Annotated in this window: 48 protein-coding genes (1 of these 48 running past the window's edge); 33 read left to right on the forward strand and 15 right to left on the reverse strand. The window is 53.4% G+C overall.

What is annotated here, in order from left to right:
* Window positions 1-253 (forward strand): hypothetical protein (locus WC903_02870; protein ID MFA5892888.1); only part of this gene is annotated, 253 nt, incomplete at its 5' end.
* A gap of 18 nt (window positions 254-271) precedes the next feature.
* On the forward strand, window positions 272-2,095 hold the full coding sequence (locus WC903_02875) for a hypothetical protein (GenBank protein MFA5892889.1): 1,824 nt from the start codon (window positions 272-274) through the stop codon (window positions 2,093-2,095).
* Here the strand turns inward: WC903_02875 and WC903_02880 are convergent.
* The 6 genes from WC903_02880 to WC903_02905 are packed head-to-tail and all read right to left on the reverse strand — an operon-like array spanning window position 2,085 to window position 9,436.
* Entirely contained in the window at window positions 2,085-3,362 is a 1,278-nt protein-coding gene (locus WC903_02880) for an adenylosuccinate synthase (GenBank protein ID MFA5892890.1), read from the reverse strand. The genes WC903_02875 and WC903_02880 overlap by 11 nt on opposite strands.
* Before the next feature lie 12 nt (window positions 3,363-3,374).
* Window positions 3,375-4,688, reverse strand: coding sequence for an S-layer homology domain-containing protein (locus tag WC903_02885; protein MFA5892891.1), 1,314 nt, complete (start codon window positions 4,686-4,688; stop codon window positions 3,375-3,377).
* Window positions 4,689-4,743: 55 nt separating this feature from the next.
* Entirely contained in the window at window positions 4,744-5,586 is an 843-nt protein-coding gene (locus WC903_02890) for a hypothetical protein (protein MFA5892892.1), read from the reverse strand.
* 18 nt (window positions 5,587-5,604) lie between these two features.
* On the reverse strand, window positions 5,605-6,708 hold the full coding sequence (locus WC903_02895; protein ID MFA5892893.1) for a tail fiber domain-containing protein: 1,104 nt from the start codon (window positions 6,706-6,708) through the stop codon (window positions 5,605-5,607).
* A gap of 23 nt (window positions 6,709-6,731) precedes the next feature.
* Window positions 6,732-8,516 (reverse strand): aspartate--tRNA ligase, encoded by a 1,785-nt coding sequence (gene aspS / locus WC903_02900; protein MFA5892894.1) that lies wholly within the window; start codon window positions 8,514-8,516, stop codon window positions 6,732-6,734.
* A 50-nt stretch (window positions 8,517-8,566) separates the two neighbouring features.
* Window positions 8,567-9,436: a class I SAM-dependent methyltransferase gene (locus tag WC903_02905; GenBank protein MFA5892895.1), complete on the reverse strand. Its 870-nt coding sequence runs from the start codon at window positions 9,434-9,436 to the stop codon at window positions 8,567-8,569.
* 107 nt (window positions 9,437-9,543) lie between these two features.
* Between WC903_02905 and WC903_02910 the strand changes: the two genes are divergently transcribed.
* On the forward strand, window positions 9,544-10,032 hold the full coding sequence (locus WC903_02910) for an LEA type 2 family protein (GenBank protein ID MFA5892896.1): 489 nt from the start codon (window positions 9,544-9,546) through the stop codon (window positions 10,030-10,032).
* Window positions 10,032-11,081 (forward strand): threonine synthase, encoded by a 1,050-nt coding sequence (gene thrC / locus WC903_02915; GenBank protein ID MFA5892897.1) that lies wholly within the window; start codon window positions 10,032-10,034, stop codon window positions 11,079-11,081. Before WC903_02910 ends, thrC begins: the two co-directional genes overlap by 1 nt.
* 115 nt (window positions 11,082-11,196) lie before the next feature.
* Here the strand turns inward: thrC and WC903_02920 are convergent, their stop codons facing one another.
* Complete coding sequence (locus tag WC903_02920; protein ID MFA5892898.1) at window positions 11,197-11,550, reverse strand: four helix bundle protein; 354 nt, start codon at window positions 11,548-11,550, stop codon at window positions 11,197-11,199.
* Window positions 11,551-11,856: 306 nt separating this feature from the next.
* On the opposite strand from WC903_02920, the gene WC903_02925 reads away from it, so the two are divergent.
* The 22 genes from WC903_02925 to WC903_03030 all read left to right on the forward strand — a co-directional run bounded on the left by WC903_02925 (window position 11,857) and on the right by WC903_03030 (window position 38,399).
* Window positions 11,857-13,077, forward strand: a complete 1,221-nt coding sequence (locus WC903_02925; protein ID MFA5892899.1) for a DUF362 domain-containing protein — start codon at window positions 11,857-11,859, stop codon at window positions 13,075-13,077.
* A gap of 13 nt (window positions 13,078-13,090) precedes the next feature.
* Window positions 13,091-14,071 (forward strand): alpha/beta fold hydrolase, encoded by a 981-nt coding sequence (locus tag WC903_02930; protein MFA5892900.1) that lies wholly within the window; start codon window positions 13,091-13,093, stop codon window positions 14,069-14,071.
* A 12-nt stretch (window positions 14,072-14,083) separates the two neighbouring features.
* The gene (locus tag WC903_02935; protein MFA5892901.1) at window positions 14,084-14,740 is read left to right on the forward strand and encodes a CDGSH iron-sulfur domain-containing protein; all 657 of its coding nucleotides are present in this window, start codon (window positions 14,084-14,086) and stop codon (window positions 14,738-14,740) included.
* Between the two features lie 198 nt (window positions 14,741-14,938).
* Entirely contained in the window at window positions 14,939-15,940 is a 1,002-nt protein-coding gene (locus tag WC903_02940) for a hypothetical protein (protein MFA5892902.1), read from the forward strand.
* Window positions 15,924-19,568, forward strand: a complete 3,645-nt coding sequence (locus WC903_02945; GenBank protein ID MFA5892903.1) for an AAA family ATPase — start codon at window positions 15,924-15,926, stop codon at window positions 19,566-19,568. The genes WC903_02940 and WC903_02945 overlap by 17 nt, the downstream gene beginning before the upstream one ends.
* A 59-nt stretch (window positions 19,569-19,627) precedes the next feature.
* Window positions 19,628-20,485 carry a hypothetical protein gene (locus WC903_02950; GenBank protein ID MFA5892904.1) on the forward strand — a complete coding sequence of 286 codons (858 nt, stop codon included), beginning with the start codon at window positions 19,628-19,630 and terminating at the stop codon, window positions 20,483-20,485.
* A gap of 20 nt (window positions 20,486-20,505) precedes the next feature.
* Complete coding sequence (locus tag WC903_02955) at window positions 20,506-21,042, forward strand: hypothetical protein (protein MFA5892905.1); 537 nt, start codon at window positions 20,506-20,508, stop codon at window positions 21,040-21,042.
* Between the two features lie 25 nt (window positions 21,043-21,067).
* Complete coding sequence (locus WC903_02960) at window positions 21,068-22,096, forward strand: hypothetical protein (GenBank protein MFA5892906.1); 1,029 nt, start codon at window positions 21,068-21,070, stop codon at window positions 22,094-22,096.
* Between the two features lie 74 nt (window positions 22,097-22,170).
* Window positions 22,171-23,073, forward strand: a complete 903-nt coding sequence (locus tag WC903_02965) for a hypothetical protein (protein MFA5892907.1) — start codon at window positions 22,171-22,173, stop codon at window positions 23,071-23,073.
* 82 nt (window positions 23,074-23,155) lie between these two features.
* Window positions 23,156-24,229: a hypothetical protein gene (locus WC903_02970; GenBank protein ID MFA5892908.1), complete on the forward strand. Its 1,074-nt coding sequence runs from the start codon at window positions 23,156-23,158 to the stop codon at window positions 24,227-24,229.
* The gene (locus WC903_02975; protein MFA5892909.1) at window positions 24,229-25,644 is read left to right on the forward strand and encodes a hypothetical protein; all 1,416 of its coding nucleotides are present in this window, start codon (window positions 24,229-24,231) and stop codon (window positions 25,642-25,644) included. The genes WC903_02970 and WC903_02975 overlap by 1 nt, the downstream gene beginning before the upstream one ends.
* Window positions 25,645-25,984: 340 nt before the next feature.
* Complete coding sequence (locus tag WC903_02980) at window positions 25,985-27,475, forward strand: SUMF1/EgtB/PvdO family nonheme iron enzyme (GenBank protein ID MFA5892910.1); 1,491 nt, start codon at window positions 25,985-25,987, stop codon at window positions 27,473-27,475.
* Window positions 27,476-27,535: 60 nt separating this feature from the next.
* Entirely contained in the window at window positions 27,536-28,633 is a 1,098-nt protein-coding gene (locus WC903_02985) for a hypothetical protein (GenBank protein ID MFA5892911.1), read from the forward strand.
* Window positions 28,620-30,341: an ABC transporter ATP-binding protein gene (locus tag WC903_02990; protein MFA5892912.1), complete on the forward strand. Its 1,722-nt coding sequence runs from the start codon at window positions 28,620-28,622 to the stop codon at window positions 30,339-30,341. Before WC903_02985 ends, WC903_02990 begins: the two co-directional genes overlap by 14 nt.
* A complete protein-coding gene (locus tag WC903_02995) occupies window positions 30,338-31,204 on the forward strand; it encodes a lysophospholipid acyltransferase family protein (protein ID MFA5892913.1) in 867 nt (288 codons plus the stop codon). The genes WC903_02990 and WC903_02995 overlap by 4 nt, the downstream gene beginning before the upstream one ends.
* A gap of 95 nt (window positions 31,205-31,299) precedes the next feature.
* Window positions 31,300-32,871 carry a glycosyltransferase family 39 protein gene (locus WC903_03000; GenBank protein ID MFA5892914.1) on the forward strand — a complete coding sequence of 524 codons (1,572 nt, stop codon included), beginning with the start codon at window positions 31,300-31,302 and terminating at the stop codon, window positions 32,869-32,871.
* A gap of 183 nt (window positions 32,872-33,054) precedes the next feature.
* Window positions 33,055-33,774: a polyprenol monophosphomannose synthase gene (locus WC903_03005; protein MFA5892915.1), complete on the forward strand. Its 720-nt coding sequence runs from the start codon at window positions 33,055-33,057 to the stop codon at window positions 33,772-33,774.
* Complete coding sequence (locus WC903_03010) at window positions 33,771-34,631, forward strand: glycosyltransferase family 2 protein (protein MFA5892916.1); 861 nt, start codon at window positions 33,771-33,773, stop codon at window positions 34,629-34,631. Before WC903_03005 ends, WC903_03010 begins: the two co-directional genes overlap by 4 nt.
* Complete coding sequence (locus WC903_03015; GenBank protein MFA5892917.1) at window positions 34,606-35,724, forward strand: polysaccharide pyruvyl transferase family protein; 1,119 nt, start codon at window positions 34,606-34,608, stop codon at window positions 35,722-35,724. Before WC903_03010 ends, WC903_03015 begins: the two co-directional genes overlap by 26 nt.
* Window positions 35,717-36,505: a glycosyltransferase gene (locus WC903_03020; GenBank protein ID MFA5892918.1), complete on the forward strand. Its 789-nt coding sequence runs from the start codon at window positions 35,717-35,719 to the stop codon at window positions 36,503-36,505. Before WC903_03015 ends, WC903_03020 begins: the two co-directional genes overlap by 8 nt.
* A gap of 14 nt (window positions 36,506-36,519) precedes the next feature.
* Window positions 36,520-36,975, forward strand: a complete 456-nt coding sequence (locus WC903_03025; protein MFA5892919.1) for a DUF4254 domain-containing protein — start codon at window positions 36,520-36,522, stop codon at window positions 36,973-36,975.
* Window positions 36,963-38,399: a glycosyltransferase family 9 protein gene (locus WC903_03030; protein MFA5892920.1), complete on the forward strand. Its 1,437-nt coding sequence runs from the start codon at window positions 36,963-36,965 to the stop codon at window positions 38,397-38,399. The genes WC903_03025 and WC903_03030 overlap by 13 nt, the downstream gene beginning before the upstream one ends.
* Window positions 38,400-38,427: 28 nt before the next feature.
* Here the strand turns inward: WC903_03030 and WC903_03035 are convergent, their stop codons facing one another.
* Window positions 38,428-39,417, reverse strand: coding sequence for a glycosyltransferase family 9 protein (locus WC903_03035; protein ID MFA5892921.1), 990 nt, complete (start codon window positions 39,415-39,417; stop codon window positions 38,428-38,430).
* A 1-nt stretch (window position 39,418) separates the two neighbouring features.
* The gene (locus WC903_03040) at window positions 39,419-40,228 is read right to left on the reverse strand and encodes a glycosyltransferase (protein MFA5892922.1); all 810 of its coding nucleotides are present in this window, start codon (window positions 40,226-40,228) and stop codon (window positions 39,419-39,421) included.
* Window positions 40,229-40,253: 25 nt separating this feature from the next.
* On the opposite strand from WC903_03040, the gene WC903_03045 reads away from it, so the two are divergent.
* The 3 genes from WC903_03045 to WC903_03055 are packed head-to-tail and all read left to right on the forward strand — an operon-like array spanning window position 40,254 to window position 44,679.
* A complete protein-coding gene (locus WC903_03045; protein MFA5892923.1) occupies window positions 40,254-41,627 on the forward strand; it encodes a glycosyltransferase family 39 protein in 1,374 nt (457 codons plus the stop codon).
* Between the two features lie 56 nt (window positions 41,628-41,683).
* A complete protein-coding gene (locus WC903_03050) occupies window positions 41,684-43,285 on the forward strand; it encodes a glycosyltransferase family 39 protein (protein MFA5892924.1) in 1,602 nt (533 codons plus the stop codon).
* Window positions 43,285-44,679, forward strand: a complete 1,395-nt coding sequence (locus WC903_03055) for a glycosyltransferase family 39 protein (protein ID MFA5892925.1) — start codon at window positions 43,285-43,287, stop codon at window positions 44,677-44,679. Before WC903_03050 ends, WC903_03055 begins: the two co-directional genes overlap by 1 nt.
* Here the strand turns inward: WC903_03055 and amrS are convergent.
* Window positions 44,676-45,689, reverse strand: a complete 1,014-nt coding sequence (gene amrS, locus WC903_03060) for an AmmeMemoRadiSam system radical SAM enzyme (protein MFA5892926.1) — start codon at window positions 45,687-45,689, stop codon at window positions 44,676-44,678. The genes WC903_03055 and amrS overlap by 4 nt on opposite strands.
* Window positions 45,655-46,926 carry a histidine--tRNA ligase gene (hisS, locus tag WC903_03065; protein MFA5892927.1) on the reverse strand — a complete coding sequence of 424 codons (1,272 nt, stop codon included), beginning with the start codon at window positions 46,924-46,926 and terminating at the stop codon, window positions 45,655-45,657. The genes amrS and hisS overlap by 35 nt, the downstream gene beginning before the upstream one ends.
* Window positions 46,927-46,948: 22 nt before the next feature.
* Here hisS and WC903_03070 point away from each other — a divergent pair, with 22 nt between their 5' ends.
* Window positions 46,949-48,325 (forward strand): alpha/beta fold hydrolase, encoded by a 1,377-nt coding sequence (locus tag WC903_03070; GenBank protein MFA5892928.1) that lies wholly within the window; start codon window positions 46,949-46,951, stop codon window positions 48,323-48,325.
* A gap of 9 nt (window positions 48,326-48,334) precedes the next feature.
* Here WC903_03070 and WC903_03075 read toward each other — a convergent pair whose 3' ends face one another.
* Complete coding sequence (locus WC903_03075; protein ID MFA5892929.1) at window positions 48,335-49,213, reverse strand: radical SAM protein; 879 nt, start codon at window positions 49,211-49,213, stop codon at window positions 48,335-48,337.
* 582 nt (window positions 49,214-49,795) lie between these two features.
* On the opposite strand from WC903_03075, the gene WC903_03080 reads away from it, so the two are divergent.
* Together WC903_03080 and WC903_03085 are read left to right on the forward strand one after the other, a co-directional pair.
* A complete protein-coding gene (locus WC903_03080) occupies window positions 49,796-50,758 on the forward strand; it encodes a family 16 glycosylhydrolase (GenBank protein ID MFA5892930.1) in 963 nt (320 codons plus the stop codon).
* 31 nt (window positions 50,759-50,789) lie between these two features.
* A complete protein-coding gene (locus WC903_03085) occupies window positions 50,790-52,073 on the forward strand; it encodes a hypothetical protein (protein ID MFA5892931.1) in 1,284 nt (427 codons plus the stop codon).
* 160 nt (window positions 52,074-52,233) lie between these two features.
* Here the strand turns inward: WC903_03085 and WC903_03090 are convergent, their stop codons facing one another.
* Both WC903_03090 and WC903_03095 read right to left on the reverse strand, forming a co-directional pair.
* Window positions 52,234-54,768, reverse strand: a complete 2,535-nt coding sequence (locus tag WC903_03090) for a PEP/pyruvate-binding domain-containing protein (protein MFA5892932.1) — start codon at window positions 54,766-54,768, stop codon at window positions 52,234-52,236.
* Window positions 54,765-55,742 carry an NrpR regulatory domain-containing protein gene (locus WC903_03095; GenBank protein ID MFA5892933.1) on the reverse strand — a complete coding sequence of 326 codons (978 nt, stop codon included), beginning with the start codon at window positions 55,740-55,742 and terminating at the stop codon, window positions 54,765-54,767. The genes WC903_03090 and WC903_03095 overlap by 4 nt, the downstream gene beginning before the upstream one ends.
* Window positions 55,743-56,024: 282 nt before the next feature.
* Here WC903_03095 and gdhA point away from each other — a divergent pair, with 282 nt between their 5' ends.
* Entirely contained in the window at window positions 56,025-57,359 is a 1,335-nt protein-coding gene (gene gdhA / locus WC903_03100) for an NADP-specific glutamate dehydrogenase (protein ID MFA5892934.1), read from the forward strand.
* Window positions 57,360-57,457: 98 nt separating this feature from the next.
* Here the strand turns inward: gdhA and glnA are convergent, their stop codons facing one another.
* On the reverse strand, window positions 57,458-57,671 hold the 3' end of the coding sequence (gene glnA, locus WC903_03105; GenBank protein MFA5892935.1) for a type I glutamate--ammonia ligase. The gene runs 1,130 nt beyond the window's last position; the window shows 214 of its 1,344 coding nt (coding positions 1,131-1,344); the start codon falls outside the window, past its right edge — the gene reads right to left on this strand; it ends in the stop codon at window positions 57,458-57,460.

The raw sequence follows: 57,671 nt of genomic DNA on the forward strand, positions 1-57,671 counted from the left end.
TTACTGGTGCAAGATCGATCCGAAGCATATTACTGCCCAGGAGCTACAGCTGCTGGACCTGACGCCAGAGGAATTACCCTGTGATGATTTCCATCCGGATGAAATTTTACAACACTTTGTCGGAAGAATAGCTGCAGGGTTTAATCAGCGCTCCGGTCCTGCACACGATCTACCTATATATCCCAGATCCCCCCGCTTTTTAATGAAATTTAAGCTGTTTTTTGACGATAAATATACGTCAAGAGTTCGATAATTAACATAGGAGAACCAAATGGCTGGACCGGAAGCGAGTTCTAACATCAATACTAGCAGAGCGAATCCCGCTCCCCGGACCGCCGCAAACATTCCCAATGAAAATGAGCTCTGGGCCAAGCTGCAGGCCGCCGATCCGGATGACCGGTTCGAAGCCGTCCAGCAGTTAAAGCGATTATGTCAAGCCCGGCCCATACTCAAATATCCCGAAAAGATCGAGCTGGTCCTGCGGGCCTATAAAAATGAATTTGACCGTTACAACCAGGAGAAAAACCAAAACAAAAAAGAAGTCCTCGCTCATGTTATCGGCAGTTTTATCGATCTGTTTGTTAAATTTAAAATAAAAGAAGCCGGCCCTCTTTTAAATAAAGGTTTGAGCGATCCGAACATCGGCTGGCTATTCGCCCTGGCCGTGGCCGAGATCGGCAACGCTTCGGCAATCCCCGCGCTCCAGGCGCAGTTTTCGCAAACTCCCTCGCGAATAAGCGCCGTGGCCCTGCTTAAATTGGGTGAACCGGGCGTCTACCGCGATAATTATCTCCAGGAAGATCTAAAAATATTTGATGAGCCGGATGACCGCCTCATCTATCCTAATGTCACCGAACGACAGATGGCGCTGGGCATTGCGGAGAGAGGTTGTTCGCCGTTCGGGGGAATGATGGCGCCGATCAATCCGAATAATCCTCCGTTCGGGCCGGGCTTGCCCAACTGGGCGGTCGTGTCTAAATGCAGTTATACCCAGATAAGCGTGCCGACCACGGCCGCCGGAATGAAACCGGAAATAAAAGAGAATATCGGTCTTTTGATCGGCGCTCTGGCCGAAAAACATGACGGCCAAAAACTCATCCCGCTCCTCCTGACCTTGCTCTATCATCCCAAGCATCCTATCGATAAACCAACGATCGCCGCGGCCTTCAAGCGGGTGGTTGCCCAGTCCGATATACCGCTGCTCCTCGAACAGTTAAAGAGATTTCCTTACCCTGACACCCTTTCGCTCATCTCGCCTTTTTTTAAAGAGCAGATCGCTGCCGGTTTTCTTGCGCCAGAAACCCACCAGGCGGTCGTCGAGGCGTTCAAAGGATTATTGAACCAGCGGGAATTGAGATCGGTCGCGCTTGACTTTCTGGCCGAAACAAAAGAGCGGAGCATTATTGAATATCTGGAGCGCACGATCAAAACGACCGGTTACTGCGCCGCCGAGGTCGAGGCGCTCGCCGGTTTAAGAAATCACCCCGCTGAATTTGAGAATGTTTTTTACAAAGTACTGGCTGACGAAAAATATAAGACCACTACGGAGGACGCCCGATTTTACGCCGCCCTGGCGCTGTCCCAGTCGCTGGCCGGCCGGAAAGACGCGGCCGCCGCTCGCATGGCCATGCGCCTGTCCGGTTTCCTGACCAATAAGCTGGCCGACCCCGCCTCATCGGCCAAAGAAACGCTGCTGCTGCTGGAAAGTTTCAAAGATCTTCAGGAACCGGCTTATATCCCCGATGTATTGGCCAAGTTGAAGCAGAGCCGGGCGGCCCTCGGCGCCATTCCAGCCCACTGCCCGCCGGAATTAATGCCGGCAAAAAAAGAAAATCAGGTGGTCAGATTTTTTGCCACTTTAACGATCGCCGGCCTGGCGACCAAAGACAACACGGAAGCGTTAAAGACGATTGACGAGGAAATGAGCTACTGGAAAAGTTATCTCGCCGAAGTTGAACGGGAACACACGGCCATGACCACGGCGCCCGAACAATATCAGTTCGCGCTTCAAGTTAAATCTTTCGTTCAGTTGGTGGAAAAAATAAAAGACGATGAAGCAGTAAACAAAAACGCGGACCAGCCGGCTAAACCTTGATGATCTGGCCCCGCTCCGCACCCACTGAGATCAAAGAGACCTTCGCTTCGGACAGCTCGGCCAGTTTATCAAGATACTTTTTCGCGTTGGCGGGCAACTGCCGGTAATCGGTCAATTTCGTCAGGTCCTCTTTCCAGCCCGGCAGTTCCTCATAGACCGGCTGGCAGGTCCCCAACCGGACGATATCGGTCGGAAAATCTTTGACGACTTTACCCTTGCGCTCGTAGGCGACGCAGACCTTGATCGTCTCAAAAGAATCTAGCACATCGAGCTTGGTAATGGCCAGCTGGGTCAAGCCGTTGACCTTGGAAGCGTGACGCATAACCACTCCGTCAAACCAGCCGCAGCGCCGCGGCCGGCCGGTGGTCGTCCCGTATTCCCCGCCCCGCTCGCGCAGCTGGTCGCCGATGCCGCCGACAATCTCGGTCGGGAACGGTCCGCCCCCAACGCGCGTGACGTAGGCCTTGACCACGCCGATCACCTCATCGATCTCCTGCGGGCCGAAACCGGCCCCGATGCAAGCGCCGCCGGCGATCGGATTGGACGAGGTGACGTAAGGATAAGTGCCGTGATCGACATCAAGCATCGTCCCCTGGGCCCCTTCCATCAAGATGCGTTTGTTGCCGGAGATCGCGGAATTTACGAGGCTGGACGACTCCTCGACCACGTAAGCTTTCAGCAGTTCAAAAAAGCCCAGATATTCTTTTTTAATCGCCTCAAGATCGTAATTGACGTTGAACTTATAAAAATTGTTCAGCAGGAACGACTTTTCTTTTAAGTTCCAGTCAAGTTTTTGCGTAAAGATATCAGGGTGAAAAAAATCGCCCACGCGGATGCCCCGGCGATTGAACTTATCGACATAACAGGGACCGATGCCGCGGTTGGTGGTGCCGATGCGGCCGGCCTCGTGCTGCTGCTCCTGCGCGGCGTCGAGATCGCGGTGATAAGGAAAGATCACGTGCGCCTGGGAAGAGACCTTGAGGTTGTTGACCGGGAAACCCGCTTCACGCAGCGACTTGATCTCGCCCAACAGTCCGGCCAGGTCGAGCACCACACCGTTGCCGATCACACAAACGACGCTGGGATAAAAGATGCCCGAGGGGATCAAATGCAGTTTGAAGGTCTTGTCTTTAATAACAACGGTGTGGCCGGCATTGTTGCCGCCTTGGTAGCGGACCACCATGTCCATATCCTTGGCCAGAAGATCGGTGATCTTACCCTTACCTTCGTCGCCCCATTGCGTGCCGACTATTACTGTAACGGTCATATAATAATTATATCATGGTTCGAGCGGCGGCAGGCGTTTGATCGCCGCTTCGCCGAATGAGGTTTTCGAAAAGAAAATGGCGGCTTCGGCCCGGGTCAGCGGGTCGTTCGGCCGGTCGAGCTGGCCGGTCAAGTCGAGCCTCCTGAAAGCTTCTCGCCTCGACACCAGTTTATCCGGTTCGGGCACGAGCGTTGGCGGCAGTTGCCTGGCCGACGAAACCATGGTCTCGAACTCGCGGCGCGTCACTTTTTTGTTGGGCTGGAAAGTCCTGTTCGGATAGCCGCGCAAAAGCCCCGCCGTCGCCAGCTGTTCGATCTCTGCTCTGGCCCAGTGGTTTTTGGGCACATCCTTGAACTTGACCAATTTCACCTTGGCGAGGCCGGCCCTTTCGGACAAAGACGCGGCTTCCGGCGTGACAATCGCCACGGCCGCCGCTTCCGGCGACGCCGGCTTTTTCTCCTTCACGCCGACGTAACCGAGCGAAAAATATTGGGTAACGGCCTGGGTCGGGTCCGAGCGGCGGTACTGGGCGTAATCAAAGGTCACGCCGGCATATTTAAGACCGACGCCAAAAGTCAGGTCGTTATAGGTCTGGCTGATGCCGTTGGGCGTCTGGTTAATGCCGAACCGTACGGCCAGTATCTCGACCGGCTCCCACTCCAGCCCCAGGTGAAGCAGGTATTGCTGAAAATCCGAGTTTTTGCTCAAGTCAAAATTCATCAGAAGAGAATGTTTTTGATACTGCCTGAGCCCGTTTTCCCCCAAAACTTTGAGCGAGGCGCCGACCGCGATCCGCAGGGGGAGATTATCGGTCGCGCCGTTCTTGTAACTGATCTGGCCGGTAAAATTCTTAACATCGAGGCCCAAGCCCAACCCCGGCCGGGGCTGATATTTTAAGCCGGCGCCCAGCGCTAGCCCCCCGCCGTACAGGGACTCATAGCCGGCAACGTCTTTTGAGTAGCCGGTCACGACATAGCGCAGATCACCGCTGACCGAAATATTCGGGCGCAGGCACTTTAAATAAGTGAAAATAAAATCCTGATCGGCGGCCGTCACCGTTTCGGTGGAGACCAAAACGTTGGCCTGGGAGCGATTGCGATAACCAATGCCGACGGTCCCGCCCAGCACACCAGGCCAAACCCCGCCGACCGCGGCAAAACTAATGTCGCCGGGAGCCGTGTAGTAATAACTGGTCAAATTCATTTTATTGAGCGCGGCTAGACCGGCGGGATTGGTAAAAATGCCCGAACCGTCATCCGCTAAGCCCATGTAAGCATTGCCCAGCGCAATGGGCCGCACGCCGGTCTCATTCTCCAAAAGAGGCACGGCCCGGCCCGAAGCGGGGAATAAAAGAAAAAAGAAAAAAACCAGCGCTATAAATTTACAGTTTTGGGATTGCAACGTTAAATGTCACTTTTTTGCCGACCGCAGGATAAACGATCGTCACGGTGTAATTGCCCCCGGCCAGCGGCTTATTGTTGGTCGTCGTCCGGTCTTTGAGCAATTCGCTCAGGGCGTTCATCCCTTCCGTGACGTCAATTTGTTTTTCAACGACTTCCACCCCATCGGCCCGGTGCACAACCAGGATCGCTATGCCGGCAACCGGCGAATTGAAGTTGGCGTTGAGCGTAGCGCCCTCGGGGCCGGGAACAACGCTAACGCTCGGCTGCTCGACCGGCACGGTCGTGGTCGTGGTCGAGGTGGTGGTAGTGGTCGTGGTAGCGGTGTCAAATTGCACGTTGGTATTGTTGCCGCTGTCGGTTGAATTGAGTATCTGAAGGACGGTCGCGTTGATATTATTCAAGTCCTTGGCGTCGACATAGGTAACGTTGCGCCCGACCCGGGGATCGATCTGCCATTGCGTGCCGGCGGTCGTGCTTCTCAAAGTGATCAAATTGCCGGCCGCGCCGTTGAACGTCAGGTTATTGCCGACCGTCTGGGTCTTGCCCGCCTCAAAGTTGATCTGGCCGCCGGCAGCCGCGCTTTCCAGATTATAAAAAGTATTGTCGCCGAAGATCGTCTGGACCGAGCCGGCCGGGACGTTCAATTTGATCGTGCCGGTGCCGGCCGTGAACGTCCCCGAGTTAGACCAATCGCCGGGGACAGCCAGCGTGGAGCCGCCGAGTTTAAGAACGTGTCCGGCCGGGATCTTAAGGGCGGCGGCCAGGACGATCCCCGAACTAATGACGACTACAAATAACGCGAAAAATATTTTGTTGATCATTTTACTAAAATTACTCGATTACTTGGCCTTAAGTTTTGCGATCTCCCCTTTCAACTCATTAATTTGTTTCTGCTGTTCCTGCACCGCCTTGGCCAGCAGGGCGGTGAGCTGACCGTAGGACAGGGTCAGCTTCCCTTCATCCCCGTGAACCACTTCCGGAATGACTTTTCTGACGTCCTGCGCGATAAAGCCGATGTCCTCTTTGCCGTCCTGTTTCCAGTTATAGCTGACGGGCCGCAACTTCATCAGATCGGCCAGGCCGTATTTAATGTCTTTGATATTCTTTTTTCGCGCGCGATCGGAAGCATCGGTCCAAACACCGGCGCTGGACAAATTTGCGCCGGAAACACTTTCTAAGATCGTAAAACGCGAGCGCGTTCCGACATCGTTGGCAATATTGTCCAGTTGAAGCAGTGTTGTTGAGCCATCGTTATTGCTGATCTGCAGTTTGGCATCCAAACTATAACCGGTTGTCTCCCAGGTATTGACACCAACCTTGGTTTGGCCGACGTATAACATCGGCGTAGCGGAGTTATTACCGATCATCACGGAATTGGGCGTGTTATTGGTCAGTTTATTTGAAGACGAGACTCCAAAGCCAAGTACCATTGAATTGGCGGCGGTCGCACTCAAACTTTGGCCCAAAGCATAAGAAGCATTGCCGCTGGAGGTGTTGCTTTTGCCGATGGCGATCGCATCAATTGCGCTGGCGGTATTCTGCCGGCCGATCGTAACAGAATTATCGGCGCTGGAAATACTGGCATTGCCCAGAGCGACCGCGCTTGCTCCCGAGGCGGCTGCGCTCAAACCCTGCGCAAAAGAAACAAGTCCGGGCGTCGCGGTATCCACCGCGTTTGGATATAAAGTCGCTCTCAAGCTGGCTGTGACCGGGTCCCATCTAAACTGGGGATAGTAACTGGTCCCTCCGGCCACTACAGCCGGTCCGTTCCCTTTAACTTCTCCGCTTGAATTTATCCGCAGGACCTCGACTGATGAAGAGTCTTTGATGGACAAGGCGGTCGCGCCCACCGTATCGCCTAAAATAACTTCCGTGTCGGCCGCGAAAACCGCCCCCGAGATCAATACCCCAACCACCAAACCACTTAACAATCTACTGGCCATATTTTTTCCTCCCTGTTCCTAAATTATTGAGCTAATTTTATATGAATCTCTTTTAATTGTAAAGGATTAACTTCGTCGGGAGCGCCGGTCAGGGGGCACGAAGCCGATTGGGTCTTCGGGAAGGCGATCACGTCGCGGATCGAATCAACTCCCGCGAGTAGCATGACCAGCCGGTCTAACCCCAAAGCTATCCCGCCGTGCGGCGGGGCCCCGTATTCCAGCGCTTCCAGGAAAAAGCCAAAGCGGCGTTGAGTTTCCTCGTCGCTGATCCGGAGAAGTTTGAAGACCTGGGCCTGGATATCCGGCCGATGGATCCTGATCGAGCCGCCGCCGATCTCGGTCCCGTTGAGGATCAGGTCGTAAGCCTGCGCCTTGACCGTCCCCGGCTCTTTCAGGAAACGCGCTTCCAGGTCGTCCCAGTTACCGTGCGGCGCGGTGAAAGGGTGATGGTTGGAAACCCAGCGGTTTTCCGTTGCGCTGTATTCAAAAAGCGGAAAATCGGTCACCCAGAGGAAATGGTAGCTATTGGCATCGATCAGGTCCAGTTTCTTCCCCAGGATCAGGCGCAATTCGCCGAGGACTTGGTGGACCACTTTCGGTTTATCAGCCATAAAGATCAAGACATCGCCCGTCTCCCCTTTGAGCCGGTCGACGATCGCGTTGATCTCTTCCGGCTTGAAGAACTTGACGATCGGCGACTTTAGGCCGGCCGCGGTCAGCGCGACCCAGGCCATCCCCTTGGCCCCCAAAGCTTTGGCCGACGCTTCCAGGGCATCAAGTTCCGAGCGGGACAGCTTCTCCCCGCCTTTGATGTTGATCCCCTTGACCAGCGGCGCTTCGCGAAAAACCTTGAACTCGACGTTCTTAACGAGATCGGAAACATCAACCAGTTCCAGGCCGAAGCGCGTATCCGGTTTATCAGTGCCGTAGCGCCCCAGCGCCTCTTCCCAGGTTAGCCGGGCGAACGGCAAGTTGATCTTGGGGATATTCTTCCCCCGATAGAGATCAATGTCTTTTTCTAAAGCGTCCAGCGAACTTTTCAGCAACCCTTCGATCATGGCGATAATGTCATTCTCTTCCACGAACGACATTTCGATATCAAGCTGGGTGAACTCCGGTTGGCGGTCGGCCCGCAGGTCCTCGTCGCGGAAACAGCGGGCGACCTGGAAATACTTTTCCATCCCGGCCACCATTAGAATTTGCTTGAAAAGTTGGGGGGACTGGGGCAAGGCGTAAAATTTGCCGGGCGAGACCCGGCTGGGGACCAAGTAATCACGCGCCCCTTCCGGCGTCGATTTGCCGAGGAACGGGGTTTCAATCTCGAGAAAGCCTTCCCGGTCCAGGTGGTCGGACATCGCCTTAATGATCTTATGCCGGAAAACGAGGTTTTCCCGCATCCGTTCTTTGCGCAGGTCGATGTAGCGGTATTTCAGGCGGACAGTCTCGTCCGGTTCGGTCCGCGCGTCGGCGATCTCAAAAGGCGGGGTTTTGGCCGTGTTCAGAATGTCCAAAGCCGCCGCCGCGATCTCGATCTCGCCGCTCGGCAACTCTTTATTGGCCGTTTCGGGTGACCGTTTAACTACCTGGCCCTTGACCGCGATGACATACTCGCTGCGCAACTGTGAAGCTTTGGCGTGCAGGGCGGCATCAGAGCTGGAAAAGACGACCTGGACCAGGCCGGAGCGGTCGCGCAGGTCGATAAAGATCAGGCCGCCATGGTCCCGCCGGCGATGGACCCAGCCGACGGCCTCGACGGTACTATTTTCGTGTTTAGCGCGGATCTCGCCGCACTGATGGGTGCGTTTCATTCAAGACAATTATAGCAGATTAAAAAGAAGCCGTAAATTGATTCTATTTTTCAAGGCTGGCGGACCTTTTCCGCGTTACCAATATTTTTAGTAAAACCCGCTCCGAACTGCTCCCGCGCCTCAACTATCCAGGGGTACTCTTTTTCTTCCCCCGCGTTATCATTATTAAGGCCGATCGGGCCCTCCCCATTCTTTAAAAATACGGTGAACCTGTTCCCGTCAAAGGAGAAGCCTCTTCTCAAAATGGCCAAATTGAGATTTCCTGAACTGGGACCTTCCCAAAACGCCCGTTGGTTATAGCCTTTCAAAGAATGGTATTTATTCGCTCTACTGCCGTAACAATTTGGATCAAAAATGGTCATGATAGCCCCCGCCGCCACATCCCTGGCAAAGCGAAACAGATCAATTCCCAGGGGAGGCCAGGACTGAATGACTAAAGACGCGTATCCCTGGTATTTCTTGACCGCCCAAGCCGCGTCGGCGCAGGCCAGCTCGAGATTGGGCTGCGAAAACCGGGACCCAGTCAGGAGGACCGGGTTAGGATCAATTCCCGCCACCCGGACCCGGCCGGTGCTGGCCAGCAAAAACGGCAAAAACCCGTTCCCGGTGCCGATGTCCAAAACTAACGGTAAGCCATCTCCGTTATGGGCCTTTTCCGCAACAGCGGCAATTCGGTTTATTGAAGTTCGGGTCGGCATCCAGAAACAGGCCAAGGTTCTCTCTTCTTTATCCCCCATACCGGCCATTTTCATAACGTCGGAAGCAACGAAATGTTTTAGCTTTAATTCTTCGAATGAAGGCGTCGCGAGATGGTCACACATAGTAACCTCGGTCGGCCGCCTTTTGGGCGGCTGCCAGTTTGGCACACTAGGATTACCGAACCGATATTTTGTTCTTTCAACCGAGGTCATATTGCTCATTGACTATTGATTATCGGCTTATTTTGAGGCAAATTTCAGGTTATGTAAGCGGGCACCGAATATATACTCCATTGATTTGGCCCTGTCGTTTTGCTATAGTTTTCCCCATGAACAACAAATTGTGGCTCCTTCCTGCTCTCTCCCTGCTGGTCTTCACTCTGGCCGGTTGTATCCAACCCTCCCCACCGGAGGTCACCTTGCAAAATTACGCCTTGAGCCAAGTGACCCTCCAAGGAGTCGAGGTAAATTTCAATCTGCTGGTCAAGAACCCCAATCCGATCTCGATGGACGTGACCAATTACGCCTATAAGATCTACCTCAATGACATTGAATTCCTGAACGAGAACCGGACCGGCTTTAGCCTGCCGGCCTCCGACCAGAAGCTGGTCGCCATTCCGGTCTATGTCAGCTACGACAAGCTCTTTGGCACGGCTACGGCGATCCTCAATACGATCACTTCCGGGGCGAAAACGATCAGCTACCGGATAGACGGAACGGTCAACGCCGGCCTGCTAGGAGCAACGGTCGCCACCCCGATCAAGGCCTCCGGCACGATCCCCCTGCCCAAAGAATTGCCCAAGGAGATCAAGTTCTAATGCACTGGAAGGGAATCATCGAAGAATACCGCGAATATTTGCCGGTCACGGAGGCGACCCCGATCGTCACTTTTGGCGAGGGGAACACCCCGCTGATCTATGCCGAAAAGATCTCGGCCCTGACCCGGCTCCAGGTCTATCTCAAATATGAAGGGATGAACCCGACCGGCTCGTTCAAGGACCGCGGCATGACGCTCGCCATCAGCAAGGCAAAAGAGGCGAACTGCAAGGCGGTCATCTGCGCGTCGACCGGCAACACCTCCGCTTCCGCCGCCGCCTACGCCGCCCGGGCCGGGATGGACTGCATCGTCATCATCCCTAAAGGGAAAATAGCCCTCGGCAAGCTTTCGCAGGCGATCATGCATGGGGCAAAAGTTTTCGAGGTTGACGGCAATTTTGACCAGGCGCTCAAACTGGTCCGCGAGCTCGGCGAGACTTACCCGGTCGAGATCGTCAATTCGATCAATCCGTTCCGGATCGAGGGGCAAAAGACCGGCGCCTTCGAGGTTTGCGATCAGCTGGATGCCGTCCCCGACTTCCACGCCATCCCGGTCGGCAACGCCGGCAATATCACCGCTTACTGGAAGGGCTATAAGGAATACTTCACCGCCAAGAAGATCTCGTCCATCCCCAAGATGATCGGTTTCCAGGCCGAAGGGGCGGCCCCGATCGTCCTCGGCCATCCGGTCGAACACCCGGAGACGATCGCCACCGCCATCCGGATCGGCAATCCCGCCAGTTGGAAAAGTGCTGAAGCGGCCGCGGTCGAATCGGGCGGCTCGATCTCGATCGTGACCGACAGCGAGATCGTCGCCGCTTATCAGCTGATCGCCCGGCAGGAGGGGGTATTCTGCGAGCCGGCCTCGGCGGCCGGGGTCGCCGGCGTGATCAAGCTGGCCAAATCCGGCAAAATACCCGACGGCTCAACTGTCGTTTGCGTCCTGACCGGCCACGGGCTCAAAGACCCGGACAACGCGATCATGTTCGGGGAGAAGCCGGAGTTTGTGGAGTGCAAGGCTGAGGCGATTGCTAAACGTTTAGGCTACTAATTACCCCTAAGAACTCGATTTTTTGGAGAATGGAGCACAGAACACGGAACATAGAACACAGGGACCCTGTGCTCCGTGTTCCATTTTCCAAGCTCCGTGCTCCTATTTCCGCGCTCTAAATTCCCTCTTCTTTGACCGACTTGATCAACCCACTTAGTACCCTGCCAACCCCATTCATCTTTTCATACAATTCTTCATATTGCTGCTTGGTAATGTATTGTATCTCCAAGCAAAGTTTAATTAGCGGCAAACACTCGTAAAGCGACCCTTTTGCAATATTATAAAATTGCCTCTTTTCTCTAGCGTGGAACCGCCCCTGCCCCTCCGCGATATTAAGGGGGATTGAAAGCACCGCTCGGAACAGTTGGTCGCGAATTATCCTATCAACAATATACCTTCTTAATTTATAAACTCCGGTCGTAAGCTCCAAACCTCTTTTGTAAGCCTCAAGATTCTCAAAAATGAACATTTTGTCGTTGTCACCTCCCTACTCCCACCCCAACAGCAATCCCATTGCCAAGCAAACTACTCGTGGATTTACTCAAAAGTGGCGAGATTTCGTCAGCCGGGGCGGCTCGTAACGCGTAAAGCGTAACGAGTAATGCGTACAATGTTTTATATTTGACGCTCTGTCGCGCGGATCAACCAGCAATGGGGGATTGGTCCCCCCAAATGACTAGCTTTTTTGGAACACAGGGTATTTTCCCCGTGTTCCGTGCTCTGTGCTCAATTCTCCGTGCTCCACGTTTCCGTTTCCCTGTGTTATTATTACCCCATGCCAAAAGTTTCCCTCACCCGTTGCGCGACGTATAACCAACCGGAAGTTGATGCGGCCCTGCAGCAATTGCTGGAGCCGCTCGGCGGGATGGCTAAGTTTGTGCGGCCCGGCCAGAAAGTTTTGATCAAGCCGAACGCCTTGCTGGGAGAAACCCCCGAGCACGCGGTGACTACCCACCCCGCAGTGATTGGAGCGGTGGTCAAAGCGGTGGTAAAGGCGGGCGGGATCGCTCTGGTCGGCGACAGCCCGGGGAACGCCCACTCCAATGTCCACTTAACGATGGAAAAGACCGGCTTCAAGGTAGCGGCCGAAAGTAATGGCGGACAACTGGTCTATTTCCAGCATGAGGGAGTGGTTGAACTTCCCAGTCCGAGCCATAGTCTTAAAATGCCCAGCATCCGGATCGCCAAAGCGGTCCTCGACGCTGACGTAATAATCAACTTACCCAAGCTTAAGACCCACGGCTTGACCCTCTATACCGGCGCGATCAAGAACATGTTCGGCTCTGTCCCGGGTTTTCACAAGACGAGCTACCATACCGCCTGCCCCCGCGCCCGCGATTTTGCCGCGGCTATTGTCGACATTTATCAGATCACCAAGCCGGCTCTGAACATAATGGACGCAATCGTCGGCATGGAGGGGCCCGGCCCGAACAGCGGCGACCCGAGAAAAATGGGACTGCTTATCGCCTCGACCGACGGAGTAGCTATGGACGCGATCGGCTCTTATTTGATCGGCTACGAGCCGTCACGGATACTGACCACACTGGACGCTCATCAGCGCGGGCTCGGCGAGATCGACCTGAAAAAGATCGAGATCATCGGGCCTGAACTCGCCGCCCTAAGACAGGCCGACTGGCGAAAATCATTCAGCAATCTCGGTCTGATCGGCGAACTGCCGGACTGGCTGATCAAATTGCTCTCCCCGCTCCTCGAGCAGATCAAGATCTATCCGGTCATCGACCAGAGCAAATGCACGAAATGCCTGGTCTGCGTCAACAACTGCCCGGCCAAGACGATCAAGAAAACTCACCCCCTGCCCAAGCAAACTGGTCCCTCCCCCTCTCTTAATAAGAGAGGGGGAGTCGGAGGGGGTGAGTTAGTCGTTTGGATCGATCAAAAGAACTGCATCAGTTGTTTCTGCTGTCACGAGCTCTGCCAATATAAGGCGATCGAGCTCCAGCGCTCCTGGCTGGTCCGATTGCTTAAACTAGGTTAAGGAGGACAAGAAAATGAACTTCTCTCGGAAAAACGTGATCGGCACGATGTTGCTGCTCAACTTATTGGCCGCGGTCAGCCTGGCGTCAGCCAACCCCGTCTCTCTCCCCGCCCTGAAAGAAAAGCAATTCGACGGGCGAGAGCTGAAGCTGGTCAAAGTATTGGCAAAGAACGCGATTTACACCCGCTACTATATTACATATAAGAGCGGCCAGCTGACCATCTCCGGGATCATGAACGTGCCGCAGGGCCGCGGCCCTTTTCCGGTCATCATCACCAATCACGGCTATATTAACCCCGCCGTTTACACCAACGGGCGCGGCTTGAAGCGGGAACAGGATTATTTAGCCCGGCACGGTTATGCCGTCCTCCACCCTGATTACCGGAACCATAACGGCTCGGACAAGACCACCGGCGACAGCCTGGAACAGCATCTCGGCTACGTCGAAGATGTGATCAATGCCGTTTACGCGATCAAGAACTCCCGGCTAAGTTCCCTTGATAAGGAACGGATCGGCCTGCTTGGCCACTCGCTAGGCGGCGGGATCGCCTTAAGCGTGATGGTAACAAAACCTGACCTGGTCAAAGCCTATGTTCTCTTCGCGCCGATGAGCAGCGATTATCGCGATAATTATTACCGCTGGATCGCAAAGCACCGCGAACCAAAATACGGGTCGCCGGAAGCGACGCGGCAGATCATCGCTAAGTACGGCTCACCAGAATCTAACCCCCAATTCTGGGATGAGATTTCCGCCAAAACTTATATTGACGAGGTCAAAACGCCAGTTCTCGTCCACCACGGCACCGCCGACAAGTCGGTCCCGCTCGCCTGGTCGGAGAAACTGGCGCGGCTCTTCGCGGAGCATAAAAAGCAATTAAAACTGGAAGAATACCCGGGCGAACCGCACGAATTTATCAAGGCCTGGCCTCTGGTTATGAAGCGGACGGTCGATTTTTTCGACCTTTACTTAAAACAAGTCCAGACGACAACTTAAAAGGAGGAAGCAATGGCTAAAAAGATCAAAGTAACCAAGAACGGCCCCTATCTAGTCTCCGGCAATATCCCGCTTGATAAAGCGTTGATCATTGGCGATGCCGAAGGGGCCCCAGCCAAATGGGAGTTTGGCAAAAAGTATCCCGCTCAAGAGAATTATTCCCTTTGCCGTTGCGGGCGATCAAAGAACGAGCCGTTTTGTGACGGGGCCCATATTCAGGCAAATTTTGACGGGACGGAAACGGCCAACCGCAAGCCTTGCCTGGAACAGTCGGAGACAACTTACGGCCCGGACCTCGACCTGACCGACGCTGAACCGCTTTGCGCCATCGCCCGTTTCTGCCACCGCGCCGGCGACACCTGGACCCTGACCGAACATTCAGACGACCCAAAGTCAAAAGAGCTCGCCATCCAGGAAGCCTGTGATTGCCCTTCCGGCCGGCTGATCGCCTGGGAAAAACGTTCCGGAAAACCGCTTGAACCAACTTTTGAGCCATCGATCAGTGTCGTGGAAGATACCGTGCAGAAGGTCAGCGGGCCGCTCTGGGTCAAGGGCGGCCTCCCGGTCGAAGCAGTCGACGGTTTCCAGTACGAGGTCAGGAACCGGGTCACTCTCTGCCGCTGTGGGAAGTCTGACAATAAGCCGTTCTGCGACGGGAACCATTCATAATTCAAGCTTCGCCTGTCCGCTGTTTGCCCCAAACCCCAGGCCATTGTCTTATCCTCCCATCTAAGCCAGCGGATACTTTTCATCTACAGCCTTACGGCTATAGTCTCGCTTGGCTAATAAATATCGACTGAAATTATCCGGATAATTAACGATATATACTTAGCGTAAATTCCTTTAAATATAAGGGGTGGAGAGCCAATGATCAAGGGAACCAATTACATAAACTACGTTTACTTTCGGGCCAAGACAGAAGCCAAGCTCTTCGCCCTTAAACATGAGCGAGTGCTCGAAACCCTGGCCTCGAATGTTTCCATGCTGCCCGTGGTCGCCGCCGCGACTCTCGCTCTGCTTAAACTTTCCAAAATCCCTTTCGTCATCGGTATCTGCTGGGAAAAAAACCTGCGAATAGACGTTGCTAATGCAGTCCGCCAGAAGATATTAAAAGATTTAACCGGGGAAGAAGGTTTCTCGGAATTATTGGAACTGGCTGAACCCTCAATAAAAAAAGCGGTTGAAGAAATATTTTCGGAACTAGTCGCACTTGAGAGGCAAGGCAATTATATTTATCGCGCCGAATTTCAGAGCCGAATAAATGAATTTGTGGATAAAGTGTTGGTTAAGGCTTGGAATGATATCGAGCCTAAGATCCAAGATGCCAACAAAAAAGCGCGGTTGATGGCCTGGATGGACCGGTTAAAAAGTGAGCTCTCGGGGGTTGACGCTATCCAGCAACGCGCCGCCGATCTCCTGCGGGAAACGACGAGAGAAATCTTATACGACTTCAACGGCAAAGCCGAAGAGACGCTCGGCCAATCGATCCCCGGAGAAATTGAAGGCACGGGCGAGGATCATGCCATGCACATTTTAGCGGAAACGATCGTCGAAAAGATCATGGACCGTGATCTTGATTTTGAAGTCGCCATCCGGCAGGTCGTGGCCGAAGTCATGAAAGAGGGCGTGATCGACGCGTCCGGCCAAGAAAACCTGGTCAGAGAGTTATTAATCGCGTCCAGGTCGAACAACGGTACCACCCTCACCCAACTCTTCGAGGATTTTCGCCGGGACTTTTTAGATCCCGGCCCGGGCAAGCTTCGATTGCCCAAAAAAGCCGGTGCCCAGGCCGAACCAAACCGCTCCGCCATAGAAAGAAGGACCGTTTCGACTCAAACAGGAAAGAAAACCGATGGAAACACTCAATAGACTGCCCATCAGACAAAGCGTGCGCTTGATCAGAGATTTGACCATCGCCGCCCGAAGCGCCCTAATTAATCACCCGGGATTGCTACCAAGGGAGCGAACGGCAAAAGAAGCCGTCCCGACCCACAATCTCCTAAGCCTGACACCAACCGGGACCCTGATCCGCGACAGCTTGAAATTAGCGGCCAGGACCCCGACTAACGGAGTGCAAAACAGCGCTGTTAGCGGCGCTAACGGCGTCAACGGCGCGGGCGGCGATGAGCCGCCGCAAACCCCGATCGAGAAGTTGGAAGCGCTGGGCCTGCGCAATATCACCCGGGAAGCCCGCGACGGCGATCTCGATCCGGTCTTTGAACGGAGCGATGAGATGGCGGAACTCTCCCAACGGTTGAAAGGCGGCAGCAACGCTATCTTGATCGGCAACACCGGCGTGGGAAAAACGGCGATCATCGAAGGGTTGGCCCAGGAATGGAGGGACGAAGAAAAAACTTTCTTTTTCAGCCTGGGGATGAAAGACCTCGACCGCTCCGTCCTCGAACCGCAGTTGAAACAAATAGTCGAAACGGTCCAAGACGCCTTCAAACAGGGCTACACCGTTTATCTCCTGATGGACGAACTGCATCTGATGGAACAGGCCGGCGTCCTCGAACTGTTGAAAGAACCCCTCGCCCGCCCCGGTTTCCAGGTCGTGGGCGCCACCACCACCAGCGAGTTTTACCGCTATTTCAACAACGACGCCACCAAAAGACGGTTCGGCGATCCGATCAACATCGAATCGCTGACCGGCGACAAATTGCGGCGGCTGGTCAGGAATATCATCCCGGTCATTCTGGACAGGTTAAAAGGAACGGAAAAGATCGAAGTCCCGCCCGGTTCACGCCAGGCGGCGATCGATCTCTCCCCTCTCATTGTCGGCCGGTTTCCGCCGGACGCGACTATCGCTTTGATTAAAGAAGCGATCGGCAGTAAACGTTCCCAGCTCGGCGACTTAAGAAGAGTTGTGGCGGAAACCCCGAAAAAATTGGCGGATGATATCAACGATCTGATCGAATTTGCCGGCGACCCCGCGACACGCCCCCAGCTCGAGGGGATTTGGAAATCGGTCATCGGCATCGTCGCCGCCTACCTGGAAAGCGAACTGTTGGTAGAAAAAGTCGTGCGCAAACTGGCCGACACCGGCTGTCTGACGATCGTCGAAGGCGATATTCGCGCCCAGGCCTCGAAAATGGCCGGTCTCGACCTGCGCAAGCTCGATGAGCTGGACATTCAACAGCTTGGCCAGATCGAAGCGCGGATCAGGACCCGTTTTATCGGGCAGGACCAGGCGGTTAAAAAAGTCGCCGGGGCCATTAAACGTTACAAGACCGGCCGCCGTAAAAAACAATCGCCGATCGCCACCTTTATGTTTACCGGGCCAACGGGGACCGGTAAAACCGAACTGGCCCACACGCTGGCCTGGCTGTTATTCGGCAACCCGCAAAAGGTCATGACTATCGATATGACCCAGTGCGAGGGGAAAGCCGGAAAAACCCTGCTTTTTGGCCCCGATCCCGGCTTTGTCGGGTTCGACAAGACAAAAGGGATGCTGCCGGAACTGTTTAAAAGAAAAGAGAACCGCCATGGCGTCCTCCTCCTTGACGAAGCAGACAAGGCCGACCCCGACGTCTACGAATCATTATTGGTCATGCTTGATCAGGGTTACGTCCAGAACAAAGAGACCGGCGAAAAATATTCCCTCGAAGACGTGGTTGTCATCATGACCTCGAACCAAGGGGAAGTTCAAATGCTCAAGCCAGAGCAGATCAGGGAACTGGCCAGCGGTAAACCGCCGGCGGAAACTAAGAAGATCACCGACGGATTGATCGAAGCGAACCGCCGGATCGCCGCTGACTCATTTAAAAACCAGAAAGATGAATACGGCCGCGACAAATATCCCTCCGCCTTTCTCCGGCGGCTCGACATTGTTCCCTTCGATTATCTGACCGAAACCGACCTCTCGGCCATCGCCGATATTCAATTGAAGAATTTTATCGCCCAAGTGGAAACTGACCAGAAACTTGAGGTCATTCTGGGCGGCAATGACGCGGAATACCGGGCGATCAAACAATATATTATGGATAGAGGGACCGACCTGGCCGGCGGCGCGCGGCCGCTAAAACAGGCGGTCGAAGAACACCTCGACAATGCTTTTTCCGCCTGGCTGGTCAACAATATGCCGGGCGGCGAGTATATTATCAAGGTCTCGGTCAAAGATGGGGAACTGGTTTTTGAAGAAACCGCCGACAAATCGGAACGGGGCCGCCAGATGGATATCGCGCAGATCGCCGGCCGGAAAGGGATAATACTGCGCAAGATCAGCCAACTGGTCGCTGAAGGAAAAGAAGTTACCGCCGCGATTATCGGCGAGCTCCTCTCCCCTCCCAAAGGAAAAGAAAAAGTTGAGCTCTGGCTGGAAGAAAACGCCTGGCCGGATGACGCAACTGCCCGGACCGAAACGCTGGCCAAGATCAAACAAAGCCTGACCGTCGAGGATCGGCAGGCGCTCGAAGGTGAACTGCCCGAACTCCTGAAGAGCGCCAACCGGGGGATTCTGGCAATAGCGTTATCGCTGACAGCGGAATTAAAACCATTAGGGGTAATAATCAGAACTGAAGCTCTGCGCAATCACGAAGACCCTTTCATCGCCTCGCTGGCGGAACAGGCCTGGACAATAGTTGAGGGAGCGGATAAATTCAACCTCCCGGCTTGGGAGCTCACTCTTGCCCCCGGCGAGAAAAATAAGGTCGACCGGAAAGTCAACGCCGCGCTGGCCGGTCTCAAACAGTTAATGGAAGATAGAAAACTCGCCCTTGAGGAACAGGGAGCCGTCGTTCGTGCCCTCTCCACTCTGATCTATGCCGCTAAAGACCGGCAGGAAAAACTCACCGGAGAAGAACGGAACAAACCGATCATGTTGCGCTGGAGGATCAGCCCGGACGGCGATATGCAAATCTCGGCGGCCAACGCGGACACTGTCAACCGCGAGGAAGATTCCAGATTGGCGCAGTTCAGAAAGAAATATATCGAAGGGGCCAACCGGTCCCTCGTAGTCAGGACAAGCGAAACCGGCACAACTTTTGTTTTCAGCATCATCGCGAACAAAGAGATCGTAGTCGAAATTTCCCCGCCGTCTAAGCCGCTGGCCGAAGCGCTCGCACCTGTCTTGGAGGGCATTGATCAGAATAAAGCCAGATTATTGATCCAAGACCTATCCGCCTTCATTTTAGAATCGTCACAACCGCTGGGGACAATGGTGACGTTTGACAAATTAATCGCCGAGCTCTTGGCTCCCGCTAACCCGCAAATAACTTCGTTCAGACTTTTACTGAACGATTTTAATTTGGACCCCGAATATAAAACCGAGATCATTAATCTCCTGCTCGGGATGGCCGAAGCCCCTAAGTTTCCCAAGATCAATCTAACGCTGACCAGATCGGCAGACGGGACCAATCTGATTTTCACCCTGCCGGCAAGGGCAAATACACCTGAGATCTGGCGCCGTTATGAACACATGGCCAAAGATGCAGGTGTCAACTTCGCCATCAATTCAGAGGGGAAAAACATCACTATTAGTTTAAGGATACCTGATTAATGATCGCGCCAGTCACCAATAAATCAATAATCAGATTGCCACAGAAAGCCCTGCCGGCTTTGCGGGAAGTAGTCGGGATCGCCTCTTTTGATGCTGGTAAAGATCGGCTCGGCCCCTGCCTCACTACTCTTTTCAAAAAACAAGGGGTCGAGCTTAAAGATATCCGTCTCGATAGAGCCGCCATGATAAGACTAATGGGAATGCTACCCCCGCTCGAAACAAGAGCGGACAATGAAGCCATCGAACAAATTTTCTCCGGCCTTGAGTTGTCGGCTTTCCTGACCCAGGATCAGACGCTATATATTTTAGGCAACAAAGGGAATATTAAACTGATGGCCGCTGGGAGTGCCGAGACTGTTTCAATCACCACGCAACCACCTCAAATAGAACTCCCCGAGATGGTCGCTGTTTCGGATAAGCTTAGAATTATGGAGGGAGAAGTTACAGTTGGTTTATTCAAGCAGGTTATGCAAGGATACGAATTTAAAGAGTTTTACAACAAAGCTTATGCCGATAGTTTTAAGGATGCTCTTGCTTCGATAGAGGGGAATGTTTTAAGTGTTGCAAGTTTATTTGATGCTAGAGAATTTGCGAAACGGTTAAGCGAGCAAACCGGTAGAAAATTCAGAGTCATGACTACGCCGGAATGGAATCGCGCCTGCGGAAGATGCCATAGAATATTTGAAAATCGCTTATATTCAAATTGGACCGATACAGAAGTTAGCAGAGGGGTCTACCTTATCGCAGAGAAATACGATGGGGGCCGGTTAGACCGGGACCCGAGAGTAGCCAGTCCCGAAGCTCGTTTCATTAACTGTTCGATTATTCTGGTCGAGGATATCTCAATGGACATGGAAAAGGGCGCAGAGCGCTTAAAAGAGGCGGCCAGATTTACTCGTCCTTCCAATAAAAGGTAGATAATAAAATAGCATTGAATATGGTAACAGCGATAACCAATAAATCAATAATCAGATTACCTCAAAAGCCCCTGCCGGCTTTGCGGGAAGTGAGCGAGATCACTTCTTCCCCTGTCGGTAAAGACCGGCTCGGCCCCTGCCTCACCGCTCTTTTCAAAAAACAAGGGATCGAGCCGAAAGATATCCGTCTCGATAGAGCCGCCATGATAAGACTAATGGGAATGTTACCCCCGCTCGAAACAAGAGCGGACAATGAAACCATCGAACAAATTTTCTCCAGTCTCGAGCTGTCGGTTTTCCTGACCCAGGATCAGACGCTTTATATTTTAGGCGACAAAGGGAACCTGGAATTATTAAAAGAGGATAAAAAAGAAAGCCAAAAACCAAGCCCAGGACCAATTTCTACGGCGAACGTTTCCACCGAACCGCAAGAAAGTCGTTCCGATGAATACAGCGAATTTGATCCTCCGCCCTGGTCATCTATCTGGGAAGATCCGGCGGACGTTGCCACTTACAGACGCGAACAATTTGAAAAAAAGAATAAAGGTGGTTGGTGATAAGTTTTAATCGAGAGGGACAAACATGATAGAAAGAGTTTTGGGTGGTTTGCGAACTGCAACCATACCCAAGGCAACAAAGCCTAAAAGTCTGATCAAAGTAAGAGACGGCATCCTGACACCTTTATTGGGAAGCACACAATATTCCGATGAAGCGCGAACTATCAGTTCAGAACTGAATTCGCGGCTGGTAAAAATGACGGCAGCCGGCCCGGGGGAAATGGACCCCGAAGAAACATTAAATAGAGCCAACCAGGTTTTCCAAAGATTGCTGCAAAAGGGATTGGGCCCATTGGGTGATTTATTGACACTCCTTGGCCATGATTGTCGGCGCCTATTTCAAACCTTTGATGCGGAGTATCAAGTTGTAACCCTACCAGACCTTGTCTTTGTTCACTTAGTCAGCGCCATCGGACAACCGGATGCCTTTGGCTTTAATATGGGAGGGGTGCCAGTCGTTGCCGATTCATTACTGACCAGGGCGCGGGAAAACGACAAAGAAGCACAATTAGTTATCCAGCATGAAAGGCGTCATTTCGATTTCCGGTCCATTCATCAGGAATTGATGCTCGGCGAGATCAGACTCGTTGGTGAGCTGTACGCCGATTATGCCGCTTATCTTGATGTCTATGGCCTCGATAGCTTCAAGGCAAATACTTTTGGGCAGGGGACAGGATACGATAATACCATTTTAAGGCGTTTATTACATGGATGTGATTATACGCAAGATTTTTCTGGGCCGGTCGATGCCAGCCAAAAAGCCGCTCTTTCTGTCCGCGCGGCAACCGCTAATACCCTTCTGGTCAAGTTAATTGCCGGGGATCCTGTTCTATGTTTGGATTATTTAAAGACACTGTCTTCATTTGATCAAGTAATTTGTATGGTGCAGCAAGAAGACGCGATCATCAACATAGTTAAATATTTTATCTCATTTTTTGCCTCTTCAGGATTAAGTTGTTCACCATCTCAAATCAGCCTGGAAAAACACCCTCAACTTCAAGCACAATTTACTATATTTGCCCAGGCATTCTTTAAAGAATGCCAAGGAACATAGCACACATGGTAACTGCCGTAAGCGATCGACCAATAATTCGATTGCCTCAAAGAGCCTTGCCGACTTTGCGGAATGTGGTCGAGATCGCCTCGTTCACCATCGGTAAAGACCGGCTCGGCCCCTGCCTCACCGCTCTTTTCAAAAAACAAGGGATCGAACTTAAAGATATCCTTCTCGATAAAGCCGCCATGATAAGACTAATGGGAATGCAACCCCCGCTCGAAACAAGAGCGGCCAATGAAACCATCGAACAAATTTTCTCCAGTCTCGAGCTGTCGGTTTTTCTGGCCCAAGATCAGACGCTTTATATTTTAGGCGACAAAGGGAATATTAATCTGCTGGCCGCGGGGATTGCCACCCCCACTCCAACTACCACCGCAAGCCGGCCTAAAATAGAACCCCCAAAAAAGATTAAAGAAGAAAACAAAGCCGGAGCCTCTGAACCTGGGCCCGGGCCAAAAACAGACAATTTAATTTCCCCTTACTCTCCCGCGGGTATCCAGGCCTTCGTTAAAGAAGCGCTTAAAAACAGAAGAATGTCTACGGGGGCAATATTTAAACGAGTTTGTGAAATGGGGAGAGGCATTCTTATCGGCGACTTACTTGCGACAGGGCGTTTTTACTCAAAAATCATCGGTGAGGTGGCAGATAGTCGTACCAAACCAATAGTAACAATGATTTCTTTGTTTGAAAAGACAATAGCCAAAGGAATAATCGAAGAAAGACTTGCAACAGAAAGACTTGCAGCATTAATCGGATATATAATTGGCGACGCAAGCGGGGACATAACAACGCGTTTGGAGCATTTTAACGATGTAACAAGATCGTGGTCGGCTAGACATATAGGGATAGCCTTAAGTGCGGCTTTGGCCGGTCAATTATGGCATCAGGATCAAGCAATCGAACACGCGGTTCTCAATGGAAGAAATCGCAATGAGATAAATGAAGGCATGAGATTATATTATTCTTTAAAATGAGGACAAATTACGATCACTCTAAATGCCGATGTAATGAACGGCCTTTATACCAGGTCGGAACGTCAACAGAGGTTGATTAAACATGGTTCTTTTATCAAATCAAATAATCGATAGCATCAGAAGCCAGACAATCCCGTCCGCGTCAAAGCCCAAAACGCTCATCAACGTCAGGGACAGATTATTGGCCCCTCTGGCCCCGGGCAATAAGGCAGCCGAAGAAGTTAGCCGGCAATTGAACGACCGTCTTAAAAAGATGCTCTTGTTATCGGAACCCGGCAATCAGGCCGCCTCGGGAGAAGAACTGTTACAAAAAGCCAACCAAACGTTTTTGGACCATACTAAAAAGAGTTCACTGTTCAAAGAAGCAGCGGAGACATTATCCGTATTAGGCCATGATCCCCGCCGGCTGTTTCAAAATTATGATCCCGATTTCGGGATCATCTCGCTACCCGATCTGCCCTTTCTGCTGATCGCGCAGGTAATCGCCGGCAGTTCCTCCGTGCAGGCGTTTACAATGTCGGGAATTCCTATTGTTCCGGATTCAGCCCTCTCAAAGGCGAAAGCCGGGGATAAAGAGGCGCTCCTGGCGATCAGGCATGAACGGGCCCATTTTTCTTATCGCGCGATCCATAAAGAGCCACTGACCCTCGAAACGAGGCTGATCACCGAATTGCACGCTTATTACGCCAGCTATATTGATGTTTATGGGATCGACAGTTTAAGGCAGAATGTCTTCGGTGCGGGAGAAATGTATGACGCCCTTGTTTTAAGCCGTCTCGAGAACGAATGCGAACATCAGCACGATCTTTTGCCGGCGGACACCGCTCAAGGCCAAGCCATGATCGATTCCCTCATGCTCCGCGCGGCGGCGGCCAACGCGCTCATAGCGCGCTTATTGGCCGTCAGCGAGCCGCAATCGGTTTTAGCTTATTTAATAACCTTAACTTCACTGGAGCGGGCGATTGCCATGGAACCGCGCCGGGTCGTCGTAAATAAAACCATAGAATTTTACGACCGCCATTTTTCCGACATTGTGCCGGATTGGAGCCGGCCGGAATTGCCGCTTGAACATTACGATGAAGATCAATTTCAATACGCTCTTTTCGCGGGGACAAAACCCGGACCAGAGGAAAATAGTCAAAGGGAAAAAGTTTAATGGTCACACCAGTAGCTTTAATACCAATAATTCGATTGCCTCAAAGACCCCTGCCGGCTTTGCGGGGAGTGGTCGAAATTGGCTCCTTTGCCATCGGCAAAGACCGGCTTGGCCCTTGCCTCACCACCCTTTTCAAAGAGCAAGGGGTTTGGCTTAAAAACATCCATCTCGATAATATCGCTAAGATCAGGTTCTTGGGCATGCACCCCTCGCTGGAAGAGCGAGCGGTGGGCAACGCAACTGGCGAGAGTATTTTCTCCCATCTGGAGCTGTCAGGGTTCCTAACGCAGGATTGGAAACAGCTATATATTTTAGGCGACAAAGGGAATATTGATCTGTTAAAAGAAGTAGCGGCCCCCACCCCCCGGCCGCGCACTTTTGATAGGTTTGATATAGCTGTACGAGATATGCAAGGACAAATGAGAGGTCAGCGTATCCCCGAAAGTCAGCTTATCCCCGAAGCTCCCACCGCAGTTACCGAACCGGTTCTCAAAGAAAAGTTATTAGCCGGACCTTACACCGTTGAAATATTGGACTCCCACCCGTCTAATTTCACTCTTCGTATTAATAATGTTCAAGCTTGGTTTGAACCCGGCCCATTAAGCAACGCCGGCCCTTCACCCGGAGCTTCTTCAGACGAAATTTCTTTAACGGCCAAACTGGCCACCAATGATATAGTATATTTTTCAGACGTTGAACGCGGGGCTGCTCTGGGGCGTGAACTTAAAAATATAATTTCCTTCAGCTGGGAGGATACGCGCGATCTGTCCAGGGGCGGCTGGTCGATCAGCTGGTACGTTAAAGATTTGAACTTACGCCAGATCGTTGAAGCACTGCCTCTGGAATTCGAACCGATTCGTCTCGAATTATTAAAACGAATGGACGGAAACGAACGACCGGCAGAACAATCGCCCCAAGACCAGGACGCACTGGCAATTGAAATAAACGAGATGGTAAGAAAAGCGGTTTGGGAAGATGGTCTTCGCCCCATCGAAATCGCCGGAAAGATCCGCGAGAATGAGGCGAATATTTATCCCAATGATCTCAACAAAAAAGCAATTTTTTTGGCCGGGCTGATCACGATGATAAATGACGTCTCCTATTCGGACGGCTCTATAGTAACTTTCGACCAGTTGATCAGAGCAATTGTAGACAATATAGACACCCCCCAAAACGCGGCCTTGATAGGCAAGATAATAGGTCGGCTGGCGATTAGCGAAGATGACAAATTTGCCCATTTATTAAAGGTTATGGACGTAATATCTTATAGAAACAAAGGAATCGCCATGGGTGCCGCGGGGCTGGATAAGCCCCGTTATATAGCGCAGTCGATTACCAATGATATGACTGAAAAACATATCGATGCATTAATGGATGGGATGGAGTCGTTTTCAATCGGTGATAAAGATAAATAATTAGAACATGATCACACCAGTAAACAATAAATCAATAATTCGCTTACCTCAAAGGCCCCTGCCGGCTTTGCGGGAAGTGAGCAAGATCACTTCTTCCCCTGTCGGTAAAGACCGGCTCGGCCCCTGCCTCACCGCTCTTTTCCAAAAACAAGGGATCGAACTGAAAGATATCCGTCTCGATAAACCTGCCGGGGTAAGACTAATGGGAATGCTCCCCCCGCTCGAAACAAGAGCAAACAATGAAACCATCGAACAAATTTTCTCCGGCCTCGAGCTGTCGGCTTTCCTGGCCCAGGATCAGACGCTTTATATTTTAGGCGACAAAGAAAACATCAGCCTGATGGGCACAGGGGTGTCCGCGCCTGCCGCAAGCCGATCACAAATCGAACTTCCCGAAATGATTGATATGGGGAATTATAGAATTATGAAGGCAGAGGTTACGGTCGGATTATTCAAGCAGGTGATGCAGGATTATAAAATCGAAGGACACAATGCCGATAAGCTGAAGGATTTCCTCTCCGACCCAGCCAATGAGGAAAAAACAGTCACTTATGTAAGTTTAATAGATGCCGAAGAATTAGCTAAACGGTTAAGCGAGCTGACCGGCAGAAAGTTTCGGGTTCAAACCGAAGCGGAATGGTTACAGGCTAAAGATCAATTGACGGGAAATAATGCTACCTGGACTAAAACGGAAGGCCGAGATAGTGGCGGCAGCAGCCGAGATAGCAGCGGCAGCATTTATGTTCTCCGTCGCTTGGGCCGTGCCTTCAGCGGCAGAGAATTCCCTGATGTTCGCGACCGCGTCTTCGCCATTCGTCTTGTCGAGGATCTCCCAACCGAAGCGGAGGCGGCAAAACCTTACCCTATTCGATCTTCGTTTGGAAACAGAATAGATATAGAACGGGAAGAAGCAAGGGCAAAAATAACATATAATCATTTTCTCTCTTTCCTTTTTAGATATCCCAAAAAAATCGCGGATGAGATTATACCGCAAATTGAAATACCGGGAGCCACACTTGAAAAACCCGCTCCCCAGCCGGCTCCGTCAAGTTTTCGCCCGAATTCAGGTCCGGACTTCTGGGCGCAATACTTCGGCCCTTCTTTATGGGAACGATCTTATTCAGGAAATTCTGATGCTATATTGGGCGTTCAAGCGCCTACAAAAGAAGTAGCCGCTCCCCAGCCGCCGCTTTCAGCCGAAGAATTCCGGGCCAGAAATATCGGCCCGACTTTGTGGGGAAGATCTTATTCGGAGGAGTATGAGGCTAGATTGGCTGGTCAGGCGCCGACGGTAGTAAAGACTGAAGAAAATGGTCAGCTTTCTCAAGAAGAAAGGGAGCGGCGGATCGCCCGGCTGGAAGATATGGGGGTGAAACTTTATCATGCCTATACAACCCAAGAAGAACGTGAATTTGATCCGGATCCTGGTATGCGCATGTACGATACAAGTTCATTAACAAAAACAATAGACATTCCCCACCGCGACGATTACCCCGACTGGCTCAAAAACGCTCTGATCGCCAATTACGAAAAAATAAAATTTGTCTTTGAACAGTACGGCAGAGAAAGGTTGGCCGGAATGTTTGAATCTATCGGCAATCCGGAAGTTCAAATCCTCCTTAAAACAGAGTCCGCGGAAAGGACGCGACTTAAGGTTTCTTCTTTTATCGAGCTTATGGATTACATGGGAAAAAGCCGTTATTACCTCAATTTCGGCGCCTGGGTCTGGCGTAATCGCGAAGAGATCAAAAATGAAGGACTCGGAAAACTGCTTTTTGTGGTCACCAACGTCTCGCCGGAAGAGATAGACAGGATGCTGAATATTACTTAACTGCCTGCTGCCGCTAGGCCTTCAGACTCAAAGTTATTTCGTGCTATAATTCAGTTATTCATGACCAAATCTGATGTTATCCTCGTAGCCAATAGCCCCGGCGAGCTTTCCGCCCTGGTCAAACCGGTCGCGGCCGAACTTAGCCGCGATAAGAACAAGCACGTTATCCTGGTCCTGACCCCTTGCCAGTACACCAGCGGCCGCGAACTGGAGTTCGTCAAAGGATTAAAAGGGATCGACCGGGTGGTGACTGCCGCTGAATATAAGAATTGGGCCTTGCTGAACAAAAAGCCGGTCCAGCTGGAGCTGGCCGGGAAAGGGGTCGTCCTCTACCTCGGCGGTGACCTCGCCCACGCCATGGTCGTCGCTAAAAAGACCAAATATCCGGCCTACGCTTACCTCGGCGAGCATCTCGGCTGGAAGAACTTCTACCGGAAGTTTTTCGTCCCGGACCAGGGAGCCTACGACAAGTTCAAGCCCAAAGCCAAAAAGGGACAGCTCCGATTGGTCGGCAACCTGATGGTTGACTCGGTCACCGACCTCCCCAAGTGGCAGCCGGCCCGGGATGTCATCACCTTCATGCCGGGGAGCCGCCAATGGGAGATCGATTACATGACCCCGCTCTACCGCGAGATCATGCCGCTGATCAAGCGGCACTACCCGGGAGCCAGGTTCCAGCTGGTCAGTTCGCCGTTCGTCAAAGCCCATCCCATACCCGGAGCGAAGCTCGTTAACTATGAAGATATCGGCAATTCGGAGTTGGTCATCACCATTCCTGGAACGAATACCGCCCTCCTGGCTGCCCGCGGTTTGCCGATGATCGTTCTCTTCCCCCTCAACAACCCGGAAGCGATCCCGCTCGAAGGGCTGGCTGACCTTCTCGGCAAACTGCCGGTTATGGGGCGAGCCTTTAAAAAGTGGCTGGCCAGGACGGTCGACCGCCGGACCAAGTTCTTCGCCCTGCCGAACCAGAAAGCCGGCCGGGAGATCGTCCCCGAGATCCGCGGGCTGGTCGAGCCGCTCGGCGTGGCGCTGTCCGCCGTCTCGCTCTTGAAAGATCACGGCCGCCGGGCTAAGATGTCCCGTGAGTTAGTCTCTTCGCTCGGCCCCGCCGGCGCCGCCAAACGGATCGTGGAGGAAATTTGTGCGGGAATTTAAACGTCTTAGCCAATTCCTGAAACCTTACCGGACGGTCATCCTCGCCGCCTGGTGCTGCACCGTGATCGTCACCCTGGCCACCCTGCTGATCGCCCCGCTCGCCGGCAACGCTTTCAAGGCGATCGGCGATAAGGATATCAACCTGCTCAACCTGACCGCCCTCGGCATCATCTTGCTCTATCTCCTCAAGGGGATCTTCACTTACGGCCAGGAATACCTCTCCTACCGGGTCGCCAACCGGGTGATCGTCGATCTCCGGGTCAAGCTCTACGAACATATGCAAACCCTCTCCCTTGATTTCTACGGCCAGTGGCACACCGGAGAACTGACCTCCCGGATGATGAACGACATCGCCCTCCTCCAGACCACGATCCTGACCAGTTTCACGGCGATCATCCCGCAAACGATCCTACTGATCGGCCTCCTCGGTTATATTTTCTGGCTGAACTGGCGGCTCTCCCTGCTGACCTTGATCTCCCTGCCGCTGATCGTCAAAGTGATCCAGATGTTCGCCGGGGAACTCCGTTCGATCAGCGAACGGGCCCAGCAGAAAACCGCCGACATCACCGCCCACGTCCAGGAGACGGTCTCCCAGATCAGGGTCGTCAAATCTTTCACCATGGAAAAAGCGGAGAGTGCCAAGTTCCGCCAGGAGAACAATAAAGGGTTCGATATCGCCATGCGAGCGGTGCAGATCCTCTCTACCCAGAGCCCGGTCGTCGCCCTCCTGCAGGCGACTGCCACCGTCGGGATCGTCTGGTACGGCGGGCTGGAAATTATCAACGGACACCTCACCCTGCCGCAGCTCATCTCTTTTGCCACCGCTCTCGGCATCATGACCGACCCCGGGAACACCTTGAGCAAAGCTTTTAGCCAGATCCAGCAGGGAATGGCCTCGGTCAAACGGATCTTTGAGATTATTGATACCAAGCCGACCGTGGCCGACTCGGCCCAGGCCCGGGCCCTCCCCAAGTCAGCCGGTCTGGTCGATTTCCGGACGGTCTCCTTCGCTTACGACCAGGAACCGGTCTTAAAAGATATTAACCTGACGGTCGCGGCGGGAGAATCGCTCGCCCTGGTCGGACGGACCGGTTCCGGTAAAAGCACCCTGGTCAACCTCCTCCCCCGGTTCTATGACCCGACGGCCGGCCAGATCCAAGTCGACGGCCACGACCTGCGCGACGTTACCCTCGACTCGCTCCGCCGCCAGATCGCCGTGGTCCCGCAGGAGATCGCCCTGTTTGGCGGAACGATCATGGACAACATTAAATACGGCCAACCGGAGGCGACGGAAGAGGAAGTGATCGCCGCGGCCCGGCAGGCCAATGCCCACCACTTCATCTCCGAACTGCCGAACGGTTATAAAACAGAAGTCGGCGAACGGGGGGCCAAACTCTCCGGCGGGGAGAGACAGAGGATCGCCATCGCCCGGGCGATCCTCCGCGACCCGCGAATACTCATCCTCGACGAAGCGACCTCGGCACTCGATGCCGAGACCGAACTGCTGATCCGTGAGGCGCTGGACAAGCTGATGAAGGGACGGACCACCTTTATCATCGCCCATCGCCTCTATACCGTGGAAAAAGCCGACCGGGTCGTCGTCCTGGACGGCGGCCGGATCGTGGAGATCGGCCCGCACCGGCAATTAATGGCGCTCGGCGGATTATACCAGCGGCTCTATGAACTTCAATTTCAAAAAACGGGATGATAGCAGCACTTAAAATATTGCGCTTCCTGTTCAGCTTCGTCTTTAAGCTGCCAACTTCGGCCGCCCTCTATTTGACCCATCTGGCCGGCGAGCTAACGTTTTGGATCGCCCGTTTTACCCCACTGCGTGGGACAACGGCCAAGAATATAAAGCGTGTCTTCCCCAAACTTGACGGGGAACAACTCGCCGACCGGCTCTTGCGCAATGTCGGCCTGGCTATTTTCGAACTCCTCTCCGTCCCGTTCTTCGGAACAGTTCATTTCGAACGTCTTTGCCGGATCGAGGGCCGCGCCAATCTCGATCTGGCGCTGGCCAAGCGCCAGGGGGTACTCTTCCTCCTGATGCATACCGGAAATTACGAGCTGACCCCGCCCCTCCTCTCTTCTCTCGGTTACCGGTTCAACTCTGTCCTGAAGGCGACCGACGATCCCCTCTTTGCCCTGCTCAACCAGAGCCGCGGCTACAAGGGGGGGAAGTTGATCAATGTCCTGGAAGTCGACATGTACCGTGAATCGATGAAGGCGCTGGGGAGGAATGAGATCGTGGCGCTGTTGATCGATACCGGCGCGTTGGAGGGGAGGAACGAAATGATCACTTTCCTCGGCCGGCCGGTCCCAGTAGCAACCGGCTGGCTGACGCTAGCCGAGCGCTCCGGAGCGGCCGTTCTGCCGGCTTACTCAAAGCGTGAAGGGGATAAAATCGTCCTCCATATCGGCGAACCGCTCCACATCTATCGCGACAACCGCGACGAGGTCAAGCGCCAGGTTGGCCAATTCTACGAAGCCTTTATCCAGGCCCACCCCGAACAGTGGGCGATCTTCCTCAACACGCACGAGGTCAACCGGATGCTGGAGGGGAAATGAAGATCAACCGGCTGCCAACGCACCAAACACCCCTAACCCCTCACTCCCCTTCCCCCTTAATAAGGGGGAAGGGGACGGGGGATAGGGGTAAAGCCGTGCTCACCCTCCTCGCTCTATCCGCCGTACTTTATTTTCTTAAACTGGGTTCTTTCTCGCTTTATGACGCCGCGGAGACGACCTATGGCGAATTTGTCAAGAATATGGTCCAGATGGGCAACTGGCTAACGCTCCATTACAACGCCCAGGTCATCTTCGACAAGCCGCCACTCTATTACTGGGCCGTGGCATTGATCTCCTGGCTGATCGGCTTTAACGAATGGGCGATGCGTCTCCCCGCCGCCCTGGCCGGGGTGCTGACCGTGCTCACGACATATCTTCTCGGCAAAAAATTCTACAACGAACGGGTCGGCCTCCTGGCCGGGCTGATCGTCATGACCGCTTTCCAGTTCCTGGTCCAATCACGGATCGCCGAGCTCGATATCGTCCTCACCTTGTTCTTGTCCTTGTCCTTACTTTGGTTCTATTCCGGTTATACGACCAATGATCGCCGTTATTACCTGGCCATGTACCTGCCGATGGCTTTGGCTATTCTCATCAAGGGGTTGATCGGCATCGCCCTCCCCGGCTGCGCAATCTTTCTGTTCCTCCTCTTCAAGCGGGAAACGAAAAAGATCCTGGAGCTCCGCTTAATTCCCGGCCTGCTGATCGTCCTCGCCATCGGCCTCCCCTGGTACGCCGCGGAATACTATTTGCATGGCCAGGTCTTTCTCGATTTTGCGCTCGGTTTCCTCTTCCTCGCCCGTTTCGGCAATGTCGTCGCCGGCCACACCGGCCCGCCCTACTATTACTTCATCTCGATCCTGCTCGGTTTCGCCCCCTACTCCCAGTTCCTCCCACTCGCCCTCTGGCGTTCGGCTAAAAATTGGCGGAACGACCCGGAACTATTGGCCCTGGCTTACATCATCCCGACCTTTCTCGTCTTTTCGGTCGCCAAGACCAAGCTCCCCAGTTACCTCCTCCCCCTTTTCCCGTTTTTCGCCATTATGGTCGCGAAGCTCTGGGCTGACTTTATTGATGATTGGAAACCTGAGAAAGAATGGAAACCTGCGAATGAACTTCGCGGTTTCCATTCCGCCATGCTGTTCTCTGTAATTTCGTTATTAGTCGTATCTATCCTGATTGTACTCGGTTTCGTCATAGCCGGCACGAGCAACTACCAAATGGAGTATCAGGCGTTCCTCCCGATCCTGGCTGCTTTAGGGGCGGCCCTCTTTCTCGGCAGTTTCTGCGCCCTCATCTTATTTCTGATCAAACGTTATGAACTTTCTTTCTACTCCCTGCCTGTTATGGCCGCCGTGGTCGCGTTGATCCTGATCTTCTGGGCCTTGCCGCTGGCTGAAGAATATAAAGGGACCAAATATCTCGGTCGCGAGGTAGCAAAAGTCATCCAACCGGACGAAACAATCGCGGCTTACGAGACCGGCAACCGCCCCAGCGTAGTTTTCTATAACGTTAAACCGGTCCAATTCCTCTCCACCGAAGCGGAAGTGAAAGTTTTCCTGGCCCGAAAGAAAGGTTATCTCTTCACAGCCGTAGGTGAACTGAAAAAGATCAAAAAGTATGGCCGGATATTTAAAGAAAAGGGGGAGCTGGCTGTAGTCATTTAACTCCCCTCACCCGCTGACGCAAAGTGTCCCCCCTCTCCCAGAGGGAGAGGGTATTTCGCCTTACACCTTCTCCCTTTGGGAGAAGGTGCGAATCTTTGGCGTATCGGATGAGGGCAGCAACTAGTTTGCCGATGAGGGGAGAGAGCGTGGGATTCAAGGGGATGAAAATGATATAATTACCCCATGAACAAACCGGACCTATCTATAACCATCCCGACCTATAATGAAGCCAAGAATATCGAGCTGATGGTCATCCGGATCACTGAGTCCCTCAAAAGTCACGGGATCAATGGCGAGATCATCGTGGTCGACGACTCTTCTCCCGACGGCACCGCCCAGCTGGCCACTGATCTAGGTAAAAAATTCCCGGTCCGCGTCTATGTCCGGACCAAACGGGCCGGCCCCGGCCCGGCTATCCTCGACGGGATCCGTCTGGCCGACGCCCCTATCGCCTGCGTGATGGACGGCGACTTGAGCCACCCGCCGGAAGCGCTCCCCGAGATGTATAAACTGATCAAGAGCGGTCAAGCGCTACTGGTCATCGGCAGCCGCCACGTCCAGGGCGGCGGCACCTCCAAGTGGATCTGGTACCGCAAATTCTTCTCCTGGGGGGCGCGGATGCTCGGCCGCTTCCTCACCCCGGTGACCGACCTCACCTCCGGGTTTTTCATGTTCGATAAAAAGATATTGGAAGGGATAACGCTCGACCCGATCGGCTGCAAGGTCGGGCTGGAACTGATGGTCAAGGGGAACCACCAGGGGAAAGTGGCCGAATATCCGATCGTCTTCTCCGAGCGGGCGGCCGGCGAGAGCAAGATGGGCTGGCGCGAGACCCGCCAGTATATCGAACACCTCTTCGCCTTAACATTCTACAAGATCGGCCGGATCGCCCGCCCGAAATGATCGGCCTTTCCGTCATCATTGTCTGCCGGAACAACCTGCGCTACCTCCCCGACTGCCTGGCCTCGCTCCACCAGAGTTTCCACCGGCTTAGTTTTGAAGTGATCCTGGTCGATAACAGCTCAACCGACGAGTCGCTCGCTTTCGTCCGCAATAAGTTCCCCGCGGTCAAGGTAATAGCCAACCGGGGCAACTTCGGTTTCTCACGAGCCAACAACCAGGGACTTAAACTCGCCACTGGCCGTTATGTGATGCTCCTCAACGCCGACACGATCACCAAAAACAATGCGATCGAACAGCTGGTCGATTTCCTCGACACTCACCCATCAGCCGGCGCGGCCGCGCCCAAGCTGCTCAATATCGACGGGACCGTCCAGCGCCAGGGAGGGGCCTTCAGCCGCCGCTTCTGGCTGGCCAAGGAACCGGTCCAGGTTGACTTCGCCGTTGGCGCCGCGCTCGTGGTCAGAAAAGAAGTGGTCGACCGGGTCGGCGGGCTCGATGAGAACTTTTTCTTTGCCAATGACGATCTCGACTGGTGCCTCCGCATCAGGCAAGCCGGCTGGCCGATCTATTTTCTTCCCCAGGTCGAGATTATCCACTACGGCGGTTATACGATCAAAAAATTCAATCCGCTCCTGCTGGTCGAAGGTTGGCGCGGCGGGCTCTACTTTGCCCGCAAGCATTATGGTTGGCTGGCTTACCAGCTCTATCGCTGGTTATTGGTCCTGGCTATGCTGCTGGCCATTCCCTGCTTTGTTTTGTTCGACCGGCCAAGGTCGGCCGCATTCCGGGACATCCTCTTCCTGACGCTTAAGGGAGAGATCAAGGCTAAATATGAAGAAAATACTGTTTCTCACTAACGGCCACGGCGAAGATCTCGTCGCCGCGGAGTTGATCCGGCGGCTTAAAGGAAAAGCAGGCCTGACGGCCCTCCCCTTGGTCGGCACCGGCAGCGCTTTCGCCGGACTCCCGGTCGAGGTGATCGGCCGGCGCCAGGCTCTCCCCAGCGGCGGATTTTCCCTGCGCAACTTCTGGTTCCTCCTGCGTGATCTCTCGTCCGGCCTATTGGGAGCAACTCACGGCAACTTGCGCCTGCTGAAAAGCTTACGCGGGCAATTCGACCTGGTCGTCGCCATCGGCGACATTGTTCCGATCATCGCCGCCCTGGCCGTGCGCGCTCCGCTCATCTTTGTCGGCGTCAATAAATCAGACTATTACCGCTGGTTCGGTTACACCTATACTCCCTGGGAAAAATGGCTGTTAAAGAAATACGCTAAACGGATCTTCGTTCGCGACCAGTTGACCGCCGACAACCTGAACAAACAAGGGCTCAAGGCGGAGTATCTCGGGAACCCACTGATGGACTGTATTGCTCTACCCCTAACCCCTCACTCCCCTTCCCCCTTAATAAGGGGGAAGGGGACGGGGGATAGGGGTGAAGCTATCACCACAACCATCGCCCTCTTGCCCGGTACCCGCGCTGATGCCAAGTTGAACCTGGAAGATTTTGAGGCGGTCATAGCTGAATTGATCACCTTGAAAGACCCGGACACGATGTTCCATTTTACGATCGCGACCAAACTGCCCGATGTCCCGGGATATATGGAGAAACAGGAATTCTCCCAACTCCTCGCCTCCGCCGACCTGGTCCTCGGTCTCTCCGGTACCGGCAATGAGCAAGCGGCCGGTTGCGGACTGCCGGTCGTCTCGTTCTATGGCCGTGGTTCGCAGTACGACCGGAAATTTGCCACGGCCCAGAAGCAGCTCCTTGGCGAAGCCCTCTGCCTGGTCAAGAGCCGGGACCCCCGCTATATTGCCGCCGCCATCTGGCAACTCCTGAACAACCCGCCCTGTCTGGAGCAAATGGGCCGGACCGGCCGGGAACGGCTGGGCGAGCCCGGGGCGCTCGGCCGGATCAGCGCCCAACTTGGGTTAGAATTAGCCCATGGGTAAACTCGACCTGCGCGGCCGCCATCTGGTCATTATCGTCACCTATGTCAACCAGTCGGTGACCGCTAATGGCCGCCTTCTTTACAAAGCGCCCCCCAACCTCGAATCGGCCTTCTATCTTTTTTTTGAACGCTTCCTGCCGATCATTGCCGGCCGGGACGATCTCCAGGTAGTGGTAATAGACAATTGTTCGGACCAGAAAATCGTGGAATATCTGAAGAATATCCGCCAACCGAACATCCTCCTCCAGCTGTTGCCCGCCAATATCGGCAAAGCCAGAGCCGCCAATGATTTTCTAGCTGATAATCTTGATCCGCAAGCCCTGCCACGGACCATCTGGTCGATCGACCCCGACATTCTCTTCGACCGGATGAGCTTTGACTATCTAGCCGAGGCGGTCGAGAATTTACCTGGCGTCGGAATGCTTGGCATGCGTTACCGGAAAAATAACTGCAACCCGGAGATATATGTCTTTCTGCCTCCACGGAACTTAGTCGGCCGGAACGGAAAAAACTATAGCGTTAGTTCCCCTTTTATGGCCAATGTCGCCGGGGGGATCTTCGCGGTCAGCGGGGAACACCTTGCTTCGCCGCTCAATTTCCGTCTGTTCCCAATGAAGGAATATCTATGTTATGGGCCGGATGATTCCACCCTCTATCTGTATTTGAAAAAACACGGTCTAACTAGCGGCTACCTAAATGGGGCCCTAGCCACCCACCTTCAATCCGACGTCAAGGTCGCCCCCGAACTGGCCAAATATATGCTAGGTAAAAAGCCCAACTAAGGTATAATTGATCTATGGCAGAAACACTCGGCAGTATAATTGATAAGCTCATTATCAAAAGGATCCGTCTGCACCATCTGGAGCAGATGACCCGGTCGCGGAAGGTCGAGAAAGCTATCCACTTGATTAACGAACAGATCGGCAATTATACGGCTGAAGTTGAGACTTTCTTGAAACAGGCCGTGCGGGGCCAAGTCGTTATCAAGGAGCCGAAGGTCAAGCTTTATAATAATCCCCCATCCAAACTCGACTTGCCTAAGATCAAGGAGCTCGGCTCATTGGTCGACCTCCTGGCTAAAACCAACATCCAGCTCTGGGATTTCGAAGACCAGGTCCGCGTTAAAGGGACCAGTTATAAACGAGTGGCGCGACTTAAAAATAATATCGATCTTAGCAACAAAGAACGCAATGAGGCGATCGACCGCATCGATCAAATACTGGAAGACAAGATAAAAAAGTGCCGGGCTTAGATCTCGCCTCGATCAAAAGAATATTATTGATCCGCCCCGACGCGATCGGCGATATGGTGACCGCCACCCCCGCGATCGCCGCCCTCCGGGAGAAATTCCCGCAAGCCAGGATCACCGTCTGGGGGCGCCGCTACAACCGTCCGGTCATCGCGGGCAACCCGGACATCGACGAGATCATCGAGGACGACCTCTATCCTTTGATCCGCCAGCGCCGGCCGATCGGCCTGGGTCAATATCGGCGCTGGATCGCAACGATCAAGGAACAACAATTCGACCTGGCGATAAATTTCGGCGGGGAGTTCGCCTATGCCCTGATCATTTTTCTCGCCGGCATCCGCTACCGGATCGGCGACAAGGGCCGACTGCTCTACCGCTGGCTTTATAATTATCCGGTGCTCCAGCGCTTCAACAGCTGGGCGATCCACGAGGTGGAGCATCATTTCGAATTACTGGCGCCGCTGGGGATCACGCTCCAGCCCGGGGCCAGATTAAAGGTCATCCCCACCCCGGCCGCCGTACTCGAAGGGCAAAGGCTAATTGCCGCGCACGGCTTAAAGGGCAAACCCCTGATCGCTTTTAACATCGGGACCAGCGGCAGTGATAAACCGTGGGCGATCGAGAGGTTCATTGACTTGATCAATATCGTGGCCGTAAAATATCAGACCAAAGTCATTGTCTTGGGCGGGCCGCAGGAAAAAGCGCTGCTCGAAGCGATCGCCGCCCGGACCGCCGGTCAGGCGATCATCTTGGGCGATCTGTCACTGGAAAACCTGATCGGCTTGCTAAGCCAGATGCAGCTCTATGTCGCTAATAATACCGGACCAGCTCATCTGGCCGCAGCCCTCCAGGTCCCTTCGGTCATTCTTTATACCTCAAAATTCCAGAAACCGGGGCGCTGGGCCCCCTGGGCAAACCGGCATAAAATAATCAAAGCCGTCTCCCGCTGCCCCTATCCCTGCAATCCACCGGCCTGCCCATACGACCTGTGCACCACAGAGATCGGCACGGCCGAAGTGGTCGAGGCGATCGCCGAGCTGCTTGGCGGCCAGGGGGCGCTGACGAAGGCGGACGAAAAAATGGACCGCCTCCGGCTAAGCTTTAATATCCTGATCCTGGGTGAGGGACCCAGAGCCAAGCGAACGATGGCTGTCCTGAAAGAAAATGACTGGCGGTTCTGGCATATTCCGGATGATGAATTAAGAAAAATGTCGCTTAAAGACCTGCTCGCTTTCTATCACTTATATGACATCAATATCATCCAGGCTTTCACTAAAACCTCGCTCAAAGTTAAAGTCTCGGCCATATTAACCAGCCTGACAATGCTTTTTCCGGTACTATCGCTGAAAGATGACGGCCTGGAGTTTAAAGAGATCGGGCCATTGGCTGATTATTATCAGGACAGGTCCAACCGACGAGTGCTATAAACAGTCGAGTCGGGATCAGCCGGACGCTCTAAGCCAGCTCTTTTTTCAGCGCCGCGAACATCTTCTCGGCCGAGAGGCTATTCATGCAGTTATGGTGGAGATCGCAGCTCTTCTTGTAGCAAACCAAACAATCCAGGTCAGGAACAACCTTTGAGCCCAGGCCGTATAGTTCAATTTCTGCCGCCGAGGTCGGGCCAAAGAAGACGACGACCCTTTTTTTCAAGGCCAGGGCGAAATGCATCGCCAAACTGTCGCTGGAGACGACCACCCGGCACCGGTTGATGATCGAAGCAAACTGGCGGAGGGAATGGGCCCCCGCTTCCGGCATCCCGGTCTCCCGGGAGATGGTCTTATTTCTCTCCCGCTCATCTTTCCCGCCAAGGATCAAGGAAGCAAAGCCTAATTCATTCTTCACCCGCTTGACCAATTCTATCGTCTGTTCAACCCCCCAGCTCTTCTGCTGCCAGCGCTTGCCGGCCCCGGTATTTATCCCAACGATCTTTTCTTTTGCCCCGTACCCCATCCCCCGTACCACGTCCCGCCCATATTCGATCTCCTCCGGCGTCAATTGGAAAAGATAGGGGGAGACCTTGATCCCCAGCAGTTCCGCCATATGCTGCTGGTAGGTCTTCGTGTTCTGCTTTTTTATTTTATTAGCCTGGTCCAGACCAAAGCGAGATATGATCGACATGTCAAACCAGGTTGACGGGGTATAGGTGATCTGTCCCCCCTCGTAGTAAGCCCCGACTTTTTGGCTCGACCTTAGATCACTGACCAGCCGGCATGCCTCGATATCGTCTTCCAGGCCGATGACCAGGTTGTAGCTCCCCAGCGGCTCTTTCTCTTCCCAGGTAAATACTTTACGAATAGCCCGGTTATGGAGCAAGATCTCCTGGCCCGAGCGCGAGGTCAGCCAGTCGATCTCGACCGGAGCGTATTTCGCTTGCAGCCCCGGCAAAAGCGAGGTCGTCCGCAAAACATCCCCGATCGCCCCAAGTTTAACTATCAGTATTTTCATATTACCAAGTTATGTATTTGCGACCCCTCAACCAGCGACTGAACAGCGTCCCCTGCTCCTTGATCTCAAACTCGTGGAAAGAACCGTCATATTTTCTGGCAACCTTATAACCGGGCAAAATATCAATGAAACAATCATCAGCGGAACTAATCCTTTGATATGTCGTATAATCATTCTCGAATTGGACTTTTTTTCGCTTCAATATTTGCTCAACAGAGCGAAAAGAATAGTGCTTATAAACCGGAAAATGCTTGTAAATTTGCCAGCCGATCCCTTCTGGCACAATATTATTAAATTGTTTCTCCCGGTTATAACGAGTGCCTATTTTATTCCTAAACGATCTGAGCTCCAAAAAGCCTGGGCAATACCAAAGGATTCTTTCCTGAATCGATTTAATCGAATGTAGATCTTTGCCTTTGTCCGAAGTATGCAGAAAGAAATTCATGCCATACCAATTGACTCTTTCGGCGCGCGCCTTTTCTGCCTCCTGCGCCACCCAGTTTGGGTCATCGTGCCATATTTCATCTCCGTGTAATATAGTGAACCAGCCTTCAATTGGATACATGGCTTGGGCTTTTTCGAGGATATATTGCCTGGCATAATCGCGGAACTTACGGTTGGGGAGTTTGTCGATAATATCTCTGTCTTTTAGGAAATACTTGACGCAATCGTAGCTCCTGATAATCTCTTCGGTCCGATCACTTGAGCCATCAAGAACCAATATCTTGTCAAAATACTTCTTATTAACATTCATGACCTCTTCGATGACGTCATCTTCGTCACGGGTAACCATTAGCCCGATATTCTGCACGCTGGCCATATGTTATAATTTTACCATGTATTTCGCCATCTTCCTGGTCGCCATTAACGCCTTCAAGCTCCTGGTCGCTCCGCATTTCCCGTTGATCGGCGACGAAGCCTATTACTGGCTCTGGGGACAGCATCTCGACTTGAGTTACGTCGACCATCCCCCGATGATCGCCTACGTCAACTTCATCTTAACCTCCCTTTTTGGGCCAAGTGAACTGGCCGTCCGGCTGACGGCGATCGGCCTCGTCCTGCTGGTTTCGCTGATCATCTACCTGACCGGGCGGGAGCTTTACAATAAACAGGCCGGCGAACTGGCGGCGATCATCTTTAACCTGGTCCCGACCTTTTTCGGCGGCGGGATGTTCCTTGTCCCGCAGATGCTCCTCTTCCTCTTCTGGTCAGTTAGTTTCTATTTACTGGTCAAACTACTTAAACGCCGGAACGCCCTCCTTTGGTATCCGCTTGGGATAGCAGCCGGCCTGGGACTGTTGAGCGATTACGTCATGGCCCTCTTTTTCCTGGCGACGGTCGCCTATCTCGCGCTAAATAAAAAAGAACGTTATTGGTTCACTAAAAAAGAGCCTTACCTGGCGGTCGCGCTGGCCGCGCTGATCTTTTCCCCTGTCCTGATCTGGAATCTCCGGCTCGGTTTCACCCCCCTCTTCTACTGGGGCGGGAAGATGGGGGCCGGGCCCCGGGTCGGCGACAACTTACTGAACTTTTTCGGCCTGCAACCCCTCCTCTACACCCCGCCGCTCTTTCTCCTGACCCTTTATCTCGTCTTTAACAAAAAGGCACCGCAAATGTTCAAACTCTTCGCCGGGGTCGTCCTGACCCCTTTTCTCCTGATCAGTCCGATCATGAACATCGGCGGGCACTGGACCGCGACCACTTACTTACCGGCCATCCTCGACCTGCCGCGCGCCAAAAGATGGGTGATCGTGACGACCCTCCTCTTCGCCCTGGCCGTTAACTCCGCCGCTTTCGCTTATTATCTTTTCTATTATCCCCTCCCGGCTGAATTAAAAGGGAAAGAACAGACGATCAACCGGCAATTGCCGCAATATCTTAAAGAGGTGGCGCCGAAAAGCGGCCGTACTTTTTATCTGGCTAACGACCTGGGGATGATCGGCCTGGTCTCTTTCCACGGCCGAACCAAAACCTATATGGCCCCGGGCCGCTTGCGGCAGGTCGACCTCTGGGGAGCGCCCAATATCCGGCGCGGGGACAATATAATCTATTTCGCCCTGAACGAAACGACCCTTCACGAGAAACTGCGGCCGCTCTTTCGCGCTGTCTCAATCGAACCGCACAAGCGCCTCTTCAACAAAGATGCCGACCTGCCGAACAAGACAACGATCTTTATTTGCACCGGCTACCTCGGAGGTAAATTACCCTGACCAACAAAGCACTCTGGTGGCTCCTCATCACCTTTATCCTGGTCAGTTTCCTGACCTTGCCGCGCAACCCGCTCCAGAATGACGATGCTTCTCTCTACGCCCTGGCCGCCAAGAACGCCGTTATCCATAATCAATGGCTGGCCCAATTCGTTTCGCCTGGCGATAGCACCTCTTTTCTCGACAAGCCGCCGCTCGGGATCTGGCTCCTCGCCTGGCCGATGAAGCTCCTCGGCGTTTCTGAATTGACCGTCCACATCCCGAATGTCCTCTACTTCACCCTGCTCCTGCTGATCCTCTATCTCACCTTAAGTCGCTTGGCAGCAAAAAAGGTCGCTTTCTATTCCACCCTCATCACCGCCACCAGCCTCGGCCTGGTCGTCTATTCACGCGCGCCAAAACTGGATATTCTTCTTCCGCTCTTTGTCCTGACGGCCCACCTCTCGCTCTATGCTTTCTTAAAACGGAACAACACCTCATATCTCATCCCTTTTACCCTTTCCCTCGCCGCCGGTTTTCTGATCAAGAGCGGCTTTGCTCTGATCCTACCGGCCCTGACCATATTATTTTTGCTGATTTTTAGTCCCCCAGCGAGAGAAAAGCTGTTCAAAGTACGCATTACGCATTACGCATTACTCGTTTCGTTTCTTTTGCTCATTGTGGCCGGCGTCCTCGCTCTACAAGCCATCCCGCTCGGCGAGCAATGGCTACCTTATCTAAGATCGATCACCATCCAGAGCAAATACAACACCAGCTACCTCGGCTTCGGCTGCTATTACTCGATAATCGGCTTTCTCCTCTTGATCCTCTTCCCCTGGTCGGCGCTCTGGCTGTCGTCAGTGAAGGTTGTTAACCCCTATCCCCCATCCCCTTCCCCCTTATTAAGGGGGAAGGGGAGAGAGGGGTTAGGGGTAAAGGTGCGGACGCTCTCCCTCTCCAGCTTCTGCTCCCTCTGGTTCTGGTCCAACTTTCTCTTTCTCCTCTTCTTCTACCGCCAGAGCGACCTGCGAACCTTTACCGTCTTCGTTCCGCCGCTGGCGATCCTGGCCGGGATTAGACTGGCCTCATTACTCAAGCAACGCCGCGGTTTCCTTGCTCCTCGCCTCTGGAACGCCTTTTTCCTATTCCTTTTCAGCGCGACCCTGGTCGTCTTCCTCCTCAAGCCGCAAAATGCCGACGGGTTTGACTTGAGCGCGGCGCTTGTCCCGCTCGGGATACTGGTCGCTTCTTTAGCCGCGCTGCAGCTTTTCCTCTGGCGGCCGGACGGCCGGAAATTGCTCGCCACCTTCGCCCTGGCCGCGCTCGGTTACAGCGTTCTATTCTGGAACAGCCAAACCCTCGTCCGCGCCTTCAATCCTGACCTTAACTGGCCAAAGACGATCACCCGCTACCGCGCCGAGGGGAATAAGTTCTTTATCTACCGCCCGCCTGACCGGAAACTCTTCTTCAGCCCCGATCTTTTCTATGTCGACTTCATGGCCGGCCCGGCGGATAAATATTTTTGGGATGGGGATAAGCTGCAAAAAAACATTGTAAACAGCCAGGCGATCCTGCTTAGTGACACCGAAAGCTTAAATAAGCTAAAATTAACCAGCTATGTCGTTTTGGCTAGAGACAATTACTCAACATTGGCCTTAACCGAAGCTATCCGAAAACCGTAATGAACATATACATATTACTAATAATCTCTTTTATCGCCCGCTTTTTGCTGGCAATCCTCTTCCCCTTGACTGCGGACGAGGCTTATTACTGGCTCTGGTCAAAACACTTGAGCCTCTCTTTCGTCGACCACCCCCCCATGGTCGCTTACATTAACTATCTTTTCACTCTGGGGCAAGAAAACCTCGCCCTGGTCCGTCTCGGGGCAGTGTTGATCACCACCCTGGTCACCGGGCTTATCTATCTTGTGGCTAAAGAAGTTTATAATGAGAAAGTCGCCTTCTGGTCAGCGCTCCTCTTTCAGGTCCTCCCCCACTTCGTCGTCGTCTGGCTGACGCAGTTCGTCGAGCTCCCCCTGGCGCTGTTCTGGATGACGTCCCTCTGGCTAACGCTCAAGATCGTCAAAGAGGGAAAAGCGTACTACTGGTATTTCCTAGCAGTTGTTCTCGGTTTAGGTTATCTCAGCAAATATACCATGTTCCTCTTTTGGCCTTGTTTGCTTTTCTATGCTTGGATCGCGCCGGAAGGGCGTTTCTGGTTAAAAAGGAAAGAGCCTTATCTCGCCCTGGCTATTTCGCTCCTCTTTTTCGCCCCGGTCCTCTTCTGGAACAGTCAGCACGCTTGGGTCTCTTTTGCTTTTCACGGGAGCAAGGTTTCCGGCGACCCCTGGGGAGCCAACACGCTCGCCTTTATCGCCGACCAGCTCGTCCATTTCACCCCGTTCCTCATCTTCACGCTTATCCCTGTTTTCCGACAGAGTAGCCACGGAGACAAAACAACCAAGCTGTTGGTCGCTCTCTCCTTTCCGGTCCTTTGCTTGTTCCTCCTCCTCTCCCTGAAAGTTAAGATCTGGGCGCATTGGCCGTCGGTCGGCTACCTGGCCGCCCTCCCGCTAACTGTAAATTATCTGCTGGTGAACGGGAAATCTTTAAAGAAGTTCCTGACCTGGATCGCCCTGTTCACTTCGCTTATCTTGCTCATCTTATTCTTTGTCTCTCCGGCCATTCTTCTCCACCAGGAAGATTACGCCAAGAATTATTCACTGACCAAGAATGTTCCGGCAGAATACAAGCTTTTTGCCAAAACAAATGTCTCCGCTTCACTCCTGGAATTCCATACAAAACGGCCGACCTATCTGGCGACCGGTTTTTTGATGACCGGGCATCCGTGGGGAGAGAAACAATATGAGATCTGGGGTATTCCCGAGCTTAAGAAGGGTGAAACGGTCCTCTATTACGGACCGGACAATGAAGTTTTCCGGGAGCAGGCCAACAAACATTTTACGAAAACAAGTGAACTATCTGATCTGAAGATGTATCTAGTCGAAGATTACATAACGAACAACTACAAAATGTTCAAGCTGGAAGGTTATAAGCTGGACGGTTTTCATCCTTAACTCCAGACACCGCTAATCCCTTCGCCACACCCCCCGCACCCCATCCCCTTCAGTTCGTTCTTCAACACCTGAAAGCCGGCCCGCTGGATGACCGTGGCGCCGCATTTGGGGCAATAAGTGTTCTCCGCCCCCTTGATCGGAATATTCCCAGAATAAACATATTTCAACCCGGCCTTCTGCCCGATCTCCCTGGCCAGGGTCAAAGTCTCCGGCGGAGTCGCCGGCCGGTCGAGCATCTTATATGTAGGGGAAAAAGCGGAAACATGCCAGGGGGTCTCCGCCCCCAGATCGCCTTTGATAAAATTGGCGATCTCGGCCAGTTCTTCCCGCGAATCGTTCAAGCCCGGGATGAGGAGGGTCGTCACCTCCAGCCAGACCCCATTCTGTTTATAATATTTTAAGCTGGCCAGGACGGCCGACAGTTTCGCCCCGCAATACTTGTGGTAGAAATTCTCCCGGAACGACTTGAGGTCGACATTAGCCGCGTCGAGATACGGCTTGATCTCCTCCAGCGCCGCCAGGCTGGTGTAGCCGTTGGTCACAAAGATATTCTTCAACCCCCGCTCGCTCGCCAACTTGGCGCAATCGTAGGCAAACTCAAAATAGACGGTCGGCTCGGTATAAGTGTAGGAGATGCTCCGGCATTCGCGCTCCAGGGCGGCCGCGACGATCTCCCCCGGGGTCATGTCGTTCCCGTAGATCGTCGGCAGTTCTTTATCCACCTGGGAGATCTGGTAGTTCTGGCAGAAAGGGCATTTAAAGTTACAGCCGACCGTGGCCAGGGAATAAGTGTAGGAACCGGGGAGGAAATGGAAGAGCGGTTTTTTCTCGATCGGGTCAACGTGCGAGGCGACAACTTTGCCGTAAACTAAACTGTAGAGGGTACCCTGCCGGTTCTCGCGCACCCCGCAGATCCCGCGCCGCCCGTCAGCGATCAGGCAAGTGTGAGGGCAGAGCTCGCAGCGGACCCGCCCGTCAGTTTCGGGGTGATAAAAGAGGGCTGCTTTCACCCAAAAGCTCCTCGAATTTGATCTCGGTCTGCTCGGCCGTTGCCATATCTTTGAGGAGAGCGGCCCGTTTTTCGATCTCATTCTCGCCAATGATGAAAACAAATCGCGCGCGGAGCCGGTCGGCCGTCTTCATCTGGGCTTTCAATGACTTGCCAAGATAATCCGTGTCGGCGCTGATCCCCTTCTCTCTCGCTTCAGCCGCCAGCTTGACGCCCAACTGCTTCGCTTCGTCTCCCAGCGTAGCAATAAATAAATGAATTCCTTGTTCAGATTTAGGATTTAGGATTTTGGATTTAAGTATTTCCACCACCCTTTCCATTCCGAGCGCAAACCCGATCGCCGGAGTGGCCTTACCGCCTAATTCTTCGACCAGTTTATCGTAACGGCCGCCGCCGCAGACGGCGTTTTGCGCCCCCAACTGTTTGGAAATGATCTCAAAGGCGGTCCGGGTGTAATAATCCAAGCCGCGGACCAAGCGGTTATTTATTTTATATTTAACGCCCAAACGATCTAACCAACCGACGACCTGCTCAAAGTGGGTTTTACAGTCAGCATCGAGGTGGTCAATGGCCGCCGGCGCTTTCTCAATGTATTTCTGGCAGTGCGCTCCCTTGCAATCGAGTATCCGGAGCGGGTTAGTCGCCAATCTCTCCTGGCAATCCGCGCACATATCCTGGACGTGTTTCTGAAAATAGTCGCGGATAGCGTCGCGGAAAGCCGGCTGGCATTTATCACAGCCGACCGAATTGATATCGACCTCAAGTCCGGGCAGACCGAGCCGGGCAAAAAGCTTAACGGCCAGCTGAATGACTTCGGCGTCAAGCGCCGGGTCGGCCGAGCCAAAGACCTCTACCCCCGCCTGGTGGAATTGCCGCTGGCGGCCCGCCTGGGGACGTTCATAACGGAACATCGGGCCGAGATAATAAAGCTTGAGGAGGTTATCCTGGTTGATCAAGTTGTTTTCCAGGCCGGCCCGGACGACCGCGGCGGTCGCTTCCGGCCGCAAAGTTAAGCTCCGGCCCTTGCGATCGCTGAAAGTGTACATCTCTTTGCTGACGATATCGGTCGTGGCGCCGATCGAGCGGGCGAAAAGCTCGGTCGACTCAAAAATGGGGGTGCGGATCTCCTGATAATCGTACAAAGCAAAGGTTTCCCGGCAGACCGACTCGATAAATTGCCAGCTGGCGGCCTGTTCGGGGAGGATATCCTTGGTGCCGCGCGGCGCGGAATATTTCATATGCTATAATTATAGCACGCACATGCGAAAAGTAATTATACCGGCTATCCTCTTAGCGCTCCTCGCTGCCACGGCATGCGCCTTCAGCTCCGAAGAGCAGCAACAGCTCTGGGACGTCCCGACCGGCGAGGTCCGCTACGAGATAAACAAGAGCTATCTCCGCGGCAACATCAAGGTCGAAGAAGTCTACTACTACAGCCGCCCATATCTCCGCCAGCCGACCCGTATTTTCGGTTATTTCGCTTATCCCAAATATCACCGGGGGAAATTACCGGCGATCCTCTTGAGCCACGGCGGCGGCGGGACCGCCTCGCTCCCCCGCTCGATCAGCTGGGCGCGGCACGGTTACGCCGTCCTCTCGATCGACCTGCCGGGCAAAGGTGAGAACCGCCCCGGTTCCCGCTCGACCGGGCCGGACATGATCGTCGCCAATCTTCTTCGGACCCAACCCGACCCTTCCCATAACTACTTGGTCTACGCAGTCGCGGCCGCGCGCAACGGGATAACTTTCCTTACCCAGCGCCAGGAAGTCAATCCGCAGCGGATCGGGATGGTCGGTCTTTCCTGGGGCGGGGTACTAACTCTGCTGACCAACGGCCAGGATAGCCGCTTGCGGGCGGCGGTCAACGTTTTTGGCGCCGGCTATATCCCCGAAGGGTGCACCTGGGAAGATTGGTTCAACGCCATGCCGGCGCTCGACAAGGAGATCTGGATGGCCTATCTCGACCCGAAGAACTTCCTGGCAACCCAGCACGCCCCGATCCTCTTTATCACCGGGACCAACGACCACTGTTATTACCTGCCCACTTTCCAGAAAAGCTACGAGGAGGTCACGGCCAAGAAAAATTATTATCTGATCCCGAACCTCCGCCACCGCTTCCTCGCCTCCGCCCAGGACCCCGCCTTTGCCTGGCTCGACCAGCGGCTCAAGCGCGGGGGCTCTTTCCCGACGATCGAGGTCTTGACCCCCTTCCAGAAAGGGAACAACCGGATAGTCGTCCCGGTCAAAGTTTCGGCCGCCAGCCCGGTCACCAGCGTCCGGCTCTACTACACCCTGGGCGGGCCCCAGCAATGGACAACTAAAAAGTGGTTGGAAATACGTCCTCACCAGGAAAAGAACATCAGTTATTTTTCCATACCGGAAAAGTTGCTCCGACCGGAAGTGATGTACTTTGTCAGCGCCAAGGATAGCCGCGGCGGCGTTACCTCATCGCTGGTCTCCTCCCTTTTTGCCGTCCAGTTCAGGGATGGGACACGATCGTTCGCCAATTCCGCCGCCATCAAGAAGATCTACCGCCACGAAAAGCCGATCCGGGTCCTCAACGGCTTTGACTCCGACCGCGCCTACTTTCTCCATTCCAAACAGGACCAGGCTTATTTAGTTCTCCAGCCGCAGTAAACCCAGTAATTATCCGGCGAAAGGGTCGGCCTGGTTAAAATCGGGGAGAAAAGTTTCACTGCTCGCCAGTTCCTGGACATAAACATTCCGCAACCCCAGTTTTTCCGCCTCCGCCACGGCCTGCCGGTATTCTTCCGGCCGCAAACGCCTGGCCAACTCCGGGAATTCCGCCGCCCGATGTTGTGGGCTATATTGGGCCATTAAGCTGATCCGGATCTCCGGGGAGAGCGCCGCCAGCCATTTGAGGACCGCATCTGTCCCGGCCAAGTTGTCCGGCAGGACAAGATGTCTAACCAGCAGACCGGAGCGCGCCACCCCTTCATCATTCAACTTAATATTGCCGACCTGGCGGAACATTTCGGCGATCCCTGCCCTGGCTATTTTGGGGTAATTACCCGCCCCAGAATATTTTTGGGCCGAGCCTTCACTAAAATACTTGAAGTCGGGGAGATAGACATCGATCAACCCCTCCAGCTCGCTCAGCAATTCAAGGCTATCGTATCCTCCGGTATTATAAACGACCGGCAGTTTTAAACCTTGCTCCCTGGCTAACTTCAAGGCATCGGCTATTTGCAACGCATAATGGGTCGGCGAAACGAGGTTGATGTTGTGGGCCCCTTTGGCCTGGAGCTCGAGCATGATCTCCGCTAACCTCTCCGCCTCAACTTCTTCCCCCCTGGTACCTGGCCCCTGGTCCCTTGTCCCTTGTTGGCTGATTTCATAATTCTGGCAATAGACACACTTAAGACAACAGTTGGCGAAAAAGATCGTCCCGGAACCACGCGTCCCGGAGATCATCGGTTCCTCGCCATGATGGAGACAATAAGAGGAAACTATCGGCTTAATCCCCGCCTGGCACCTGGTACCTGGTCCCTGGTACCTATTCACGCCACACCGATGCCCGCAAAGCAGACAATTGGCCAAAGAAATTAAATTCATATCAATATTATAGTAGAATTAACTGTCGCTGGTAAGAAGAGAGAGGGCAAGTATTCAGTTCATTTGGAACTCACAACGCACCCTCATAACACATATCTTGGCTGCTTTACCCACAAACTTCCCGATGACCGGCAGATTTGAGCTCCCCATCAGAAATTTATCCACACTGTAGGCTGTCTGGCGGCCTTCCTAAAACCAACATACTAATACCCTGAAATCCCTCTGAAAAGCGGGTGATAATAACTTGTCAGGAGAAATAAATAATAGAGGAATATAATGATTACTTTTAAAAATATTTCCAGAAGTGTTCCCAGCCCAATGGTTTCGGCAGGCAGGCAAACGACACGATTGGTAGTTGATAGAAATAGAGCTGCATCGCACAATTTCGCGCATGTTGGTCAGTTCATGAAAAGATTAGGAGGAATTATAACTATTTCTAGCGCTTTACTATCTTTAGGTTGTTCATCTGAGTCAGAAGGACCGGAAATAAATGGAGTCGGAGGGATTGCAGGAACCGGAGGAGTAAGCGGCATGGGCGGTGCGGCTGGAACCGGAGGGGTAAGCGGCACGGCCGGAGTGGCTGGAACCGCAGGAGTAAGCGGCACGGGCGGAGTGGCTGGAACCGCAGGAGTAAGCGGCACGGGCGGAGTGGCTGGAACCGCAGGGGTAAGCGGCACGGGCGGAGTGGCTGGAACCGCAGGGGTAAGCGGCACGGGCGGAGTGGCTGGAACCGGAGGAGTAAGCGGCATGGCTGGAGCGGCTGGAACCGGAGGGGTAAGCGGCATGGCTGGGACGGCAGGAACCGGAGGAAATGGAGTGCTTATCAAAGGAATACCAGACCTTGACGCCGAGATGGATGGGCCAAGCAACGACTGGGAATTTTCCAACTGGTCTAACTATGGAATCTTTAATAATACCTGGCAACCCGATAACGGAACTTTTTCCAACGGCTATTTATGGCTTACCCTGGATGACGTCGGCTGTCCCGCCGGATGCGATGGTTTTCCCCTCGCATCCGCCGAATACCGGACCATTAATGAAATTTTCACTTACGGTTGTTTTGAGTTCAGCCTGCAAACGGTTAAAGGGCCGGGATTAGTTGGCGGAACGCTTTTTACTTATGCCGGCCAAGCAGGCACAGCTACTCATTATGAGCACGACATTGAATTCATTGCTGATACCAACGACATTCAATTCAATTTTTACGCTGCCGGAAACGACTACGGAAATCAAAAGAAGATAACCCTCAACTTTGACCCGTCAACCAGTTTTAACAATTACGGATTCAAGTTGACACAGCCAATGATAACCTGGTATATCAATGGAGAAGCTTCTTATTCGGCGGACCTCTCTGGCGCGCCACTGCCTCCAGCCAAAATAATGACTAATTTCTGGGCAAGTAGTTACCCCGGCTGGCCGGGGGGAACGTTCGTTTACCAACAACCGGTATCAGTTATCATCGATTGGATAAAATATCAAAAGAATTGTCCCTAATAACAAAAAACTAATCTCGAGGGGAAAATAAATGATTAATTTTAAGAATGTTTCCAAACCAATTGTTTCGGCAGGCAGGCAAATGACGCGCTTGGCGGATCGAACGTCGCCGCGCAAGATTAACAGATTAGGCCGATGGATGGGAATAGCAGCGCTAACCTTCGCGGCCAGCGCCTGCGGGGGGAAAGTCGAATATGAAACTGTTTATCAAAACCCAAACCTTGACGCTGGAATCCCTGCACAAGACGCCGGGAAGGCGGAACATGATGTCGCGCCTGATATTGCCATATTAGATACCGGGAAGGATACGGCCTTAGATGCCGACATACCCGACGTTATCGGAGACAATAAATCAGATGCCCCAATAGACGCCCCTTCAGACGTGCAATCAAACTGTCCTGTCGGAAAATATATTAATGTTCCAAGCACCGACCATCCAACACTACCAGAAGCAATAATCGCTTCAGAGCCCGGAGATATAATTAATGTTGCAGAAGGAACATATCCAACTTATCAGCAGACATTAAAATACTGCGTCAAGCTTATTGGATCAGGAAAAGGTCAAACAATTATTAACAACAAAACAAACCCACTTCCTCCCATCGGGTCTTTTGTGATGGGTGACTACATTTTAAAAGCATCGGATCAGAGCCATATCTCTGATGTTACAATCGCAGATGAGCTTTCTACGGGCGATCCTTCTTTTGCCGCTTTGCAATTAGAGGCGGGCCAGGCTTTTGTAGAAAACAGCAGAATCAATTCCCTGCTTGTTACCAAGAGCTCCCAGCCAATAATATCTTCAAGCGAATTGTCTTATACCTGGGTTATTGATAATGCCGCGCCGACCTTTGGAAAAAATGAAATAAAAAAGATTTTTTATATGGATGATTCCGGCGGCCTGTTAACAGGGAGCGTTTTCCCGGCCTTTGTTGGATTTGCCATTTCTAGAGATGGTTCTCACCCAACGCTCAGAAATAATATTTTTAACAGCAGCGGCGTCTATGTGTTTCATCATGCCTATCCAGATTTAGGCACAAAGGCTATCCCGGGAGGAAATAAATTCGATAATCAATGCAATTTATCTCAGGTAAACTTATGTTATTCAATCTCCAGTGAATCCTCGGAAGCTATAGAGGCCCAGGGTAATTATTTTGAGAAAAAATCTGGTCCCGAAGTTGGAGCAACTGAATTTAGCACTTACGACGAAATGAAGGCTTGTTCCACTCCAACCACCCCGCCCTGTAACGTAACAGCGGTTAATGCTTCAACAGGGGCAAAAGTTGATTTTGCAGGATTTATGCCCATAACCCCCTAGGGTTCATATGTTTCTTGATTGATTAAAGTGACCCTAAATTAGGCCAAGACTAAGAATGAGCGAAAGCCCTCCTACATCCATCGTCGGCAGATTAGAGGCACCCATGAGGAATTCGTTGACGCCGCAGCGATGACCGCAAAGAACGCACTTCTCCAGTAGTTTATAATTCACAGATGACTTTTTGGCTGGCGACATCGGAAAGGAGGCGGAGCGGTTTTTTGCTCAAGTCGAAGACTTTGACCACCTTGGCCAGTTCGGCCGCGTCCGGCAAAAGTTCCGCTAGGATATTCTTCTCTTTGGCCAACCAGCCGCGGTTGAAAAGAACCCCTTCATTCTCCGGAAAAAGGGCGACATAGAAGATATTCCCTTCGACCAGGTCGAGGAAAAAGTGGGAACCGAAAGAGAGTTCCGGCATAAAGCCGCTTACTTTGTCCGCCGTCTCGACCAGGGCGGCAAAGTTATTGATCTCGGCAAAGCTGACCGGAACACCGAGCGTCGCGTCACGCGTCCCCCAGCGTCCCGGGCCGATCAGCATAGTCGGTTGTTTCTCCCGTCCCCCGCCGAGCCGGTTCAGCCGGCCGATCAGGCGGGCCACGGAGAACTTTTTCTGGAAGAGGAGCTCGCGGTAAGCGGCCGGGTCGACGTAAATCAAGCGGGTGATCGGCTGGTTAACGCTCCCACCCATGAAACTGCCGTGGGCCGAGAAAAAGGTCTTTTTCGGATCGAGCTTGTCCGGGAGCTTGACCTGGCCGGTCTCACCCTTCGCCTGGAGCGGGCGGCATTGGAGAAGATTGATCTTCGCTTCCCCTTCGGCCGTAAAGTTGACGGTGAACTCAACATCGACCGGATACTGGTAGGTCGTTTCCAAAAGTTTCAGGATCCCGCTCATGTCTTTAGTAAAACCGGTTTTTGCCAGGAACTCATCAAAGGTCAAGACCCAACCCTCCCCCCCGGTCCCTAGTCCCCTTTTCCCAACCCGCTCCACCTTCAACCCCGGCTCATCCCGTAAAAGCTGGTTCAACTCGGCACTTTCGAGCTCATTGGTGACAATATTTAAGAGGTCGACATCGTGCTGGGAGAACTTTTTGTTATCTTCCATCCCATACGGTTTAAGCAATGGGGCGTCCAGAGCGACGATCCGCGGATAGTCACCCTCCACCCGGTTGACGGCCCGCGTCCCGAGGCCAAAGACCAGGCGGAGCATCCCCGCTTTGGCGTCCATATTCTCGTGCCAGACAAAGGTGTTATAAGAAACACCGACCCCGGCCAGGTAGGGAAGGAAACTTTGCCGGTACTGGTTGCCGGAGACCCGCATCACCAGCAAGGCCATCTGTTCGTCCTGCTGGCCAAGCCCGCGCTGGCGCCGGTAGGTCAGCGCGTCTTCGTTCATTGTGCTGGCAAAGACCCGCTTGACCGTATTTTCGTAATTGGTGTAGCGGACCTCGGGCGTTCCCTGGTTGACGCAGAACAAACTCTCGTATTTCCCGGCAAAAGCGTTGCCGAAGCCGTCTTCCAGGAGCGAGGAAGAGCGGACAATGATCGGTGATTGGCCGAAATACTCGAGCATCCCGTTAAATTGCTCTTTGATCTCGTCGGGAAAGGAACCGCTCAAAAGCTTCTCCTTGAGGTCGGACGCTTTGGCAAAGTAGCCGGCATCAGTTTTCTGTTCCAGCCAGAGGTTCCACCAGCCGTTCTGGACTATATATGTATAGAAGACGTCGGAGCCGATATAGAAAGAATCATGCGGCTCCAGTTTCTCCTGCCACTCCGGCTGGAGGATCTTCCGGGCTAGAAGCATGCCGAGCGCCTTGCCGCCGATAAAACCGCTCCCGATCATCTTCGACTTGATCTCGATCAGGTCCTCGAGGGTAAAGTAGCGCTTGACCAGCGCCATCATCCGCGGCTCCCGGCCGAGCATGATCCGGCAGAGTTGGTCGGCCATCGCCTCCCGTTCTCCCCCCAGTTCACCCTCCCGGGCGATCTCTTCGGCCCGGAGGAAAAGACGGTCCCAGTTATCAAGGTTCCGGTTGGCACTCTCCGCCCCCTTGTCCGACATGTAAGTGAAAAGCTTGGTTACGTCAACGCTGTTGGTCAGCGGGAAATAGTTCTCCCCTTCTTCCTGATGGGGCAAGAACATCGTCGGGGAATAGCGGTCCCAGACCTTGAGCGGGTGAACGTAGAAGCGCCCGTCCAGGTCATAGATGTCGAGGAGAAGCTGGGTCGTTTCGCGGATCCGGGCGATCGTCTTGAAGGAGTGATAATTGCGGAGGAGAGCGAAATAGGCGATCGTCCTTAACTTAAAGAGATAAGGACAGGTGACCAGGAAAAAGTTACCGATCATCAGATCGGTCGCCCAGGCCGATAACAGGTCGGAGAGGCAGTCGAAGAGGTAAAAAGCACCTTCCCCTTCGGCCGTAATGATGTCGTGGACCTGTTTGGAGAAAGACTCAAAGCCGGTCAAGGCGCTTAGCTGGTAAGTCTTGATCTGCGGGTCGTTCTCGACCAAAGGAGGATGCTGGGCAAAGCGGATATAGACGATGTTCTTGCCGTCAGCCTTAGCCCGCACCAGGTAGGGAGCGACAAAGTGACGGTAATCGTCGATCGAATCAACCTGCCAAACGACGTTATCCCCCAGCTTTAATCCCTGGAGGATCTTATCAAGCCCTTTAATGCCGGTACTGGCGAGGTCGATCATAGGTCGCGGTAATTAATTAAGGCCGAGTGGTCGATCAGGGAAACAAGCGCTCGGCTTTCAGTCTCGAGTCCCGCCTCTTCCGCCGCTGCCACCGGGTTCAGCCCGCCGGCGACAACCAAGCCGACCCGCTCGACCGCCACCGGCATGCCGAGAACGGTCTGTCCCGATTTACCGAGGACCAGGGCGGTCCCCAAACCGGCCGCTTCGATCCGCCGCAAGGTCGCCTCCGCTTCATCGCGCGAGGCGGCCGGTATCTCGCGGAAGCCAGCCAGGACCTTGCCGGCGCCGTGGATCGCTTCGTTGACGCTCGTCATCTGGCTCTTGAGAAAGATCTCGTGCGGGTCAAGCGTTGAACCGGAGTAGTCAATTATGTCGGTAAAACGAAGAGGGCGCCCCTCTTCGATCTGGAGCATCCCGCCGAACCGGGAGACGACCGGGATAGCGTGCTTCAGCAAGATGCCGTTGAGGTTGATAGTACAGAGGGTTCCAAAGCCAACCTTGCCGGGCGGGACGATGATCCCGCCGATCTCTTCCCCCGCTTCCACGACCAGAACAAGTTCACCCATGCTTAACTTATTCTCAAAGACCGGTTTCATCAGCTCGATCGCTTTCTTGAATTCACGGGCGTTGAAGAGGGAGACGTTGAGAATGACCCTCCCTTTCCGGGTGTGGATGTCAAAGTCCATCTGGTAAGCGAGCGATTCGATCCGGGAACTGACCAGGCCGATCTTTTCCGAAACATGGGCGTTGCTTAACTCTTCCCGCCCTTTGCTGGTGATCATCCGCCCCTCTTTCCAAAAAATCTTGACCAACCCCTGGTCCCCCAGGCTCTTTAAATAGTAGCGGACGGTCCGCTCCGGCACTTCCAGGCCAAACTCTTTCAGCTTGGCCGCCAGCTCGACCGAGCCAATCGGCGTCTTCGCCTCGGCGATCAGCTTGAGGATCATCTTATTCCGGCGCTCGATCTCTTTCATAATTAAATTATATCATGGCTGGCGCTTTTACCACCTCCCTCCTGACGCTTTTACCCCTAACCCCTCTTCTCCCCTTCCCCCTTAATAAGGGGGAAGGGGATGGGGGATAGGGGTAAAGACGTTGACTGACGGAACGGATTAGCGGGGTTAGGGGCCGGACAATCCTTGACATACGGCAATACCTTGCCGTATAATTCTAACACTGTTTTAAATAATTTCCAGCCATAAGGGGGTGCCGCGGTTAACTCTGTCCCAGTCCCAAAACACCAACAGGAGGGCCCAATTATCATGGTACGGAAAGTTTTAGACGAAGTTATCAAGCGTAATCCGAACGAGCCGGAGTTCCACCAGGCGGTCCAGGAAGTATTAGAGTCGGTTGCTCCGGTCATCGAGAAACACCCCGAGTTCAAGGAAGCCAGGATCCTCGAACGGGTCGTCGAACCGGAACGCCAGATCATTTTCCGCGTGCCGTGGCAGGACGATAAAGGAGAAGTCCACGTCAATCGCGGTTTCCGCATCGAATTCAACAGCGCGATCGGCCCTTACAAAGGCGGGCTCCGCTTCCACCCCTCGGTCTACATCGGCATCATTAAATTCTTGGGCTTCGAACAGATCTTCAAGAACGCCCTCACCACCCTGCCGATGGGCGGCGGCAAAGGGGGTTCCGACTTCGATCCCAAGGGTAAATCGGACACTGAAGTAATGCGCTTCTGCCAGAGCTTTATGACCGAACTTTGCAAATATATCGGCCCGGATACCGACGTGCCGGCCGGTGATATCGGCGTCGGCGGACGCGAAATAGGCTACATGTTCGGCCAGTACAAGCGGATCCGCAACGAGTTTACCGGGGTCCTGACCGGCAAGGGTCTCGAATGGGGCGGCTCACTGGTCCGGACCGAGGCGACCGGCTACGGCCTGATCTACTTCCTGCTCGAAATGCTGAAAGACATGGGTAAGGAGATCAAAGGTTCGACCGTCGTCAGCTCCGGCTCGGGGAACGTCTCGATCTACGCCGCGCAGAAGTGCCAGGAGCTGGGGGCGAAAGTCGTCGCTATGTCCGACTCCAACGGCTATATCTATGACAAGGACGGGATCGACCTCAAGACCGTCAAACAGCTCAAGGAAGTGGAGCGCAAAAGGATCAAGGATTACCTCAAGTTCCACCCGAAGGCGGTTTACGAGGAAGGTTGCGACAATATCTGGAAAGTGAAATGCGACCTCGCCCTCCCCAACGCCACCCAGAACGAGATCGACAAGAAGTCGGCCGAGAAATTGGTGGAGAACGGTGTTTGGGCGGTCGCGGAAGGGGCCAACATGCCCTCCACCCCCGACGCTATCAAGGTCTTCCAGGCAGCTAAAGTCGGCTTCGGCCCGGCCAAAGCGGCCAATGCCGGCGGCGTAGCCACCTCTGGGTTGGAAATGACCCAGAACAGCCAGCGCCTCTCCTGGACGTTTGAGGAGACCGACAAGTACCTCAACCGGATCATGAAGGATATCTACAAGCAGTCTAAAGCGGCTTCGATCGAGTACGGCAAGCCGGGGAACCTGGTCATCGGCGCCAACATCGCCGGTTTCACCAAGGTCGCCAAGTCGATGTACGCTCAAGGGTTGGTGTAGGTAGACACCCCTCACCCGAGCTGCGTTAAGCTTAGACCCCTCTCCCTAAGGGAGAGGGGTCTTTGATTTGGTAAAGATGAGGTGAGGGGAAGCTGATCTTATAGCGCTTCCAAGTATTTCTCGATCTCCCACGGGGTGATCCGCATCCGGTAGTCGTCAAATTCGCTGATCTTGGCGTTATAGAAGCTCTCGAAGGTGTGCTTGCCGAGGGCGGCTTTGATCACCTCGTCATTCTTCAGCTCTTCGACCGCCCGCTTGATCGAGAACGGCAGCATCTCGATCTTCAGTTCTTTTAACCGGGCCGGATCGAGG

The organism is Candidatus Margulisiibacteriota bacterium (genome assembly GCA_041658645.1).
In the GTDB taxonomy this organism is placed as follows: Bacteria; Margulisbacteria; WOR-1; order O2-12-FULL-45-9; family XYB2-FULL-48-7; genus JBAZZV01.

What these genes read in the sequence shown, in the direction of transcription:
- WC903_03085 (MFA5892931.1), top strand. Translation starts at nt 50,790, where the DNA reads ATGATTAATTTTAAGAATGTTTCCAAACCAATTGTTTCGGCAGGCAGG.
- WC903_03095 (MFA5892933.1), bottom strand. Translation starts at nt 55,742, where the DNA reads ATGAAAGAGATCGAGCGCCGGAATAAGATGATCCTCAAGCTGATCGCC.
- WC903_03015 (MFA5892917.1), top strand. Translation starts at nt 34,606, where the DNA reads ATGAAGAAAATACTGTTTCTCACTAACGGCCACGGCGAAGATCTCGTC.
- WC903_02945 (MFA5892903.1), top strand. Translation starts at nt 15,924, where the DNA reads ATGGAAACACTCAATAGACTGCCCATCAGACAAAGCGTGCGCTTGATC.
- WC903_02935 (MFA5892901.1), top strand. Translation starts at nt 14,084, where the DNA reads ATGGCTAAAAAGATCAAAGTAACCAAGAACGGCCCCTATCTAGTCTCC.
- WC903_02970 (MFA5892908.1), top strand. Translation starts at nt 23,156, where the DNA reads ATGGTTCTTTTATCAAATCAAATAATCGATAGCATCAGAAGCCAGACA.
- WC903_02940 (MFA5892902.1), top strand. Translation starts at nt 14,939, where the DNA reads ATGATCAAGGGAACCAATTACATAAACTACGTTTACTTTCGGGCCAAG.
- WC903_03080 (MFA5892930.1), top strand. Translation starts at nt 49,796, where the DNA reads ATGGGCGGTGCGGCTGGAACCGGAGGGGTAAGCGGCACGGCCGGAGTG.
- WC903_03045 (MFA5892923.1), top strand. Translation starts at nt 40,254, where the DNA reads ATGTATTTCGCCATCTTCCTGGTCGCCATTAACGCCTTCAAGCTCCTG.
- WC903_02995 (MFA5892913.1), top strand. Translation starts at nt 30,338, where the DNA reads ATGATAGCAGCACTTAAAATATTGCGCTTCCTGTTCAGCTTCGTCTTT.
- WC903_02880 (MFA5892890.1), bottom strand. Translation starts at nt 3,362, where the DNA reads ATGACCGTTACAGTAATAGTCGGCACGCAATGGGGCGACGAAGGTAAG.
- WC903_02980 (MFA5892910.1), top strand. Translation starts at nt 25,985, where the DNA reads ATGGGCACAGGGGTGTCCGCGCCTGCCGCAAGCCGATCACAAATCGAA.
- WC903_02890 (MFA5892892.1), bottom strand. Translation starts at nt 5,586, where the DNA reads ATGATCAACAAAATATTTTTCGCGTTATTTGTAGTCGTCATTAGTTCG.
- WC903_03010 (MFA5892916.1), top strand. Translation starts at nt 33,771, where the DNA reads ATGATCGGCCTTTCCGTCATCATTGTCTGCCGGAACAACCTGCGCTAC.
- WC903_02875 (MFA5892889.1), top strand. Translation starts at nt 272, where the DNA reads ATGGCTGGACCGGAAGCGAGTTCTAACATCAATACTAGCAGAGCGAAT.
- WC903_02910 (MFA5892896.1), top strand. Translation starts at nt 9,544, where the DNA reads ATGAACAACAAATTGTGGCTCCTTCCTGCTCTCTCCCTGCTGGTCTTC.
- WC903_03005 (MFA5892915.1), top strand. Translation starts at nt 33,055, where the DNA reads ATGAACAAACCGGACCTATCTATAACCATCCCGACCTATAATGAAGCC.
- WC903_02955 (MFA5892905.1), top strand. Translation starts at nt 20,506, where the DNA reads ATGGTAACAGCGATAACCAATAAATCAATAATCAGATTACCTCAAAAG.
- WC903_03090 (MFA5892932.1), bottom strand. Translation starts at nt 54,768, where the DNA reads ATGATCGACCTCGCCAGTACCGGCATTAAAGGGCTTGATAAGATCCTC.
- WC903_03070 (MFA5892928.1), top strand. Translation starts at nt 46,949, where the DNA reads ATGCGAAAAGTAATTATACCGGCTATCCTCTTAGCGCTCCTCGCTGCC.
- WC903_02920 (MFA5892898.1), bottom strand. Translation starts at nt 11,550, where the DNA reads ATGTTCATTTTTGAGAATCTTGAGGCTTACAAAAGAGGTTTGGAGCTT.
- WC903_03035 (MFA5892921.1), bottom strand. Translation starts at nt 39,417, where the DNA reads ATGAAAATACTGATAGTTAAACTTGGGGCGATCGGGGATGTTTTGCGG.
- hisS (MFA5892927.1), bottom strand. Translation starts at nt 46,926, where the DNA reads ATGAAATATTCCGCGCCGCGCGGCACCAAGGATATCCTCCCCGAACAG.
- WC903_02905 (MFA5892895.1), bottom strand. Translation starts at nt 9,436, where the DNA reads ATGAGCAATATGACCTCGGTTGAAAGAACAAAATATCGGTTCGGTAAT.
- WC903_03020 (MFA5892918.1), top strand. Translation starts at nt 35,717, where the DNA reads ATGGGTAAACTCGACCTGCGCGGCCGCCATCTGGTCATTATCGTCACC.
- thrC (MFA5892897.1), top strand. Translation starts at nt 10,032, where the DNA reads ATGCACTGGAAGGGAATCATCGAAGAATACCGCGAATATTTGCCGGTC.
- WC903_02960 (MFA5892906.1), top strand. Translation starts at nt 21,068, where the DNA reads ATGATAGAAAGAGTTTTGGGTGGTTTGCGAACTGCAACCATACCCAAG.
- aspS (MFA5892894.1), bottom strand. Translation starts at nt 8,516, where the DNA reads ATGAAACGCACCCATCAGTGCGGCGAGATCCGCGCTAAACACGAAAAT.
- WC903_02985 (MFA5892911.1), top strand. Translation starts at nt 27,536, where the DNA reads ATGACCAAATCTGATGTTATCCTCGTAGCCAATAGCCCCGGCGAGCTT.
- WC903_02925 (MFA5892899.1), top strand. Translation starts at nt 11,857, where the DNA reads ATGCCAAAAGTTTCCCTCACCCGTTGCGCGACGTATAACCAACCGGAA.
- WC903_02895 (MFA5892893.1), bottom strand. Translation starts at nt 6,708, where the DNA reads ATGGCCAGTAGATTGTTAAGTGGTTTGGTGGTTGGGGTATTGATCTCG.
- WC903_02975 (MFA5892909.1), top strand. Translation starts at nt 24,229, where the DNA reads ATGGTCACACCAGTAGCTTTAATACCAATAATTCGATTGCCTCAAAGA.
- WC903_02930 (MFA5892900.1), top strand. Translation starts at nt 13,091, where the DNA reads ATGAACTTCTCTCGGAAAAACGTGATCGGCACGATGTTGCTGCTCAAC.
- WC903_03055 (MFA5892925.1), top strand. Translation starts at nt 43,285, where the DNA reads ATGAACATATACATATTACTAATAATCTCTTTTATCGCCCGCTTTTTG.
- WC903_03025 (MFA5892919.1), top strand. Translation starts at nt 36,520, where the DNA reads ATGGCAGAAACACTCGGCAGTATAATTGATAAGCTCATTATCAAAAGG.